Annotated in this window: 52 protein-coding genes, 1 tRNA gene and 1 riboswitch (1 of these 54 cut by a window edge); of the genes, 39 read left to right on the forward strand and 14 right to left on the reverse strand. The window is 41.2% G+C overall.

What is annotated here, in order from left to right; translation table 11 throughout:
* The 4 genes from ACFOZY_RS01390 to ACFOZY_RS01405 all read left to right on the forward strand — a co-directional run.
* Window positions 1-694: the 3' portion of an STAS domain-containing protein gene (locus ACFOZY_RS01390; RefSeq protein WP_378151458.1), read on the forward strand. It extends 143 nt beyond the left edge of the window; 694 of the gene's 837 nt are visible here — the last part of the coding sequence; the start codon falls outside the window, past its left edge; the stop codon is at window positions 692-694.
* 109 nt (window positions 695-803) lie between these two features.
* A complete protein-coding gene (locus ACFOZY_RS01395; protein WP_378151460.1) occupies window positions 804-1,253 on the forward strand; it encodes an NUDIX hydrolase in 450 nt (149 codons plus the stop codon).
* Entirely contained in the window at window positions 1,253-1,789 is a 537-nt protein-coding gene (locus tag ACFOZY_RS01400) for a GrpB family protein (protein ID WP_378151462.1), read from the forward strand. The genes ACFOZY_RS01395 and ACFOZY_RS01400 overlap by 1 nt, the downstream gene beginning before the upstream one ends.
* 97 nt (window positions 1,790-1,886) lie before the next feature.
* Window positions 1,887-2,069: a hypothetical protein gene (locus tag ACFOZY_RS01405; RefSeq protein ID WP_378151464.1), complete on the forward strand. Its 183-nt coding sequence runs from the start codon at window positions 1,887-1,889 to the stop codon at window positions 2,067-2,069.
* Between the two features lie 31 nt (window positions 2,070-2,100).
* Here ACFOZY_RS01405 and ACFOZY_RS01410 read toward each other — a convergent pair whose 3' ends face one another.
* Window positions 2,101-2,688 (reverse strand): DUF421 domain-containing protein, encoded by a 588-nt coding sequence (locus ACFOZY_RS01410; RefSeq protein ID WP_378151466.1) that lies wholly within the window; start codon window positions 2,686-2,688, stop codon window positions 2,101-2,103.
* A gap of 113 nt (window positions 2,689-2,801) precedes the next feature.
* On the opposite strand from ACFOZY_RS01410, the gene ACFOZY_RS01415 reads away from it, so the two are divergent.
* The 5 genes from ACFOZY_RS01415 to ACFOZY_RS01435 all read left to right on the forward strand — a co-directional run bounded on the left by ACFOZY_RS01415 (window position 2,802) and on the right by ACFOZY_RS01435 (window position 7,787).
* The gene (locus ACFOZY_RS01415; RefSeq protein WP_378151468.1) at window positions 2,802-3,218 is read left to right on the forward strand and encodes a hypothetical protein; all 417 of its coding nucleotides are present in this window, start codon (window positions 2,802-2,804) and stop codon (window positions 3,216-3,218) included.
* A gap of 33 nt (window positions 3,219-3,251) precedes the next feature.
* Entirely contained in the window at window positions 3,252-4,343 is a 1,092-nt protein-coding gene (locus ACFOZY_RS01420; protein ID WP_378151470.1) for a CdaR family transcriptional regulator, read from the forward strand.
* Between the two features lie 268 nt (window positions 4,344-4,611).
* The gene (locus ACFOZY_RS01425) at window positions 4,612-6,024 is read left to right on the forward strand and encodes an FAD-binding oxidoreductase (protein WP_378151472.1); all 1,413 of its coding nucleotides are present in this window, start codon (window positions 4,612-4,614) and stop codon (window positions 6,022-6,024) included.
* The gene (locus tag ACFOZY_RS01430; RefSeq protein WP_378151474.1) at window positions 6,017-7,324 is read left to right on the forward strand and encodes a (Fe-S)-binding protein; all 1,308 of its coding nucleotides are present in this window, start codon (window positions 6,017-6,019) and stop codon (window positions 7,322-7,324) included. Before ACFOZY_RS01425 ends, ACFOZY_RS01430 begins: the two co-directional genes overlap by 8 nt.
* Before the next feature lie 88 nt (window positions 7,325-7,412).
* Window positions 7,413-7,787 carry a VOC family protein gene (locus ACFOZY_RS01435; protein WP_378151476.1) on the forward strand — a complete coding sequence of 125 codons (375 nt, stop codon included), beginning with the start codon at window positions 7,413-7,415 and terminating at the stop codon, window positions 7,785-7,787.
* 132 nt (window positions 7,788-7,919) lie between these two features.
* On the opposite strand, the gene ACFOZY_RS01440 is transcribed toward ACFOZY_RS01435, so the two are convergent.
* From ACFOZY_RS01440 to ACFOZY_RS01450, 3 genes are read right to left on the reverse strand one after another with little or no spacing between them, the layout of a single operon-like run.
* The gene (locus tag ACFOZY_RS01440) at window positions 7,920-8,732 is read right to left on the reverse strand and encodes a MetQ/NlpA family ABC transporter substrate-binding protein (RefSeq protein ID WP_378151478.1); all 813 of its coding nucleotides are present in this window, start codon (window positions 8,730-8,732) and stop codon (window positions 7,920-7,922) included.
* 11 nt (window positions 8,733-8,743) lie between these two features.
* Complete coding sequence (locus ACFOZY_RS01445) at window positions 8,744-9,406, reverse strand: methionine ABC transporter permease (protein WP_378151481.1); 663 nt, start codon at window positions 9,404-9,406, stop codon at window positions 8,744-8,746.
* Window positions 9,406-10,143 carry a methionine ABC transporter ATP-binding protein gene (locus ACFOZY_RS01450; RefSeq protein ID WP_378151483.1) on the reverse strand — a complete coding sequence of 246 codons (738 nt, stop codon included), beginning with the start codon at window positions 10,141-10,143 and terminating at the stop codon, window positions 9,406-9,408. The genes ACFOZY_RS01445 and ACFOZY_RS01450 overlap by 1 nt, the downstream gene beginning before the upstream one ends.
* Window positions 10,144-10,242: 99 nt before the next feature.
* On the opposite strand from ACFOZY_RS01450, the gene ACFOZY_RS01455 reads away from it, so the two are divergent.
* The 4 genes from ACFOZY_RS01455 (at window position 10,243) to ACFOZY_RS01470 (ending at window position 13,385) form a co-directional block, all read left to right on the forward strand.
* Entirely contained in the window at window positions 10,243-10,809 is a 567-nt protein-coding gene (locus ACFOZY_RS01455) for a GNAT family N-acetyltransferase (RefSeq protein WP_378151485.1), read from the forward strand.
* 15 nt (window positions 10,810-10,824) lie between these two features.
* The gene (locus ACFOZY_RS01460; protein WP_378151487.1) at window positions 10,825-11,706 is read left to right on the forward strand and encodes a DMT family transporter; all 882 of its coding nucleotides are present in this window, start codon (window positions 10,825-10,827) and stop codon (window positions 11,704-11,706) included.
* 69 nt (window positions 11,707-11,775) lie between these two features.
* Window positions 11,776-12,120 (forward strand): DUF805 domain-containing protein, encoded by a 345-nt coding sequence (locus ACFOZY_RS01465; protein ID WP_378151490.1) that lies wholly within the window; start codon window positions 11,776-11,778, stop codon window positions 12,118-12,120.
* Between the two features lie 80 nt (window positions 12,121-12,200).
* Window positions 12,201-13,385 (forward strand): alanyl-tRNA editing protein, encoded by a 1,185-nt coding sequence (locus ACFOZY_RS01470; protein WP_378151493.1) that lies wholly within the window; start codon window positions 12,201-12,203, stop codon window positions 13,383-13,385.
* Between the two features lie 17 nt (window positions 13,386-13,402).
* On the opposite strand, the gene ACFOZY_RS01475 is transcribed toward ACFOZY_RS01470, so the two are convergent.
* Both ACFOZY_RS01475 and ACFOZY_RS01480 read right to left on the reverse strand, forming a co-directional pair.
* A complete protein-coding gene (locus ACFOZY_RS01475; RefSeq protein ID WP_378151495.1) occupies window positions 13,403-13,576 on the reverse strand; it encodes a hypothetical protein in 174 nt (57 codons plus the stop codon).
* A 330-nt stretch (window positions 13,577-13,906) separates the two neighbouring features.
* Window positions 13,907-15,394 (reverse strand): catalase, encoded by a 1,488-nt coding sequence (locus tag ACFOZY_RS01480; RefSeq protein WP_378151497.1) that lies wholly within the window; start codon window positions 15,392-15,394, stop codon window positions 13,907-13,909.
* A gap of 172 nt (window positions 15,395-15,566) precedes the next feature.
* A riboswitch (purine riboswitch) is annotated at window positions 15,567-15,668 on the forward strand.
* Window positions 15,669-15,825: 157 nt separating this feature from the next.
* Here ACFOZY_RS01480 and ACFOZY_RS01485 point away from each other — a divergent pair.
* The 9 genes from ACFOZY_RS01485 (at window position 15,826) to ACFOZY_RS01525 (ending at window position 22,585) form a co-directional block, all read left to right on the forward strand.
* Window positions 15,826-16,413 carry a xanthine phosphoribosyltransferase gene (locus ACFOZY_RS01485; RefSeq protein ID WP_378151499.1) on the forward strand — a complete coding sequence of 196 codons (588 nt, stop codon included), beginning with the start codon at window positions 15,826-15,828 and terminating at the stop codon, window positions 16,411-16,413.
* Window positions 16,410-17,705: a nucleobase:cation symporter-2 family protein gene (locus tag ACFOZY_RS01490; RefSeq protein ID WP_378151501.1), complete on the forward strand. Its 1,296-nt coding sequence runs from the start codon at window positions 16,410-16,412 to the stop codon at window positions 17,703-17,705. Before ACFOZY_RS01485 ends, ACFOZY_RS01490 begins: the two co-directional genes overlap by 4 nt.
* A 199-nt stretch (window positions 17,706-17,904) precedes the next feature.
* On the forward strand, window positions 17,905-18,507 hold the full coding sequence (locus tag ACFOZY_RS01495) for a TetR/AcrR family transcriptional regulator (protein WP_378151503.1): 603 nt from the start codon (window positions 17,905-17,907) through the stop codon (window positions 18,505-18,507).
* Window positions 18,507-18,905 (forward strand): transcriptional regulator Spx, encoded by a 399-nt coding sequence (spx, locus tag ACFOZY_RS01500; RefSeq protein WP_378151505.1) that lies wholly within the window; start codon window positions 18,507-18,509, stop codon window positions 18,903-18,905. Before ACFOZY_RS01495 ends, spx begins: the two co-directional genes overlap by 1 nt.
* Before the next feature lie 92 nt (window positions 18,906-18,997).
* Window positions 18,998-19,159: a hypothetical protein gene (locus ACFOZY_RS01505; protein ID WP_378151507.1), complete on the forward strand. Its 162-nt coding sequence runs from the start codon at window positions 18,998-19,000 to the stop codon at window positions 19,157-19,159.
* Between the two features lie 64 nt (window positions 19,160-19,223).
* Window positions 19,224-20,390, forward strand: coding sequence for an NAD(P)/FAD-dependent oxidoreductase (locus ACFOZY_RS01510; protein WP_378151509.1), 1,167 nt, complete (start codon window positions 19,224-19,226; stop codon window positions 20,388-20,390).
* Between the two features lie 11 nt (window positions 20,391-20,401).
* The gene (gene sigJ / locus ACFOZY_RS01515; RefSeq protein ID WP_378151511.1) at window positions 20,402-21,271 is read left to right on the forward strand and encodes an RNA polymerase sigma factor SigJ; all 870 of its coding nucleotides are present in this window, start codon (window positions 20,402-20,404) and stop codon (window positions 21,269-21,271) included.
* 65 nt (window positions 21,272-21,336) lie between these two features.
* Window positions 21,337-21,427: transfer RNA gene (locus tag ACFOZY_RS01520), tRNA-Ser, on the forward strand.
* A 132-nt stretch (window positions 21,428-21,559) separates the two neighbouring features.
* A complete protein-coding gene (locus tag ACFOZY_RS01525; RefSeq protein ID WP_378151513.1) occupies window positions 21,560-22,585 on the forward strand; it encodes a hypothetical protein in 1,026 nt (341 codons plus the stop codon).
* Window positions 22,586-22,597: 12 nt separating this feature from the next.
* Here ACFOZY_RS01525 and ACFOZY_RS01530 read toward each other — a convergent pair whose 3' ends face one another.
* From ACFOZY_RS01530 to ACFOZY_RS01550, 5 genes are all read right to left on the reverse strand, one after another.
* Window positions 22,598-23,401 (reverse strand): EcsC family protein, encoded by an 804-nt coding sequence (locus ACFOZY_RS01530; protein WP_378151515.1) that lies wholly within the window; start codon window positions 23,399-23,401, stop codon window positions 22,598-22,600.
* A 101-nt stretch (window positions 23,402-23,502) separates the two neighbouring features.
* Window positions 23,503-23,697 carry a small, acid-soluble spore protein, H family gene (locus ACFOZY_RS01535; RefSeq protein WP_378151517.1) on the reverse strand — a complete coding sequence of 65 codons (195 nt, stop codon included), beginning with the start codon at window positions 23,695-23,697 and terminating at the stop codon, window positions 23,503-23,505.
* A gap of 13 nt (window positions 23,698-23,710) precedes the next feature.
* Window positions 23,711-23,863 carry a YfhD family protein gene (locus tag ACFOZY_RS01540; protein ID WP_378151519.1) on the reverse strand — a complete coding sequence of 51 codons (153 nt, stop codon included), beginning with the start codon at window positions 23,861-23,863 and terminating at the stop codon, window positions 23,711-23,713.
* A gap of 221 nt (window positions 23,864-24,084) precedes the next feature.
* On the reverse strand, window positions 24,085-25,395 hold the full coding sequence (locus ACFOZY_RS01545; protein WP_378151521.1) for a helix-turn-helix domain-containing protein: 1,311 nt from the start codon (window positions 25,393-25,395) through the stop codon (window positions 24,085-24,087).
* A 79-nt stretch (window positions 25,396-25,474) separates the two neighbouring features.
* On the reverse strand, window positions 25,475-26,779 hold the full coding sequence (locus tag ACFOZY_RS01550; protein WP_378151523.1) for a helix-turn-helix domain-containing protein: 1,305 nt from the start codon (window positions 26,777-26,779) through the stop codon (window positions 25,475-25,477).
* 235 nt (window positions 26,780-27,014) lie between these two features.
* Here ACFOZY_RS01550 and ACFOZY_RS01555 point away from each other — a divergent pair, with 235 nt between their 5' ends.
* The 13 genes from ACFOZY_RS01555 to ACFOZY_RS01615 all read left to right on the forward strand — a co-directional run bounded on the left by ACFOZY_RS01555 (window position 27,015) and on the right by ACFOZY_RS01615 (window position 38,249).
* Entirely contained in the window at window positions 27,015-27,821 is an 807-nt protein-coding gene (locus ACFOZY_RS01555) for an ABC transporter ATP-binding protein (RefSeq protein WP_378151525.1), read from the forward strand.
* On the forward strand, window positions 27,808-29,433 hold the full coding sequence (locus tag ACFOZY_RS01560; RefSeq protein WP_378151527.1) for a hypothetical protein: 1,626 nt from the start codon (window positions 27,808-27,810) through the stop codon (window positions 29,431-29,433). Before ACFOZY_RS01555 ends, ACFOZY_RS01560 begins: the two co-directional genes overlap by 14 nt.
* 152 nt (window positions 29,434-29,585) lie before the next feature.
* Window positions 29,586-30,362, forward strand: coding sequence for a basic amino acid ABC transporter substrate-binding protein (locus tag ACFOZY_RS01565; protein WP_378151529.1), 777 nt, complete (start codon window positions 29,586-29,588; stop codon window positions 30,360-30,362).
* 17 nt (window positions 30,363-30,379) lie between these two features.
* Window positions 30,380-31,117, forward strand: coding sequence for an amino acid ABC transporter permease (locus tag ACFOZY_RS01570; RefSeq protein WP_378151531.1), 738 nt, complete (start codon window positions 30,380-30,382; stop codon window positions 31,115-31,117).
* Complete coding sequence (locus ACFOZY_RS01575) at window positions 31,114-31,866, forward strand: amino acid ABC transporter ATP-binding protein (protein WP_378151533.1); 753 nt, start codon at window positions 31,114-31,116, stop codon at window positions 31,864-31,866. The genes ACFOZY_RS01570 and ACFOZY_RS01575 overlap by 4 nt, the downstream gene beginning before the upstream one ends.
* Window positions 31,867-31,978: 112 nt before the next feature.
* The gene (locus ACFOZY_RS01580; protein ID WP_378151535.1) at window positions 31,979-32,560 is read left to right on the forward strand and encodes a YdcF family protein; all 582 of its coding nucleotides are present in this window, start codon (window positions 31,979-31,981) and stop codon (window positions 32,558-32,560) included.
* Between the two features lie 103 nt (window positions 32,561-32,663).
* A complete protein-coding gene (locus ACFOZY_RS01585) occupies window positions 32,664-33,326 on the forward strand; it encodes a spore coat protein (RefSeq protein WP_378151537.1) in 663 nt (220 codons plus the stop codon).
* 117 nt (window positions 33,327-33,443) lie between these two features.
* Window positions 33,444-33,815 carry a hypothetical protein gene (locus tag ACFOZY_RS01590; RefSeq protein ID WP_378151539.1) on the forward strand — a complete coding sequence of 124 codons (372 nt, stop codon included), beginning with the start codon at window positions 33,444-33,446 and terminating at the stop codon, window positions 33,813-33,815.
* A 156-nt stretch (window positions 33,816-33,971) separates the two neighbouring features.
* The gene (locus ACFOZY_RS01595) at window positions 33,972-34,451 is read left to right on the forward strand and encodes an SRPBCC family protein (protein ID WP_378151541.1); all 480 of its coding nucleotides are present in this window, start codon (window positions 33,972-33,974) and stop codon (window positions 34,449-34,451) included.
* Window positions 34,426-34,977 (forward strand): ribonuclease FAU-1 family protein, encoded by a 552-nt coding sequence (locus ACFOZY_RS01600; RefSeq protein WP_378151543.1) that lies wholly within the window; start codon window positions 34,426-34,428, stop codon window positions 34,975-34,977. Before ACFOZY_RS01595 ends, ACFOZY_RS01600 begins: the two co-directional genes overlap by 26 nt.
* Before the next feature lie 130 nt (window positions 34,978-35,107).
* Window positions 35,108-35,896: an MBL fold metallo-hydrolase gene (locus ACFOZY_RS01605; RefSeq protein ID WP_378151545.1), complete on the forward strand. Its 789-nt coding sequence runs from the start codon at window positions 35,108-35,110 to the stop codon at window positions 35,894-35,896.
* Window positions 35,897-35,909: 13 nt separating this feature from the next.
* Window positions 35,910-36,401, forward strand: coding sequence for a GyrI-like domain-containing protein (locus tag ACFOZY_RS01610; RefSeq protein ID WP_378151547.1), 492 nt, complete (start codon window positions 35,910-35,912; stop codon window positions 36,399-36,401).
* A gap of 393 nt (window positions 36,402-36,794) precedes the next feature.
* Window positions 36,795-38,249, forward strand: a complete 1,455-nt coding sequence (locus ACFOZY_RS01615; protein WP_378151549.1) for an alanine/glycine:cation symporter family protein — start codon at window positions 36,795-36,797, stop codon at window positions 38,247-38,249.
* A gap of 54 nt (window positions 38,250-38,303) precedes the next feature.
* On the opposite strand, the gene ACFOZY_RS01620 is transcribed toward ACFOZY_RS01615, so the two are convergent.
* The gene (locus ACFOZY_RS01620; protein WP_378151551.1) at window positions 38,304-40,352 is read right to left on the reverse strand and encodes a thioredoxin domain-containing protein; all 2,049 of its coding nucleotides are present in this window, start codon (window positions 40,350-40,352) and stop codon (window positions 38,304-38,306) included.
* A 267-nt stretch (window positions 40,353-40,619) separates the two neighbouring features.
* On the opposite strand from ACFOZY_RS01620, the gene ACFOZY_RS01625 reads away from it, so the two are divergent.
* Window positions 40,620-41,429, forward strand: coding sequence for an FRG domain-containing protein (locus ACFOZY_RS01625; protein ID WP_378151553.1), 810 nt, complete (start codon window positions 40,620-40,622; stop codon window positions 41,427-41,429).
* A 117-nt stretch (window positions 41,430-41,546) separates the two neighbouring features.
* Window positions 41,547-42,374, forward strand: coding sequence for a DegV family protein (locus tag ACFOZY_RS01630; protein ID WP_378151555.1), 828 nt, complete (start codon window positions 41,547-41,549; stop codon window positions 42,372-42,374).
* Between the two features lie 41 nt (window positions 42,375-42,415).
* On the opposite strand, the gene ACFOZY_RS01635 is transcribed toward ACFOZY_RS01630, so the two are convergent.
* On the reverse strand, window positions 42,416-42,685 hold the full coding sequence (locus ACFOZY_RS01635) for a small, acid-soluble spore protein, alpha/beta type (RefSeq protein WP_378151557.1): 270 nt from the start codon (window positions 42,683-42,685) through the stop codon (window positions 42,416-42,418).
* A gap of 112 nt (window positions 42,686-42,797) precedes the next feature.
* On the opposite strand from ACFOZY_RS01635, the gene ACFOZY_RS01640 reads away from it, so the two are divergent.
* Window positions 42,798-43,076 carry a hypothetical protein gene (locus ACFOZY_RS01640; protein WP_378151559.1) on the forward strand — a complete coding sequence of 93 codons (279 nt, stop codon included), beginning with the start codon at window positions 42,798-42,800 and terminating at the stop codon, window positions 43,074-43,076.
* Between the two features lie 98 nt (window positions 43,077-43,174).
* Window positions 43,175-44,323, forward strand: a complete 1,149-nt coding sequence (locus ACFOZY_RS01645) for a DUF3221 domain-containing protein (protein WP_378151561.1) — start codon at window positions 43,175-43,177, stop codon at window positions 44,321-44,323.
* Between the two features lie 43 nt (window positions 44,324-44,366).
* Here ACFOZY_RS01645 and ACFOZY_RS01650 read toward each other — a convergent pair whose 3' ends face one another.
* Window positions 44,367-45,659: an NCS2 family permease gene (locus ACFOZY_RS01650; RefSeq protein WP_378151563.1), complete on the reverse strand. Its 1,293-nt coding sequence runs from the start codon at window positions 45,657-45,659 to the stop codon at window positions 44,367-44,369.
* Window positions 45,660-45,891: the final 232 nt, after the last annotated feature.

Here is a 45,891-nt window from a genome sequence, read left to right on the forward strand (position 1 = left end):
ACAAAATCATGAATTCTACAAACGGTTAAATCGGTTATTCGTGGAAGATCGGGATACTTTCTTAGAGGATTTTGAAGAATGGGTGGTCGAGGTAGCAACAGACGAAAATCATATCCGTACACCTCTTCATTTTATCCTAAGAGAATTCTTCCGAGTGCAAAGTCAATACGTAAATTTGATCCATCAGTTTTCAGAAGTGCATAAAGGTGAAATTAGTCAGGAGAAAATTGAAAGCTGGTATCAAGAAGTTATTAATGCGGTCGGTAAAATTATCGAATGGTTTACAGCTGAACATTATACTTATGCACAAAAAATACTTAATGCCCAGCGGGAAATGATTAATGAATTGAGCTCACCGGTCATTTCGTTGGATAAGAACCGTGCTTTGCTTCCGCTAGTGGGGGATATTGATACAGCAAGGGCGAATTATTTGTTAGAAAACACTTTGCTTCAATGTTCAGAGAAAAAGGTCAGTTGCTTGTATATCGATCTTTCCGGAGTAGTAATCGTCGACACGATGGTAGCTCAACAGCTTTTCAGATTAGTTGAAGCACTACGGTTATTAGGAATTAAGAGTGTGATTTCTGGGATTCGGCCTGAGATAGCTCAAACTGCCATCCAACTCGGCATTCAATTTAATGACATGACAACGGTGTCTAATTTAGAACAAGCCCTCAACTTAGACTTGGATTGAAATGTTTGCTCCCTTATTGGGGGCTTTTCTTTTGTCTATAAATGGTCAGCAGGATTAATACGTGCTTCTGTGGAATTAGGTATTAGTCGATTTAAATAGGGGGAGTTTGATGCGTCCACGAGCAAACACGTTAGGAATCTTGTTTAAAGGTGGAAAAGTTCTTTTGGAAGAGAATGTGGCGAGACACTCCAAAGGATACGGTACATATTATCGGCCGATTGGCGGCACTATCGAACTTGGTGAACGCTCACAACAAGCACTCGTGCGGGAATTTCAAGAAGAATTGCAGGTTGAAGTGAGCGTGTTGAAAAGTCTCGGTTGTCTTGAAAATATATACAAGGTGAAAGGACGGATTGGGCACGAAATCACCCTCCTTTATACCGTTGAATTCGTAGACTCGTCCCTATATGAAAAGGAATCTTTTATCATGACGGAAGGCAACAAAATCACAACTGCGAAATGGATGGATGTACGCGATTTAATTGAAAAGGTCGTATTTCCAGATGGTTTAATTGAGTTACTTGAGATTGAGTTTGCCCGCCAAATGGAGAAAGTATAATGAAACTCGGGTTGAAGAATGACGAGGTCCGGCTCGAAACATACGATCCGGAGTGGAAGCAGGAATTTGAACGAGTGAAGCAAACAATTATGAAGTTTACAGGGTTGTCCCAGAACCGGATAGAACATATCGGAAGTACTGCAGTCGAGGGGATCTCTTCGAAACCGGTTATCGATATTCTGATCGGGGTCGATGATTTAGAACAGGTTGAAAAACAGCTTATAGATGGTTTAAAACAAGCGGGTTTTCTCCGTTTGAAAGTAAAACGACCAGGAGAGATCGTATTAGCTAAGTTTCTGGATGAGAGTTATGATGAAAAAACGCATTACATTCACCTGACAGACTACCATTCGGAGCTTTGGAAAAATCTGATTTTTTTCCGTGACTATTTAAATGCAAATGAGTATGAAAAAGAGAAATATGAAAAATTAAAATTAGACTATGTAAAAAGATCATCTACTGGGATCATCGAATACACGGACTTTAAAGAGAGGTTCGTCTTAGAAGTATTCATGAAGCGCAGTGAAGAAGAGTGAACTTGTTAAAAAGAGGGTAAATATTAAGTAAGCTTCACTTTCCCTATAGCTCTAAAAAGACGTACGCTCATTGAAGTTTCGACTTGGAGGCAAAAAGGTGAGAAAAGTCTATGGTGTTCCAAAACTGGCAGCCTATCTTTTAGAAGAAGGTTATCCTTTATCCGAGGAGCAAATAATCGGCCTCATGAAGGAAAAGGCGATTCCGCACTCAAAGCCTTATCAAAATATCATTGCCTTTAATCTTGACCATATCGATTGGTGGGTAAGCCAAAGAAGATGAAAGAGTCCCTGCTTTTAATAGAGGGACTCTTTCACTGCAAACGTTTAGGAGGATCTTGTGTATCGGACGTTATTTCAGTAAAAATATTCTCGGTTGAGGGAGTGGGAGGATTGCTTAGTTTCCCGCTCTGTATAAGTTGTATTAGTTGTTGAATATCCTCTTTTGTAGCAGGCTGCTTTTCCTTTTTTAATTGATAACCCAATAGCCCGCTCGGTTCGATCGTGGCAATCTCCACATCGGAAATAGAAGAAATCCCTGCTTGTCGGAGATGAGACTCCAATTTGTCGGTAGTCAGACGAAGTTTTTTTAAGTTCGTTTCAAGTAGTTGTCCGTTTTGGATCACGACTATGGATTTTCCGGAGATGATCGTTTCGTAACGGTCAGAACGTATTTGAATAAGTTCAAATGCCAATAAAGTCAGAACTAATATAAAGGAAATCCCGAACGTGGTCCAATAGCCTTCATCCGCAAGAGGCTGGATGAGCAATGTTCCGATCGCGAGGACAAGAACTGTTTCTGGAATCGTCATCTGTGATATGGATTTTCTGCCGGCGAGCCGCAAAATGATCGTACCGACAATAAATATTAAGACAGTCTTCCAAATTAAATTCCAATCCAATCCTGTCTCCTCCTCTATTCCTCTCCTTATCTTTTGAATGTGAACTGTTTTCATGCATCCAAAAAGGATTTCCTTACATATTAGGCGAAAGTAATAATAAAAAGGAGATTATTATGAAACAATCATTCGAAGAATTTTTACAAGTTTATTTATCTATATGGGAGTCCTCCGACCTTGAAGGAATGAAGAGAATCATTTCTGAAGACTATAGAGCCCGAGAGATAACTGGCGAGGAGATTCTCGATTTTGGATTTGAGGAATCCGTTGAAGGATGGAAAAACGGTTTTGAGTATGTCGTACAAAACAACGCTAAGTGGGATATATCCATTCATTCGGTTTTTCCATTGCGGAATAATCAAGTGATGGCTGTCATTGAAGCAGCCATGATCATCGATAAAGAAAAATTACCGCATGCCAACTTATTTTTCTCCACGTTTTCCCAAAGTGGTAATGAGTGGAAATTGGTTCGTTCATATATCGAGGCGGGTGTTCAAAGGCAACTCAGTCCGTCGCCCGGGTTGAGCTCATAGATTACAGTCTCAAATAAGAAAGGGGGCGGGTGAATGTTCGATCTAACAGCATTAGGTGCACAGCTTGTAAAGGAACTATCGGAGTTGATTGAACAAAGTATAATTGTGACGGATCAGCATGGTGTTATTATTGCAAGCACTGATCGCTCCCGGTTGAATACCATCCATGAAGGAGCGACTCTTGCGATGGAAACCCGACAGGAGCTTCCGATGACTGAGGAAATGACGGGGAAACTTCACGGTGTCCGTCCAGGCGTGGTCTTGCCGATTATCGTAACTGACATTCCTATTGGTGTAATCGGTATTACAGGGAAACCTTTGGAAATCGAAAAATATGCGAAGCTTGTCCGGAAAGTGGCGGAATTGTTTGTGACAGAATTCATGGCTCGCCAGGAACATGAGCGTGGATTCCGGGATCTGGAGTTGCTGATTTTCGATTTGTTCACAACAGATATGGACGAAATCGCCATGGTCGAACGCTCAAAATTATTAGGATTAGATATTACTGCTTTTTCTCGCGTGGCAGTAATTGAGAGCAATAAGGCTTTTGATTTTACTGAGGTGGAAGATTTGCTTCGTACCCAACGAATTCACCCAAACTTAAAACTTGTCCGATGGGGAGTCGGCAAATTGATTATGTTGGTCCCAGAAAATGCAGAGACTCAACTTCGAACGAAGTTAGGCGAATTTGAACAATTAGTCAAAAGCTATAGATCCGATTCAATTGGAATTGGTGTTGGAGCTGCCAAGCCATATACTCACCTGAAGGAGTCGTTCCAGGAAGCGGAGAGAGCGGCAGCGGTTTCGAGAAATTGGAAAAGAATAGTGTTCGAAGAGGAGCTTAAGTTGGAGCTACTCTATCATTCATTACCAAATGAAGTGAAAGAAGAGTATAGGAGAAGGACGATTGAGCCTTTGCTGGGGGACGAGGAACTAGTTCAAACTTTAAAAGTGTGGTTGAAGAACACCGGCTCTCTGCAAGAAATTGCGAATGAATTGCATATACATAAGAATACGCTGAAATATCGAGTTCAGAAAATAGAAGAGATATTGAACCTCAACTTCGATAACAAAGAACATATTGCCATTGTTGCGGTGGCGATCGGATTATTAGCAGCAAAGTAAAAGACATCGAGCAGATGTCTTTTTGTCTTTTTGGACAAATAGAGAGGTGAATTTTTAGTTTTTATCATATAGAAAAGTCCGTGTTTTTGAAATTATGATATAGAAAAGTAGAATCGGTAGTAAACCTCCGAGAATCGATAGTAAAGGCACCAGAATCGGTAGTAAAGACAAGAAAATCGGTAGTAAAAGGCTCGGAATCGATAGTAAGAACGACAGAATCGGTAGTAAACGACTACATCCCATTTTTCAAGAGGAGAGGAAGTAAACAATGAACGAACGTTTAATCAATGCTTTTGCTCAAATTGTCGGCACGGAAAACGTACGCTCTTCCCAAGCGGAATTGCTTGCATACTCTTATGATGCAACGGCAAATTTCCAAGCGAAGCCGGATCTCGTTATTTCACCCAATACAACAGAAGAGGTTGCAGGAATTGTGAAGCTTTGTTCAAAAGAACAGCTTCCGATTGTTCCAAGAGGATCCGGTACAAATTTGGCTGCAGGTACAGTTCCGACTTCAGGAGGGGTTGTCATCCTCTTCAATCGAATGAACCGGATTGTCGAGTTGGATATGGAAAACTTAACGATTACTGTTCAGCCAGGTGTCATTACTCAAGATATTTGTTCATTTGTCGAACAACATGGACTGTTTTACCCACCAGATCCAAGCTCGATGAAAATTTCGACAATCGGCGGAAATGTAAATGAGAATTCGGGTGGTCTCCGTGGGTTGAAATATGGAGTGACGAAAGATTATGTGAAGGCGCTCACTGCCGTCCTACCGAATGGAGAACTGATAAAAACCGGGGGCAAGCTGGCGAAAGACGTGGCAGGCTATGATCTAACTGCCTTACTCGTCGGTTCAGAAGGGACGTTAGGCATCATAACCGAGATTACCCTTAAGCTGATCCCAATGCCTGCTTCGAAAAAGACAGGAATCGCTTATTTCAATTCACTTGAAGACGCAGCTAAAACGGTTTCCGCTATAATTGCGAATAAAATCATTCCGGTTACATTAGAGTTCATGGACAAAGGGACGATCGGAGCGGTAGAGGACTTCATGAAGATTGGACTACCACGTGACGCGGAGGCGATGCTTTTATTTGAGCAGGATGGTGATGAAGAAATGGTCATTCGTGATACAAAACGAATGATTGAAATTGCCGTGGATAACGGAGCGACATCGACTGCCCTGGCAGCTTCAAATGAAGAGGCAGACGTATTGAAAACCGGCAGGCGTGTAGCCTTGTCTGCCTTGTCAAGAAAACGTCCGACGACAATCTTAGAAGATGCAACTGTTCCAAGGTCGGAAATTGCAAAGATGGTTAAAGAGATCCAAGAAATTGCCGTACGTCATGACGTTCAAATCTGCACCTTTGGCCATGCGGGAGATGGCAATCTACATCCGACATGTTTGACAGACGTCAGAGATCAGGAGGAAATGGAAAGAGTGGAACGGGCGCTTGATGAGATCTTTGAAGCTGCCATTCGTCTTGGCGGTACAATTACAGGCGAGCACGGAGTGGGGGAAATGAAAGCTCCATATCTTGAGTGGAAGTTAGGACCGAGCGGCATCCAATTGATGCGCGCCATAAAAGAATCGATTGATCCACAGAATATCATGAATCCTGGCAAGATATTTGCTAAGTCTACAAAGAAACGGTTGGTGCTGCAAAATGCTTAACATCCAGGAGGAGATGCAGGAATCTTTCCGTGAACATGTAGACGAAGATCTGATTATGGATTGCATGCGTTGTGGATTTTGTCTTCCGGCATGCCCTACATATATACATACAGAACAGAACGAAATGCATTCACCTCGTGGGCGAATTGCTTTAATGAAAGCTATGAGGGACGGGAATGTCATATGGGATGGATCAATCGAGGAATCGTTCGATGTCTGCCTTGGATGCCGAGCGTGTGAACCGGCATGTCCGGCAGGAGTCCAGTACGGGGCGCTCATTGAACAGACACGTGATGCCATTCAAGCAGCGAAGCCACAAAAATTGAAAGAGAAAGTAATCCGGAAAACTGCATTCGAGGGTTTGTTTGCAGATCAGAGCAAAATGGCTGGAACTGTGAAACTGGTGCAGTTTTATCAGAAGTCGGGTTTGCAAAAGGTTACGCGTAAAGTAGGTTTCTTGAACTTGTTCCCGCCATTCATGAAAGAGATGGAAAGTGTTTTACCAGAAATCGAGAAGAGGAAGGAACGAAGTGAATCACGAAAGCCGCGAACTCTGAAGGTTGCTTTCTTTACAGGGTGTCTGATGGATACATTGTTCCAAGCGACAAATCGAAAGACAATCGAATTGCTGGAATGGTTGGGTTGTGAAGTCATCATACCTGAAGGTCAGGAATGCTGCGGGGCACTCCATGGTCATAGCGGCGAATTGGAAAAAGGGCTTCGAAATGCCCGACACAACTTAAATTCCTTTGACTCGGACGACTATGATTACATTGTTAATAATGCGGGGGGGTGTGGTGCCTTCTTATTGGAATATGAAAAGCATTTGAAGGATGACCCTAAATACAGGGAAAAAGCGGAGCGATTTTCACGGAAACAGATGGATATCTCCTCACTTTTCGTCAAGCTCGGAATGAACGCCCGATTGAAGACAATAGAATCAGCGGGAGACGTAATGGTCACCTATCAAGATTCCTGTCATTTGCGGAACGTATCCAAAGTGTTTATGGAACCTCGTTCACTGTTAATGGATGCACCAGGTTATGACTATAAAGAATTGATCGGTGCCGATACATGTTGCGGTTCGGCAGGTATTTACAACTTGCTGCAGCCAGAAATGTCCCGCCGAATTTTGGATGCGAAAATGGGGCATGTGAAGGAACTTCAGCCAGCAATCATTGTTACTTCCAACCCAGGTTGCCTTATGCAAATGCAGGTTGGCATCCGAAGAGAAGGATTAGACAAGGAAATGAAAGCCGTACACATAGTGGATTTCCTGTATGAGGTAGTCTATTCGTAATAAATCTTTATTTTAAAGGATTCCTGAAAGGTTTATCGAATGGAGAAGTAAAAGAAATTTCTTTATAACAAAGTGAGGTGAATCGGTAATGCATAGTCCGATCAGTAATCAAATCAACACCATTTTTGTACATGTAAGCGATTTGAAAAACTCAGTGGAGTGGTATTCGAAACTGTTAGGCCAAGAGTTCGATTTGTCTATAGTATCCCGTCCAGTCTATAACATGACAATTAATGATCATACCGGTCTAACGCTTGATGCTGGTCCAGAGGGAGAGCGGAAAGAATTCACCCCAATCCCATACCCGCTGTTCAACTTTCATACGAATGAAATTGATCAGGCATATGAGTATATGGGGGAGATGGATTTTTCAATAGAATCAGAAATTGTAAGATTCGAGGACTTCTCTTATTTCATAATCTCTGATCCAGATGGGAATCAAATCATGATTTGTACAGGATGATTAAGCGAATAACAAAACAGGGAAGCTGAATTTTCAGCTTCCCTTTCTTTAAGGATTAAACGCAATGATTTAAGCCTTAATTTCATTCCGAGTAGGATTAAACCACATTAATTGTAGATTAATGACCTGTTATTAAAATGCCGGCTTATATGTGGTTGGGAAATTCTCTTCAAGGAATTTAACGATTTCAGGACCGGACAAATGCTTTGCTAATGCTTGGATTGCTGCGGAATCCTTATTATCTTCACGTGCAATAAGTGATATCGGGAAGTCTGATTTTCCTTCCTCGATTAGCGAGTGTTCAGCTGGATTTAATCCGAGCGGTTCAGCGTATGCAGGGAGCATGGTAACAGCATCTACATCTTCATAAGAGCGGGCAAGCATTAATAAGTCTACTTCCAAGATTTTTAGGTCTTTAGGATTTTCAATGATGTCTTTTTGCGTAGCATCAATGCCGACGCCTTCTTTAAGTTTGATCAAACCGCCAGTTTCCATTAGTTTAAGGGACCGAGCGATGTTCGAAGTATCATTCGGTATGGCAATTGTTGCGCCATCCGGAATTTCTTCGACGCTGTTATACGTTGTTGAATATAAGCCTAATGGAGCATCGTAAACATGCTGTACGACAACCAAGTTAGCATCGTTTGCTTCATTGAACAGCTCCATATACGGTGGATGTTGGAAGAAGTTTGCGTCTACTTCCTTGTCTTTTAACATCTGATTCGGCTGTACGTTGTCAGAAACATGAACGATTTCCATATTGTATCCGTCTTTTTCCATCAACGGCTTTACAAGTTCCAACATGTCGGTCATTGGCGGGATATGTGAAGCGACTTTAATATCTTTCTTTTCTTCTGTTTGTTGCCCGTCCGCTCCCTTATCCGATTTACCGCAAGCTGCGAGGATTAAGGAAAGGACGAGTAATAGTGATAGTAGTTTTTTCATGTCTATCTCCTTTAGGATCGTTTGTCGAGTTTCTTTGCAATTCTTGTTCCGGTCACTTGGATCGCTTGTACTAAAATGACCATGAGTATGATTGTATAGGCCATCAGCTCAGTCTCATACCGCTGATAACCATAACGGATGGCAAAATCGCCTACTCCACCGCCACCAACCATCCCCATTATCGTCGAATAAGAGATGAAGCTTACAGTGGCCGTCGTTAAGCCGAAAATGAGACCGGAACGTGCTTCTCTATACAAAAACTTAAAGATAATCTGGGTTCTGGAGGCCCCCATCGAAATGGCTGCTTCAATAATGCTTTTTGGCACATCGAGCAACGATTGTTCAACTAATCGAGCGTAATAGGCAATGGAAATGATGGAAAGCGGAACAGTTGCAGCCATCGTACCGATTGCCGTGCCGACGATGAGTCGTGTAAACGGGATTAAAAATACAACAAGTAAAAGGAACGGGAACGAACGGACAATATTAACAAATGTGTCGAGTACGGCAAACAACCAGCGGTTTTCGTACAGGTTTCCTTTACGTGACAAATATAAATATGTACCTAATGGTAACCCAATAATCACAGCGGCCAGTACAGATATGCCCACCATGATGAATGTCTGACCGATGGAAATCCATATTTCAGGTTGGTATTCCATAATCTTTTCCATTAGTCTTTCACCTTCGCAATCCTACGCAAATCCTCAATATAATGATCTTCATTCAGATCGACCCCAATTGGTTCAATCGAGAATGTCTCGACTAATCGTCCTTCTTTCATGATCGACACCCTGTTACAAATGCTTTTCACGACATTCATCTCATGAGTAACGATGACAATTGTTGCTCCGAATGTTTCATTAATGTTTTTCAATACTTGAAGAATTTCACTCGTCGTTGATGGGTCAAGGGCTGATGTGGGTTCATCGCATAACAGGACTGGTGGATTATTGGCCAAAGCTCTTGCAATGGCGACACGTTGCTTTTGCCCGCCGCTCAATTGCGCCGGGTACGCATCTATTTTATCTGATAGTCCAACGAAATTCAGGCATTCTTCAACTCGTTTTTGTCGCTCAGCTTTTGGTATTTTAATCAGCTCAAGAGGCATTTCCACATTTTGTCCAACCGTCCGATTCATCACAAGTTGAAATTGTTGAAAAATCATCCCGATGTTCTGTCTTGCTTTTCGAAGATCCGTTTCTTTTAGTGCCGTCATTTCAACCTCGTTGACATACACACTCCCCTTATCCGGACGCTCCAGTAAATTCATCATCCGGATTAACGTTGACTTCCCAGCCCCGCTTGTCCCGATAATTCCATGGATTTCCCCTTTGTTAATCATTAAAGATAAAGGATGGACGGCATGTAAACCGCTGAAGCTTTTTTCAACTGATTGAAGTTGTATCATTATGAGCCTCCTTTGTCCCATTGTTACTATATCAGAAGGTGTTCATAAAATGAAGGGGGATTTAGTGGTACAATAATATGAGAAAAAGGAGTGTTATTTATGACCGTGAATGTTAGAAAGGCAAAACCTTCAGATGCGGAGAAAGCTGTTCCACTAATTGTTGAAGCGATTGGTGATATTGCAAAGCGACTGACAGGTGAAACAGAATGGGACCAGGTCGAGGAAACTTTGGTCAAACTGTTCCATCAAAATGACAATCGTCATTCATACAGATTCACATATATTGCAGAAGTCAATAACGAGGTTGGGGGCATCATGGTTATCTATCCAGGAGATGTGGCTCCAGAATTGGACGACAACTTGATGGAGTTTTTAAAAGAAAAAGATGCTGCTGAAATTATGATTGATCAGGAAGCATTGCCTGGTGAAATGTATATCGATACAATTTGTGTAGATCCACAATTCCGAGGCCATGGTATAGGAACTGCACTTTTGCAGTTTGCCGACACCGTAGCTAAAGATTTTAAAGTGAAAACGGTATCTCTCAATGTAGAAACGGAAAAGGAAGCGGCAATCCGTCTATACAAACGTGTCGGCTTTACTATTCAATCGCCTTGGACCATCATTGGAGAACCGTTTCATCATATGGTGAAAAAACTACAGTAGAAATCAGGTTGAGTAATGGCACAAATGACAAAAGGTAAAGTGGTAAGCGGTATCGTCTTTTTAGTGCTCGTCTGGGGCTCTGTTTGGCCGATCTATAAGATTGCTCTTGAATACACGCCACCGATATTATTCGCTGGAATCCGCTCGCTGATCGGAGGATTATTATTTACGATGATTCTTCTGCCGAACTGGCGCAGGATCCGTTGGAAAGAAACTTGGCCGATCTACTTGATATCGGCGCTGTTTAATGTCATTCTCTTTTACGGTGTCCAATCGATCGGCCTTCAATACTTGCCGGCAGGTCTATACTCTGTCATCGTCTATCTCCAGCCGGTCCTTGTCGTATTTTTAGCGTGGATTTGGTTGAAGGAGCAATTGACACCCCTCAAAGTGGCTGGAATCCTTCTTGGTTTTATAGGGGTTGTATTTGCCAGTATGAAAGGGATTGCGGGTGAAATTTCAGGACTTGGAGTTTTGTTTGCATTAGTAACGGGTATCAGCTGGGCCATTGGTACAGTCTATGTGAAGAGAACAAAACTTTTAGTACACGGGCTTTGGCTCGTTGCCCTCCAAAATGTTCTCGGTGGAATGGTTTTAACCGGCTTTGGGGCAGTAGTCGAAGATGTTGGAGATATTCACTGGAATGGGCCATTTATCGTATGCCTGCTTTATGGAGCTATTTTCGGTGTTGTCCTTGCTTTTGTCGTCTATTTTACATTAATGAATTCTGGAGATTCGGGGAAAGTCGGCTCGTTCACCTTTTTAGTGCCGCTTATTTCCGTCCTGATCGGGACTATTTTCCTTCAGGAACCTTTTACGGTTTCTTTGGCATTAGGAATGATTTTCATACTTATAAGTATCTATTTGATTAATTTCAGGAAAAGACAGCTTGAATAATAGGTCATTCGTCTTATAACTCAAAAAGTGTCAAAATGGTATAGTTTTCATAAAAGGGGGTGTAACTATATGCAATGGTACTTAAAAGTACTTCAAAACTACATAGGTTTCTCTGGTCGTGCAAGACGGAAAGAATATTGGATGTTCGTCCTAATTAACGCAATTATTATTTTAGTTTTATCGATCCTTGAATCACTTATGGGACTTCCAGGAATCATTTCCGGTCTATATTCCTTGGCTGTATTGCTTCCAAGTCTTGCAGTATCGGTACGCCGACTTCATGACACGGGCAAGAGTGGCTGGTGGATATTGCTCGGTTTGATTCCATTCGTTGGAACAATTATCCTCTTAGTCTTCTTTGTTCTTGATAGTGAAGATGGAGCGAACCAATACGGACCAAATCCAAAGTACTAATTACCCTAAACCGCCAGTTTGGCGGTTTTTTTCGATTCTCCGTTATAATATAGACAAGATGAACGAGGGGAGTAAAGCGAATGTTAAAGGATCGATTTTATTACATAGATGCATATATGCAGGAATTTGACGCTATCGTTCTAAACGAAGGCGAGGACGATCGAGGCCGGTATGTCATATTGGATAATACTGCTTTTTACCCGACAGGTGGGGGACAGCCGCATGATACGGGGTTATTGAATGAAGTTCCCGTTATCGATGTGGAGGAAGTGGACGAGGAAATCAGACATTATATAGCTGATACCTTACATAAAGGTGACCAAGTGGTTGGAAGGGTTAATTGGGAACGGCGATTTGATCATATGCAGCAGCACGCTGGCCAACACATCTTGACGGCTGCTTTCGTGGAGCTGTTTGATATTCAGACGGTTAGTTTCCATCTTGGCAAAGAATTGGTGTCGATTGACCTTGACGTGGAAGAGGTGTCATCTGAACAGTTACAAGAAGCTGAACGTCTTGCCAATCGGATCATTTTGGAGAACAGGCCGATTGAAACGAAATTTGTATCCGAGGCGGATCTTGACCAGTACAAACTTCGCAAGGCGCTTGCCGTAACGGATGAAATCCGGCTCGTCATCATCCCGGAGTTTGACTATAACGGATGCGGGGGGACACACCCTTCCACGACGGGACAAGTTAGTGCGATTAAAGTTTTATCTACAGAGCGCCAAAAGAAGAAAGTTCGGATCCATTTTGTTTGTGGGGATCGGGTATTGGCGCAACTTCACAAAAAGAACGAAATCGTATCGGAAGCAATGAAATCTTTGAGCTCTCCTGAAGAAGAAGTACCAGAGGTGATTGAAAAGATTTTGGCCACTAATCGTGCTCTTGAGAAATCTCTTGAAGCTTCGAAAGAAGAATTGCTGGTTTTTGAAGCAAATGGATTAATGGAAAAAGTTCAGGACGGCATGGTGACATCTGCTTTCATCAGTCGATCCATCCAAGAACTGCAAAAGCTTGCACGTTTGGTTGTCGGCCAACATTCTGAAGTCATTGTATTGTTTGCGTCAGAAAGTGATGGCAAGCTTCAGTTTGTAGCGGCTAAGGGTGACTTTGTTAAGCAAAGTATGAAGGAGATATCTACAAACGTGCTTACTGCTATTAACGGAAAGGGAGGCGGCAGCGATTCCTTTGTCCAAGGCGGAGGAGAACGTTCAATGTCGGCGGAAGAGCTATTGGTATTGATGAGAGAGGCGTTAAACTAAACACCAGAGAAGTTCAATCAGGATCGTTGGTTATATTCATTGACCCGCCGATTGTTCCTTTTCAAATCAGATTGTTTCGATAAGCGTTCAATGTCTCGCTTGTTTTTAGACCCAAAGAGATCTTTTAGTGCGTAGATTATACCTACAACAACAACTAAAAGAATGAATGCCAAAATATAAGGAAAATCCATGGAATAACACCTCCTCTATATTTCTTACTATTCATTACGATTGGAAAAGAAAAAAGTTCTGTAATTTTATTGTGGAAAGTCATCCAAGGCACATTTGGATGACTTTTTAATTATCCACAAAGCCTATGATCTCCATAAAAAAAATTCAATAAGATATCAACGACTCTTATCCACATATCCACGTAATTTCTTCAGAATTTCTCTTATCCACAGGTTGAAATGTAGAATTTTGTGGTTATCCATATTCTCATTTAACTTGTACAATTCTCATTTATTTTTTATCCACAAAAAAAGCTGCCACAAAATGTGACAGCTTCTTTAAAATCCGTATTAAACTCCAGCCAAAACGCCTGCTTCTTCAACTGTTAGGCCCATTGCTTTTGCTACACCTTCGCCGTAAGCGGGATCTGCCAAGAAGCAGTGCTTAATGTGACGAAGTTTGATGTGTTTTTCAACGCCTTCCATGTTTCGAGCAGTGTTATCAAACAAGATTTCTTTTTGCTCGTCACTCATTAAGTTGAAGAGCTTACCAGGTTGTTCGAAGTAGTTATCGTCGTCTTCACGGAAATCCCAACGATCTGCATCGCCATGGATTGCCAATGCCGGTTCTTTGAAATCCGGTTGGTCTTTCCATGCACCATAACTGTTAGGAGCATAATGCATCATGCTGCCTTTGTTGCCGTCAACGCGCATCGCCCCATCGCGGTGGAAGCTGTGAACTGGGCATTTAGGTTGGTTGACCGGAATTTGATGGTGGTTAACGCCCAAACGGTAACGTTGAGCATCGCCATAAGAGAATAGGCGGCCCTGCAACATTTTGTCAGGGGAGAAGCTGAGACCCGGAACAACGTTTGCTGGTGTGAATGCAGCTTGCTCTACTTCTGCAAAATAGTTTTCAGGGTTGCGGTTCAATTCCCACTCACCGACTTCGATTAATGGGAAGTCTTTTTTATACCAGACTTTCGTTAAATCGAATGGGTTGTATGGCATATTCATCGCTTGTTCTTCTGTCATCACTTGGATGTACATTTTCCATTTAGGGAAGTCGCCTTTTTCGATTGCTTCGTAAAGGTCACGTTGGTGGCTTTCACGATCTTTTCCGACTAAAGTTTCCGCTTCCTGATCAGTCAAGTTTTCAATGCCTTGTTGTGAACGCATATGGAATTTAACCCATACTCGCTCGTTATTTTCGTTGATCATACTGAATGTGTGGCTTCCGAAACCGTGCATATGACGATAAGTTTTAGGGATTCCACGATCACTCATGACGATTGTTACTTGGTGTAACGCTTCCGGTAAGTTAGTCCAGAAATCCCAGTTGTTATTAGCGCTTCTCATGTTTGTACGAGGGTCGCGTTTAACTGCATGGTTCAAGTCAGGGAAGATCAATGGATCGCGGAAGAAGAACACAGGTGTGTTGTTTCCTACAAGATCCCAGTTTCCTTCTTCGGTGTAGAAACGCATAGCAAAACCGCGGATATCACGTTCTGCATCAGCTGCACCACGTTCACCGGCTACAGTAGAGAAGCGGACGAACATATCCGTTTTCTTACCGATTTCGGAGAAAATCTTTGCTTTCGTATATTGTGTAATGTCGTGAGTGACAGTGAATGTACCGTACGCACCTGAACCTTTTGCATGCATACGTCGCTCAGGAATAACTTCACGGTCAAAGTGAGCTAATTTTTCAAGTAGCCAAACGTCTTGAAGAAGTACTGGACCACGTGGACCTGCTGTAAGCGAGTTTTGGTAGTCGACAACTGGCGCGCCTGCTGCGGTAGTTAATCTTTTTTTGTTTTCATTCTCATTGTTATGCAATTATTTGCACCCCCTGATTGGAATAATTACATATAAAACTATATCAAATTAATTATAATTATTCTAATGAAAGAACCTAACAAATTTAATAATAGATAAAAAGTCTCAAAATTCGAATGTTTTATTTATTTTCAAGCGGGTTGTAATAGGAAAACCGCATGCTATAATAAAAACCAACTTAATAGGCGTCTATCATATAATCGCAGGAATATGGCCTGCAAGTTTCTACCGGCTTACCGTAAATGAGCCGACTATGATGAAGCACGGATTAAAGGATCACATATTATGTGACTCCTTTACTTAATCATTTGGCTAAATACCCGGATGACCTTGCTCCATTCATAGGATGGAACAAGGTTGTCCGGGTTTTTTATTTGTTTTCGGTAGGCAGAGGCTAATTTGAATATCCACAATTGAAGGGAGAATCTCTCATGCAACAATTGCGTGATCGAATAAAAACAGATGGGAAAGTACTATCAGCAGAAGTATTGAAGGTCGATTCATTCTTGAATCATCAAATCGACCCTGAATTGATGATGGCAATCGGTGAAGAATACGCAAGCCGATTTGCTGAGGAAGGCATTACCAAAATCTTAACAATTGAATCTTCCGGGATTGCACCAGCCGTTATGGCAGGATTGAAGCTTGGGATTCCCGTTGTTTTTGCGAGAAAGAAAAAGTCACTAACGCTTACAGATGGGCTCTATTCATCCAATGTCCATTCGTTTACGAAAAACGTAACGAGTGAAATTTCAGTCTCGAAAGACTTCATAAAAAAGGAAGATCATCTTCTCATCATTGATGATTTCCTTGCAAACGGACAAGCCGTGTTAGGTCTTTTAGATATCGTCGAGCAGGCAGGTGCAAGTTTAGCGGGTATCGGGATTGTAATCGAGAAAGGATTCCAGCCAGGAGGAAAACTGATTCGCGAAAGAGGGATCCGGGTTGAATCTTTGGCAATTATTAAATCCCTAAAGGAAGGGACCATTGAATTCTACGAGGAGGAAACGGTGAAATGAAGAATACGACATTAGCCATTCAGCATCTTTTGGCCATGTATGCAGGAGCCATTCTTGTCCCACTGATTGTAGGTGGCGCCATCGGGTTGAGCTCTACGGAGTTAACGTACTTAGTGGCAGTTGATATTTTCATGTGTGGAGTTGCAACATTACTTCAAATTGTGAGCAACCGTTTCTTCGGAATCGGACTTCCTGTCGTGTTAGGGTGTACTTTTACTGCTGTGGGGCCGATGATCGCCATTGGTGGTGAATACGGTGTTTCTGCCATCTACGGAGCTATTATCTTCTCTGGCATATTTGTTGTGTTGATCGCTGGTGTATTCGGGAAATTAGTCCGATTCTTCCCCCCGGTAGTTACAGGGTCTGTTGTCACCATTATCGGTTTAACGCTCATTCCGGTAGCGATCAATGACATGGGAGGCGGACAAGGAGCGAGTGACTTCGGTTCTCTTACTAATATCGCTCTTTCTTTCGGAACGCTTATTGTCATTTTATTGATCTATCGTTTTGCAACAGGGTTTATCCGCACGATTTCTATTCTTCTTGGGATTTTGACTGGAACAGTAGTTGCTGCCCTAATGGGGAACGTGAATTTTGCGGCAGTGAAAGAAGCAGGCTACTTTCACATGGTGGAACCGTTCTACTTTGGATTGCCAACGTTTGAATGGTCAGCAGTCATCACGATGACCTTAGTGGCACTCGTCTCACTTGTTGAATCATCTGGTGTGTATTTTGCATTAAGTGATATGACAGGAAAGGAAGTAAAGGAGAGAGATCTTTCCAGAGGGTATCGTGCAGAAGGAATTGCCGTATTATTGGGGGGAATTTTCAATGCCTTCCCTTACACGACCTACTCACAAAACGTCGGACTTATTCAAATGACAGGTGTTAAATCGAGAAGAGTTATTTTCATCACCGCAATCATGCTCATCGGTCTCGGATTCCTGCCTAAAATCGCTGCATTCACAACGATCATACCGACTGCCGTATTAGGTGGAGCCATGATCGCGATGTTTGGAATGGTGACGACACAAGGCATTAAAATGTTGAGTAAAGTTATTGCTGAAAAACCTGAAAACTCGATGATTATCGCATGCTCTGTCGGAATGGGGCTTGGTGTCACTGTCGTTCCAGGTCTTTTTGCACAACTTCCGACTGGGATTCAACTTTTGACAAGCAATGGAATTGTAGCAGGAAGTGTCACGGCAATCATACTTAATATCCTATTTAATATGTTGCCGGCGAGAAATACTGATTCTGTACAAACAGTTCCAGAACAAAAAGCAGTTTAACATTTAAACTTCTGACGAGAGGGGTACTTTAAAAGTACGTCTCTTTTTTTTGTCCATTTATTGAACGAAGTTCCCTTACTATTTTGTAATAAATGAGTAAATAACATGAACTTGAGTTCATGTTTAATTTATAATGTAGTCAACGAGGTGAACGTATGTGAATGAACAACAGAATTCCCTTATCAAAAATTTTCCGACCGTGCCAAAACAGGTCCGGTCTCAACATAAGAAACATGCCTTATTCGAGAGTGGGCAAATTCTATTCTCCGAAAAGGGGTATGACCATACCACAACGAAGGACATCGCCTCGCATGCAGGAGTTTCAATCGGTTCCTTTTATCGTTATTTTGAAGATAAACGCCAATTGCTGTTAGCTATCATTGATGAACGGATTGAGCAAATGATGCCTCCGGTCGTCAATTGGACAGACCATAGAGATCCGGAAGAAGACTTGGCAAACCGTCTTCAGCAGCATTATTCAACATTAATATCAAGCGGATTCTATAAATTGCTGCCAGAGTTGATTTCGAAGGATCGGGAGTTGGAAAACATCATCCGAGTTGCAAAGAACAGGCTGCAGGATCACATGTTGAAACAATTGGAACAGCTTCGAGATGAAGGGATGACGTGGGAAGATATCGATTTGGATACCGTGTCATGGTGCATTATCAACTTATTGGAACATCTGACGGAAAAAGTGGAAGAAGGCGGCTCGATCCATTACGAAGAGATCGCTAAACTGATATGTCGAATGATTTATCCGCCCGATATTCTGAATAAATTAGAGGAGAGTGATGGCTAATGCCAATTAAAGTGTATACTGCTACAAGCAACAGATCTTGCAGGAAAGCGATTGCATGGCTCGAAAAATATGAGATTCCCTATGTTGAAAAAAACGTTTCGTCTGAACCTCTAACGAAAGAAGAATTAACCGAAATCTTAAGCTTAACGGCTGAAGGAACAGATGAAATCATCGCTAAAAAGTCTAAAGGCTTCAAGAAATTGAAAGTGGATATGGATGGAATGACATTAAATGAGCTCTACAAGATGCTCCAAGAGAATCCTGGTTTGTTGCGTCTTCCAATTTTAGTAGATGGAATCAGGCTGCAAATAGGATACAATGACGATGAAATCCGTCAATTCTTGCCGCGTTATTTCCGTGCGAATGAACTCCAAAGCATGTTGGCGTTAGAAATGTAATCTCCCGAATTAAATACTCCCGTATAAACATAGTCTTCTACATACAACATGTTGGAGGCTATTTTTTATCCTTTTATGGAAGGAGGCACCTCATGGAATTTCTGCTTTCGTTACTGGTTGGGGTTATATTTGTAGGTTTAGTCAGTCTGATTGTATTTCGGGCAATCCGAACGAAGCGATTGCCTGAAAATAACTACACACCTTTTGATGATATTACAGAAGGAAGAGTAGACAGTGATGAAAATAAATTGTAGATGTTGTCACAAATTATGGCCCAATCTCGTTATAAGGGTAAACGAGAAAATGGAGTGATGAATTGTGACACGTCAAACAATTGTAGTAGTTGGAGGAGGCCACGCAGGAATTCATGCAGTTAAAGCGATACAAAAAAGATTGAAGAAGGTCCCTTTCCGTCTCGTGTTGTTGGATCCCCAACCGGCTCACGTCCGTAAAGTACTGCTATTCAAGGCGGCTGTAGGAGAGAGTGAACTAACCGTACCTTGGTCTGACATTCTACCTCTGGGAACGGAGTTCATAAGAGGGGCTATCCATTCTGTAAATCCTTCTATGAAATGCTTGGAGTATAGGGATCAGTATGGAACCAGTCATCTCCTAGACTATGATGTATTAGTGTTGGCAATTGGGAGTGTGGTTCGAAACATCGATGGAGATGGTTTTGCACTATCAAATATAGAAAATGCAAGGCAGATTCATGGAGTAATCGAGGGAAATATACAGAGAGCAACGACTGTTTTAGAATCTCATGAAAAAAGAAGGCTATTGACATTGGCAGTTGTCGGAGGAGGGATCAGCGGGATTGAAACGGCGTTTGAGTTAAATCAATTCATGAGAACAATGGCTAAGACGGTGGGAGTGGACCCAGAAGAAGTTCAAGTACAACTTGTTCATTCCCGACAAAACTTACTTCCTGACGGAACGGAAAAACTTAGACAAAAACTACTTGAAAAAATGAATCGAAATCAGATTGTACTAAGGAACGATAAAATCGCATTAAAGCAGGAGGGAGGAATGCTCCTCTTAAGTAATGGCGAGAAGATTCCAATTGGAACATCCGTTTGGACAGTAGGTCTACAGCCGAACCCTGTTGTTCAATCGCTTGGACTGCCGTTCGAATCAGATGGAAGACTCAAGACGGATCCGTCCTATCGGATCATCGATTCCGAGGGGATTTATAGTATCGGAGACTGTGCAAACATTGTAGATCCATCTAACGGAAAAACAGACGGAATGACATGTAAAGAAGCCATTAGTCAGGCAAATAGATTAGGAAAGATAATAGCCTTGGATCTGATAGGGTATCCTGCGCCAAAACATCAGTCCATCCGGAAAACCTTCTGTTTCAGTCTCGGTACAGGTGATGCACTTGTCTCGGCAAAGGTTTTCGGAGTTGAGATGATTATCGAGAATAAAATAGCTTGGATCATACGGAAAATCACATGGAATCTTGCCAGTTTTGTCAATTAGGAGGAATACGGATGGATATCGCAGAACTATATAGAACCTATAAATCATTATGTTTTTCAATCTCCTACCAATTGACCGGTTCGATTTCAGATGCCGAGGACGTGGTGCAGGATGTGTTTTTAAAGCTTTCAACCGTCACGATTACGGACCTCGAAGAGCCAAAAGCGTATTTGTGCAAAATGACGGTAAACCGTTGCTACGATGTATTGAAATCTGGAAAAGTTAAACGCGAACAGTATGTTGGTCCATGGTTGCCTGAACCTCTACCAACGGGTAAGAATCAGCTGGAGGAATTAGTCGAACGGTCGGAGCTTTTGAACTACGGGATGTTAGTCTTGCTTGAGCGGCTTACTATAGTGGAAAGGACCGTATTTGTTCTTCGAGAAGCATTAGGATTTGAATACGCTGAAATTGCTAAAATTGTTGGGAAGAACGAAGTGAATTGCAGAAAGATTTTAAGTCGTACAAAAGAAAAAATAGAGCTATCAGATCGTGGGGAACTGCAATCTAACCCCCCTACAGTAGAGTGGATTCACCAGTTTTTAGGTGCACTTGAGCTTGGACAAATGGATCAGGTCATTACCCTCCTTAGCGAAGATGTAACTCTTCTTTCAGACGGCGGCGGGAAAGTGTCTGCTGCGCTTAAACCTATTGTGTCGCGTGATTTTGTTTTACGATTCATCATGGGGATTTTCCAAAATGCATCTAAAAAAGAAGAGGAAATTCGCTTTGAATTAACGGAACTTAATGGCGAAACTGGTGTAATTGTATGGTCTAAAGATGAAATTATGACCGTTGCACTCGTTCATATTGAATCAGGGATGGCGAAGAATTTTTACTTCATCCGAAATCCTGAAAAGTTGAATCATCTCAGTCGGTAAGTCCGCAGCCTTTTGGATCCTATTGAAGAAAAAGACAAAAAATGTTATACTATCTTTTGTCTTACGGAGATGTACCCAAGAGGCTGAAGGGGGCTGACTCGAAATCAGCTAGGGCGTTCACGCGCCGCGGGGGTTCAAATCCTCTCATCTCCGCCATACATATTAGCAATCGACCATCCATTTTTCTGGGTGGTCTTTTATTTTTCTTGTAAATCGGCATTTCAAAAGAATATTGGACAATCATCCGTAATACTGTAGTAGGAAGAGAGGCTGAATTGGGGGAAGACGATGTCCGATATTCACTATTTTCCACGTAGCGTCCAAAGGGAGGAGCTCGTATTAACGAATACGATGATGCTCTTTAGGCGATTGTATCATTATGATTCCGAGCGGTTTAATCGCTTTCTCAACTTGTTAGTCGAAAATGCCGAAACTGATGGCGGGATTGATATGTCCTTAAAGTTCAAGAGCCAGCACGTCGGGGCAATCCTTGACGGGTCGATCAGCCAAGACTCGTTTAAGATTGTGATTGAGACGAAGCCTTATAGCCAGCACCAGATTGGTCATATCCGTCATCACTTCGCATCTTTCCGTGAAGAGCAGCATCAGCTATTTCTCTGGATTAACCCCGAACCGATCGATTTGACCTATAAACAGATCGTCTTGGATGAAATCTCTGATTTTAACGCGGCGAACCGAAAGGAAATTAAATTTGCTACTGTCACATTCAAGGATCTGTGCCATCTCTTGAAGTCCATGGTGGCTGATCATGAAACAGATCTCTTAGCAATGACGGAAGACTATGAGGATTTCTGTTCCACTGCAGGACTTGTGAAGACAATGGAGACAAAGTTACGAGTCGTCCCTGCAGGGGCTTCATTCGAACAGCATATGAGCTTTAATGTCTATTACGACCGGCGGGTGAATTCTTATCAGCCGCATAAGTACATCGGTCTTTATAAGGACAAGGCTGTAAGAGGAATCGGCAAAATTACTTGTATAGCGGATATAGATTATAACCGGATCACCTATAGTCTCATTAAAGCGTCCATATTAGAGGGGACACTTTCTCAACAGATGGAATTTCTCTTGATGAAAGTCATTAAGGATGCAAAGCAGAATTATGGATTCGATTTGACGACGGATTGCCGTTTTTTCTTCGTGGATGGTTTTTATCCAACGTATTTCCGAAAGGATTCGCCATATGGAATTACCGGCAAGCGGTATATCGACTTGGAGAGTGTTGGAGGATACCATAAGAATTTTGATACAAGCGAAATTGCGGAGGTTTTAACGGGCAAGGGCTGGAAGTGAAGAAGGAGAGGCTTATGCCTCTCCTTCTTTCATATTTAAACGTTCTAAAATTCTTCGTTTACGGTAAAGCATCTGCCCGGCTTCCGCAATATCGTTGATTGCGGAGCGGTTAATGAACGCTCCAAATACAAGACCTGCTACTGGAACCATTTGAAAGAGCTTCTGCCAACCATAGTTATCTCTATAGGAGAAAACGACTTCTCGCCAACCCTGTAATTCGGACATTGCTTCTCTTTTTTCAACAGTTCCATCTTTGAAAGCCGAAAGCTGTTTTAAGATGGCTTGTTTTCCGACGATATCCGATGAAACAAATTGTAAGCACTTAATGATGAATAAGCGTTCTTTCTTATCCTTAGGATCGTATCCATAGCAGATGGCAATGTCCTGAAGTGTTTTCAATTGCAGCCCTAACAATAGCGGGATATCAAGTGATGAAGTAATGATTCCTCCGAAACCAGTACTTGCCCCTTGGATTGTTGCGACTTTCCTCCGGCCTTTTGTCATTTTATCAACTGCCTCGTCCATGGTTTGGACAGACAACCCTTGAACGTCCTCTAATGTTTCGACGAAATGATTCGGGAAGTATGCGGGTATTCTAACCGTTGAACTCAGATAACTGCCGCCTGTCTGCACATACTGACCTAATTCATCTAATAACAATCCGATTTTATGTTGAATAAAGGCTGGGGTGAAACGGTCCAGCAGCTTAAAAGGCAATCTTCCGAGCCGTTCCCAAAACCATAATCCGCTTTGGTCCTTTTCCCAGTCTTCTACTTTATGTAATTCGTCTAGTAACCATCTTCGATCTTCAATCACTACACAAACCTCTTTCCTTTTGTATACCTTATTAACGAATATAGTATGAAAAAGATTCATGAAATAATAATCCCGCAGGAAAACTGACCTGCGGGAGACTATTATTGTAGGGGTAATGGTTCTTCTTTTAATTCACCAATCGCTACCTCAGACCGTTCTTCCAAGGATTTGCGTAAATGGACTGTTGCCGTTTTACCGTCGTCATGGATTTTGTCAATCCAGACAGAAACACCATTGTAGGATACTTCAAATTCATCAGGTGAGGCGACAATTTGCTTTGCACGATCGTATTGCATAGGAAAACTCCCTTCACTTTTTGCGTTTGCGACTTTTTGGATCCAATTCTGCTAATTCTTTTGAGAACTCCGCAGCAATATCCTGGGGAGGGATTTTTTGATTTTTTGGTGTCTGTGGCAATGACTGCTTATTTGTTCCCTTGCTTTTACTATCATCTCTTCCCATAATTACGCTCCTTTGCATGTATTCCTTTTTAATATGAGTTGGAATTGAAAAAACATGCAGGAACAAAAACCCGGAAATGCAACCATTTCCGGGTTAAGTCTTCATATTACAGATTTATTTTCAGTTGGAACAGGTGGATCGTCCTCGCCAAAGGTGAATAGTTCATTTTCGTTCGAACCTATAATTGTGACTAACAAAAGGAAACACAAAAAGCTTTTCATCTACAAATCCTCCCATTTCTCCACATTTCTTTGTTTGTAGATGACATTATTCGCTTTTTGATAAAATTCTCCTGCTAACTTGAATTTGTTTTGATGGAATAAGTGGTCTCCAAGTAGTATTGAGTATTTTTGAATGTGTCTCAGATCGAAAGTTTTTTCAAAATGTTTGACTGCTTCTTTAAGCAAATGATCTAAGTTCTGTCTATTTGTATGGAGCGCCTTGTAAATAGAAAAATGGTAGTGATACGTAATCGGTAAAGCTGAACGGTCTTGGGTTAATTCATTCTTTAAATAATCGATGCCTTTTTGGCACCAGCGCAAAACTAACATAGAATTACCTAACTTAGAATATTCCACGATAAGTGCATGAATTGTCACTAAAACCTTTCCATGATGTTGCTCTGTTTTCTTCAAGTCTAAGCTTATATGAAAATATTCTAAAGCTTTCTCAGAATTACCTTCAAGGGAATAAAGGGTTCCTAAGTTGTGATAACACATTCCTTTGTAATAAGGCAGATTGAAATCTTCTGCAAGTTTCAATGCAAGTGAATAGTTTTCTCTTGCCTTTTTGAAATGGTTCAGATTTCTATAGGAGATGCCTAATAGTATGTAACAATCCATTGCCCGTTCAAAGTATAAATGATTTTTATAATACTCTAATGCGGTTGTCGTAAAATTCACGGAGCTGAAGTTTTCACCGTTTTTGTGATAGATATTACCCAATATGCTATGGAAGTCTGCAAGTTCCCAGTCTTCCAGCAATGCCTTTTTAGTCAGTTCCAAATTCTTTTCCAATGACAGGAGACTGCTGTGAAACTTGTACTCAAAAAACTCAAATAGTCCAACATTAATATTGAAGATGAATTTCTGATGGTGATCGAACTGATCCTCGACTGACCGCAGTGCCTCTATAAATGGAGATAGGTCTTGATCTTGATCCTGCAAAATGAGGAATAGGCGGAACATGAGTAGATTGTATGTGTAAAAGTTATGTAAGTTTTGAAAGTGTATTTTATGTTCGGCAAATTGCTGTAAATATTCACGTATTTCTTCTTTATTTCTCTTTAAAATCCCTTCTTTGTAAACAGCTTGCAACGATGAGATGATTCGACTTTCATCTTGATGTGATAGCTCTTTAATCTCAATTCCCAGCTTATTTAGTAAAAGTTGAAGAACTTCCTCACTCGGAATGGCGGTTCCATTTTCGATTTTACTCAAATGAGAAGCAGAACATATGCCCTCTGCCAATGTGGATTGCTTCATCTTTTGTTTAAACCGTTCCTGGCGAATCATTTGACCAATGCTGCTCATACTTCTCACCTGCCTCGTCTCGCTCATATATGTTAATCAGTTTAAAAACCGGAAGACAGCTCTTCCGGTTTTTTGATCACTATAGATCTTCCCAAAACCTTACTCTCTTTTGCTTAAAGATTGCTCTCTCCGCTTTTTGGAAGTAATCCATTGCTTTTTTATAATCTTCGTTTTGTGCGTAATGATCGATTAACAATACCGAATACTTGTGGATGTATCGGTAGTCGTCAATTTTTTCGAAATGAGCAATGGCTTCTTTTAAAATCTCTTCTTTATCTAAAGCATTACTGTGCAGCGCCCCGTATATTAAATAATGATATCGATAAGATTCAGCAAGTGCACTGTGATTATCATCATATTCCTTGTCCAATATGTTGAGTCCTTTTTTGCACCAACGAATCACTTGGATGGAATTGTTTAGTTTTGAATATTCATTAATGAGAGCCAAAATGGTGGCTATTCGTCCTTCTTTTATCTTCATATGGTATTTAGATTCAAGGCTAAGGTGATAATACTCAATTGACTTTTCTGGGTTTCCTGCCATTGCGTGGAGTCTGCCTAAGTTATGGTGAAACATGGACTGGTAACTATTCAAACCAAGCTCGTTTGCTAACTTTTGACCCAACAAATAACTTTCCTTCGCTTTTTCAAGCTGATTTGTATTTTTGAAGGAAATACCTAAAATAATATAGCAATCAATAGCTCGTATTAAATATAAGTTGTCTCTAAAGAAGCGCATCGCTTTAGATATATATTGAATCGCCCTGAAATATTCATCTATTTTCATATAGGTAGTCCCTATAAAATTGTAGAAGTCTGCAAGCTCCCAAGCTTCAATTTGCACCATTTTTATTAACTCGAAAGAGCGCTCCAAAATTTCAATACTTTTTTGGAATTCAAACTGGGAGTAATAGTAGATTCCCATATTTAGATGGAAGATGAATTTTTGTCGTTCATTAAACTGACTAGCCACCAACTCTAAAGTTTCTATGAATGGGGAAACATCCTGTTCTCGTAAAACAAGGAATAATCTGCACATGAGGAGATTATAGGTATAAAAGTTATCCATGGACTTAAATTGAATTTTTTGTCCCGCGAACTGGAGAAGGAAATCTCTTATTTGTTCGTGGTCCCGATTTAATACGGCGTCCTTATACATAGTTTCAAGCCGATCTATAATTTGCTCCTCTTCTTCCACTGAGTATTCGCTCATCTGGACATTTAATTTCTCCAGTAGTAGATTTGCAATTTCTTCACTTGGAATGGCTGAATTATTTTCAATCTTGCTTAAATGAGAGGCGGAGCAAATACCTGCCGCCAATGTTGACTGTTTCATGTTTTGTTTTATTCGTTCCTGACGGATCAGATGTCCGATCCTGCTCATACTGTTTCACCTGTCTTCCTCTTATGTTACTAAGTCTACAACATTTCACATAATTCGACACGGAAAATAGGACAAATGACACTTGGGAAATTTTCTTCTAAAACCTCAAATATTTTGCCTTATTTTTTAAAAATTTCCCGGTCCTGTTGTTAAAAAACAAGTGGTTTGGAAACGCTTGCGATTATTGTAATATTCTGTGCTAAAATTAGTAAGATTAAGAGACAAGGGGGTACTTATGAAAAACACTGGGGAAGTGGTACTGTGCATTAAAAGTCTTTCAAAGAAATTCGGGAACAAAACAGTTCTGAATGGAATTGACTTGGAAGTCTATAAGGGGCAGATCATTGGATACATCGGACCAAATGGTGCAGGGAAGAGCACAACTGTAAAAATTATGCTTGGCCTATTGGATGGTTATAGTGGTTCTGTTGAACTATTTGGTAAAGATATTTCTTCTGACAATTATACATATAAACGAAAAATTGGCTACGTGCCGGAGACGGCAGAATTGTACGAGAATCTAACGGCTGCAGAATATTTGGTCTTCGTTGGCGAACTATATGGGATGGATAGTTCGATTGCAGAAGAAAAGGCAAGGAAGCTGATGAAGGAGTTTGGAATAGAGGAAGTATTTCATTCCCGGATTTCATCTTTTTCAAAAGGAATGAAACAGAAGGTACTGATCATTTCGAGCTTACTCCACGATCCGGATCTATTATTTTTTGATGAGCCATTAAGTGGATTAGATGCCAATAGTGTTGTCATTATAAAAGAATTGATGACTCAGCTCGCTGAAAGGGGAAAGACCATCTTTTATTCATCACATATTATGGATGTTGTTGAAAAAATCAGTAACCGAATTATTCTCTTGGTTAATGGAACAATTATGGCAGATGGGAGCTTTGAGGAGCTGAAGGAGAAAAGTGAAGAAGGCACACTTGAAGAAATTTTTAATCAACTGACTGGATTCCATCAACATAAATCGATTGCCCAAGATGTAGTCTCTATTATAAGTGAGGGAAAAGAATATGAGTCAGTTTAATTCCCTCCGATTTTTGGATATTTTTAAAGGGCTCTTTTTCAAAATGGGCATTGATTACAACGTCATGAGATCCATTCTGAAGGTAAAGCTGATGATGGACCGTCGGAGGATTCCATCGATATTAAATGAATCAAAAATAGATGAAGAAAAAAATTATTTTCTTCGTTCGTTAGGAATCTATGCCCTTTATGGATTAATCCTCATTCCGTTTTTGCTTTTTGGAGATCATGCTTTTATCCAAATGAGTTTGATTTTTGGGGTGCTCTTTTTTATTTTGATTACGACCATGATTGCTGACTTTTCATCGACAATGTTAGATATAAATGACCGCCATATTTTACACACTAAACCGGTAAGTAACCGGACAATTACCGCAGCAAAAACGATTCATATGGTCATTTACCTATTGATGATTATCGTTGCACTGACTACTATACCAATTGTTTTCATGTTGATTAATCGAGGCATCCTTTTTGTCATGTTGTTTATAGTAGAAATGATTGCACTGAGTGTCTTTTTAATTGTTTTTACGGCCCTCATCTATTTTTTGATTTTACGATTTTTAGATGGAGAACGGCTAAAAGATGTTATCAACTATGTCCAGATCATACTTTCTGTTGCAATCTTTGTCGGCTTTCAAGTATTAGTTAGACTATTCGACTTTAGTTCGTTTGAATTTATATATGAGTATAGTTGGTGGCATCTGCTCATTCCGCCTCTATGGTTTGCGGCGCCTTTTGAACTGGTTCTATCAGGTAACACATCATGGTCAATTAACCTGCTTTCTTTGCTTTCTATTGGTATTCCAGTGATTGCTTTGGTGATTTACATTAAAATGATGCCAGCTTTTGAACGGTATTTAGAAAAAATGAGGGAAGTTTCAACTGACAAAAAGAAGCGGGTCATTTGGGATGATTTTTGCTCGAAATTATTGTGTAGAACAAAAAAAGAGAGGACCTTTTTTAGATTTTCCTCTATTATGATTTCGCGTGAACGGGACTTCAGGCTGAAAGTGTACCCGGGTTTGGGAATTGCAATGTTTCTGCCGTTCCTCATTCTATTCAATGAATATCGTGCCAGCTCTTTTGAAGAATTGAGAAATAGTAACTATTTCATGTCGATTTACCTTTGTGGCTTGGTGTTAGTAACTTCTATACAAATGCTAAAGTACTCTAACAATTATAAAGGAGCATGGATCTTCACCATGTCCCCTCACGCTGAAAAGAGATTATTTAGTGCAGCCATCAAGACGGTCTTATTGAAACTCTATCTACCAGTTTTCTTATTGGTATCTTTTGCGTATATATGGATCTTCTCAATTGAAATACTTCCTGATTTAATGGCCGTATTCTTAGGGCATATCATTTCAGCACTGATTATTTTCAAAGCTATCCATGATACAAAGTATCCGTTTACTGTGCCATTTAACACGGTGCAGGAAGGTAACTCGTTTAAAATGTTTTTCCTAACACTAACTCCAGGATTATTCTTTGTTGTCCATTTGATTTTCCAATCATTCACTTTGGGGATTTATATTTATTTAGTAATTCTATTATGTACGGTGGTTATTTATTGGAATCGTTTATTCCGTATTTCCTTACCTGTTGCCTGATGGCAATGGGTATTTTTGCATGGACAAATACAGTCTTATATTGAAACTATCAACCTCTTATTATATGATGGTAGTAATTATCCTTAATATTTTGAATATTCATTATATCGGGATAATATAATGGGAGAATAAACAATTAAGGGGGTTTTCCATTGAAAAGGGGAGTACGTTATATCGCATTAGGAATGCTTTTGGCATTCAGTATGTTCTTAACTGCATGCGGAACAAGTGGGGGAGGTTCCGCAGACGCAGGGGAAAAAGTATATGTTGTCGGAACCGATGCAACATATGCACCGATGGAGTATATGGATGACAAGGGGAATATCGTGGGGATTGATATTGAAATCGTTAATGCCATAGCGGAAGCAGCCGGTATTAAAGTCGAATATAAAAACTACGGTTGGGAGCCGCTATTTTCAGCTGTAAAGAATGAGGAAGTGGACTTCGCTGTTTCTTCTATCACGATTACTGATGATCGGAAGAAAGAGTATGATTTCACAGATCCATATTTCATTGCGAATCAATTGATTTTGGTTCCTGAAGATTCTCCAGTTGAATCATTCAAGGATTTGAAAGACAAAAAAGTGGCTGTACAAATTAGTACGACAGGCCATAAAGTTGTAGAAAAATTGTTAGGGAAGACGAGTGCTAACATTTTAGCTCCTGAATCCATGCCGTTGGCCATACAAGAAATGATTATTGGTAACGCGGACGCTGCAGTAGGCGACAACTTTGTTCTTCTCGATTATCAAAAAAATAACCCGAACGTTAAACTGAAAACGATTAATGATGATTCTTTTGAAAAAGAGTATTACGGGCTCATGGTGAAAAAAGGGAACGAAGAACTCGTGGAAATTCTGAATGAAGGAATCAAGAAAATTAAAGAGAGCGGAAAGCTTGAAGAACTAGCTGGTTTTAAAGTGGAATAGCTTCAGGGGGTGTATGAATGGACTTTCTGCCGGATATCCGATGGGATATGATATGGAACTACCGCGAGATGTTTATCCGAGGAATCTTTGTTACATTGGCGTTAACATTTGTCGGATATATCGGGGGAATCGTTTTAGGCCTACTAGTAGGAATCGGGAAGATATCCAAGAAAAAGTGGATTTTTTACCCGACTAAATTCTATGTGGATTTTTTCAGAGGAACTCCTTTACTCGTACAAATTTTATTAATTCATTATGCTGTGATTCCTACTATTTTCGGGCACTCTTTAGGTTTCTTCGTAACCGGATCGATTGCATTGATCTTAAATAGTGCAGCCTATAATGCCGAAATCATCCGAGCAGGAATCGAATCGATTGAAAAGGGACAGATGGAGGCAGCAAGATCCCTCGGGATGCCGCCAAACACTGCAATGAAAATTGTAATTCTACCACAAGCGATGAGAAGAATGATTCCGCCGTTAGGCAACGAATTAATCGCACTGCTGAAAGATACATCTTTGGTGAGTGTACTTGCAGCGACAGACCTTTTGTACGCCGCAAAAATCGTAGCAGGTGCCTATTTACGTTTTTGGGAGCCTTATATCACCATTGCCATCATCTATCTGTTCCTGACATTCATTTTCGGGAAATTGATTACTTATGTGGAGAAACGTTTCAGTAATAGTTACGTACCTAAAAAACGAAAGGCTCTGTTCGCTTCCGGAGGTCAAGCATTAGGAGGCGGTTCAAATTGATATCGATTAGAGATTTGCATAAGTCTTTTGGCGATTTAAGTGTTCTGAAGGGAATAGATTATGAAATTAAGGAAAAGGAAGTAATTTGTGTCATCGGACCAAGTGGCTCTGGGAAGAGTACTTTCCTTCGTTGTATAAATCTTCTTGAGGAAATTACGTCTGGAGAAGTGTACATCGATGGCATGAAGGTCAACGATCCGAATACGGATATCAATAAAATTCGTAAAGAAGTGGGCATGGTGTTCCAGCAGTTCAATTTATTCCCGCATATGCGGGTGTTGGATAACATTACGGTAGCACCGATTAAGATTCGGAAGATGAACCCGAAGGATGCAGAAGGGCTTGCGCGAAAATTATTAGAAAAAGTAGGGCTGAGTGACAAAGCGGATGCGTACCCTGAACAACTTTCGGGTGGGCAAATGCAGCGTGTAGCGATTGCCAGAGCATTGGCGATGCAGCCGAAAGTGATGCTGTTTGATGAACCGACTTCCGCACTTGACCCGGAAATGGTGAAGGAAGTGCTCGACGTCATGAAGCAGCTGGCCCTTGAAGGGATGACGATGGTTGTCGTCACCCACGAAATGGGATTCGCCCGCGGCATGGGCGACCGTGTTTTGTTCATGGACCAAGGACTGTTGGTAGAAGAAGGACCTCCTGAACAAATTTTCGGCAATCCGAAAAGTGAACGAACGAAAGAATTCTTAAGCAAGGTGCTATGGAGTGCCAATGAAGAATCGCTCCCACTATAATGTGGGAGTATTTTTTATGCCATTTTCATAGGCGGTGTTTCATAACATGAAGTATCGAACAGAAAGAACCGAAATTAATAAGAGGTCGTCCTATTAGGAAAGGGGTGGAGGAATGTCGATTTCGTGGAAAATAACAACTATATGTATTTTGATTGGGGGATCGGCTATTGGCTTTTGGGCCCTAACCGGTAGGTGGATGGAAGAGGGATTGACGCCTGAAGCTGATGGGACCAACGAGTATGCTATAGTTTTAGGGGCAAAGGTTAACGGGGAAGTACCATCTTTATCATTGCATTATCGAATTGATGCAGCTCTCGACTATGCTGAAAAATATCCACATGTAAAATTAATATTATCGGGTGGTCAAGGACCGGATGAAATGATGACCGAAGCGGAAGCGATGAGAAGGTATTTAGTTGAAAAAGGAATTAATGAAGAACGATTAGTATTAGAAGAGGAATCTACTACAACCTATGAAAATCTACTTTACTCAAAAGAGCTTATGCCTGAATCTGTTAAATCCGTAACCATCATCACGAGTGATTATCACTTGGCGAGAGCTCGGCTACTCGCAGAAAAAATTGGTTTTGAGTCAACTGACTCGGTTTTGGCTAATACACCAAAAGTGGTCGAAACTAAATTGAAGACGCGCGAACGTCTTGCTCTTTTAAAAACAGTTTTGTTTGGAGAATAATGTTTAGTTTTTTCAATTTTAGCGTTTACATACATATCGCCATTCGCTGCAACCATACTATACACGATGCTCAAAGCATCGAATATTCGGGAGGAGCGAGGATATGACACAAAACTATTCAGGTCAAACTGGTCAGCAAACGCATCAGAATATGCATACGGGAACCGTTAGCCAGCAAATGAATCACGGTGGACATGAATTATTTGACGTACATGAGGTGTTATCTGGTGCAATCGGAACGATGAATCAGATGACACTTTTCCGTTCACATGTAAAAGATCCGGAACTTCGTGATATTTTAGATCGTCAATATCGTTTCTTCGCTGACGAATACAATATTACGGTGGAGTGTTTTAAGACAGGTCAGGACCCATCCCATCCGACACAAAGTTATAAGATGACTACAGGAAATGATTTCATTTACGGGATGCAGGCAACTCAGCCAAAAAAACCGATCCAGAATGCCTCTGAAATCTCAGATGAAATCATTGCAGGTTTCCTTCTTTCATCCCATAAGATGAACGCATCGGGTAAGACGATGGCTGCGCTTGAAGCGACTAATCCTGTCGTTCGCCGTGTTTTAGCCGATTCAGTTCCGAACTGTATCGAGATGGCGTATGAAATATCAATTTACATGAACAAGCATAAGTACTATCAAGTACCACAATTAGCCCAACAGGATATGCAGCAACTTTTGAATGCGTTTGCCCCAGTGCAAGGCCAAATGGGGCAAGGTCAAGCTCAAATGCCGAATAATATGCAATAGTAAGAAGAGAGAGGGTTATTCCCTCTCTTTTTTTATTTTGGCACAGCATACTCGGCTGCTTACATAAATACATTATCAATAGGAACAAACAACTATTGGAAGGGAGGGGAAAAGGTAATGGCAGCTCGATTTATTCGGATTTCGGCTGTATATTTTGCGATTGGTGTATTGTTGGGAATGTATATGTCAATGGCACATAATTACGTGTTGACTGGTGTTCACGTCCATATCAATTTACTCGGATGGGCCTCTATGGCACTTGCAGGAATCATTTATCATTTATATCCGGCAGCAGTAAACAACAAGCTTGCCAAGTTCCATTTTTGGGGTGCGAACATCGGACTACCAATTATGATGCTTGGTTTGGCTGCCCTATTGTTGACAGGGTCCGCAGCTTTCACACCGGCGATCTCAATTGGCGCCACGATTGTAGTCTTAAGTGTACTGGTCTTCGTCTATAATGTTTTGAAGAATGTGAAGAGTGCTTAAACCATTGAAGTACAAATAACGAACGTTTTTACATCCTGCCTGAATTCCATTAGGTAGGATGTTTTGTTATTGGAAAAAGCTTTGTTCATCATTTTGTGACGTTTAAGAAAGGATTTACCGGTTAAGAGGCGAATAGATTTAAGGGGAAGTGATTTTATGCCTGTAATCAGTATTGAAACGTACATCCGAGCACCAATTTCGCTTTGTTTTGACTTGGCAAGGAATGTTGATATTCACACAAAAACTACATTCAAGACAAAGGAACATGCTGTTGGTGGAGTTATAAATGGTTTACTGGAGCCCGGGGATACTGTTACATGGCAGGCTGTTCATTTTGGAATAAAGCAAAAATTGACTGCAAAAGTAACGGAGATGAATCGGCCGTTTGATTTTACCGATATACAGGTAAAAGGAGCTTTTCAATCTTTTACGCATCTTCATCAATTTTCATCAAAGGATGAAGGAACGGTCATGATCGACAGATTTGAATATAAGGCTCCGTTCGGTTTCTTTGGTATGCTTGCAGACTGGTTATTTTTGAGAAGATACATGCATCGTTTTTTAACCCAACGGGCATGGCAACTGAAAAGAATAGCGGAGGACAAAGCGTATGGTGACTATGAAGTATGGGAGTAGGTCTGACTGGAAAAGGATTCTGGAAAGAAGGTATATTGAATCATTCGTAGAGGAAAAGTCGTTTAAGGGGCATTTAACACTATTGCAGATGTTAAAAGTAACTGAACCGTTGCATGTTACATATGGAAACACTTCACTGTGCATTGTAGATGACGGTTATTATTGGATGCAGTACTTCCCTGAAAAAGGACATTATTCAGTTACAACGATGTTGGATTCGGAAGGACATATTATACAGTGGTATATCGATATATGTCTGAGAGTTGGCTATAATCCGGATAAAGGACCATGGCTCGATGATCTGATTTTGGATATAGTTGTCTTACCCGATGGTCAATTAATTGAGTTGGACGTGGATGAGTTTATGATAGCCAAGAGCGAAAACTTGCTCTCGGAGTCAGAAGTTGAATTGGCTACGCATGAATTCAATCGGCTAATAGAAGAGATTTCCCAACAACGTTTCTCTTTACTAACTGAAACTGCCCGCCATTTCGAAGAATTAAAGAAAAAGTTGACGAGTTCATGATCCCTTTTTCATGTGCGACAAAATCTTATCTTGTTTTACTGTTTACTATTTTTGTACTATTCAAATAGAAGATGTCCTTTAATTGAACCTAACATCTTAGTCGTTTACATAATGAGGAGCAAAAGCTGAAATGAAATTTACTACGTTTGAAGATTTGAAACAAGCAGAAATTATCAATCGGTGGGGGAGGCATTCCATGACAGTATCTGTTTATCTCATCGATGGGATGATGATTGATACTGGCCCTTTCAAGAAGAAAGATGAAATGATTCAGTTATTCAGTCAATGGAGTCCGGAACAAGTCGTTCTGACACATCATCATGAAGACCATACAGGTATGGCCGCCTGGGCTCAAAATAAGGTGAGGATTCCTCTTTATATTCATGAAGCGGGAGTGAGCCATTGTATTGAGGAGATGAAGCTCCCTTTATACAGGAGGGTGTTTTGGGGTGAGCGGCCTCCGTTCAGTCCCATCCCGATTGGAGACACGCATGAATCATTGAACTATACGTGGAAGGTCATCCATACACCTGGTCATGCTGATGATCATATCGCCTTGTTTAATCAGGAGAAAGGATGGATGATTGGCGGAGATTTGTATGTACACCCTAAGCCGAAAAGTGCATTTGCTTTCGAATCGTTTCCGGTCATGGCAGAGTCATTGCGTAAAATCCTCTGCTACGATTTTGATACGTATATTTGCTCGCATGCAGGTGTATTGCCAAAGGGAAGACAGGCAATCCAAAAGAAACTCGAATACTTGGAGAACGTGATTTCCGAAGTTCAATATCTTGAAGGGTTGGGACTGACTCCGCGGGAAATCCATAAAAAGATGTTCCCGAAACGACATGCGATGCATCTATTATCATTTTTCGAAAATTCACCAAGACATATTGTAAATTCAGTTTTGTCCAAATAGAGGAGGAAAACAGATGTCAGTTGAACAAAAGAAGGAGTTTGAAATAGTTAGCAAGGAAGAGTTTTTAGCAATTGGATTCAAATGGGAGGGCACATTTGCTGAAGCGGCTGATGGAGGGATCCGGAGAATCCAGGCGGAGCTTAAAAACCGGTTGGAAGAAATCAGCGGAAAAGTAAATCCCGAGACATTACTTGGGCTTTCTTATCATGCCAGTGAAAATTCTGAAGGATTTACTCATTACGCGGCTGTCGAAGTGTCAAATGCAGATTCGGTACCGGAAGGAATGGTCTCCATATCGGTTCCAGCAAACCGATATGCACAAACCGATCACCGTAAAGGCGAAAGTGTAGTGGAATCATACAATCAGATTTATATTTGGATTCGTGAGCAAGGGATGGAGGCAAGTCAATCGGGATTGACCCATTTTGAAAAATACCCGATGGCCCAGGATCCATTTTCAACAACTCCTGCTTTCACAATTATGATTCCGATAGAAACTGCATAATTACCAGTAATAAACAGAATCAGCCCAAAACTGATTCTGTTTTTACGTTATTGTAACTTTTCACGTAATGCCATTTTCTTTAATACAGGAATGAAAAACTGTATTCTCTCAAGTAACTCTACTCTTACAGCCTAATACTTGATTCGTATCAATTGCACAAGAATAAGGTCTGCACATTATCTACCAAAATTCAGCATTATTAATAAGATAGTTCAAAATCCCACACATCGTTTGTTCATCAGGCATTCCCTCTGAAAAATGTTGCGGTATAGTAATATCCTTCCGTTTCACGATTGTCCTCTATTTTTAATTTACACCCCAAAGTCATGTATCAAATCGCGTTTTTACTCATAGAGTAGACTAAAGATTCAGACAGTTGGAGGGGAGAATGTAATGGATAAGATATTAGAATCAATTGTCGGGTGGTTATGGGGATTGCCGCTGATTTTTACTGTATTGTTTGTTGGTTTGTACTTTACTGTTGGCAGCAAGTTCTTTCAAATCGGGTATTTTCCCCATATTTTCAAGGCGACGTTCGGTAAACTTTTTTCCAAAAAGGACAAGACCGATCACGAGAAAGGGGTATTGACTCCTTTCCAAGCAGTCACCACTGCCATCGGTGGTAGTGTTGGGGTCGGGAATATTGGCGGAGTTGCTACAGCGATCGCAGTAGGGGGACCGGGAGCAGTCTTTTGGATGTGGATTACAGCACTTTTAGGTATGATGACGAAGACAGTTGAAGTGTCATTGGCAGTTCATTACCGCAGTTCAGATGAAAAAGGAAATCCATATGGCGGACCTACTTATTATATGGAAAAGGGTTTAGGTGAGGAAAAGAAGTTCAAGTTCTGGAAAATCCCTGCCATTCTCTTCGGGTTCGGTATTTTCACAACGTTTTTCATTACTCTTCAAAATTATACGGTTTCAGAAGCTGTCAGCTCGACATTTAATATTGGCATGATTCCTTCTTCACTTATTTACGTAACCCTTATTTATCTGATCATCTATGGGGGAATCAAACGGGTTGGTGAAATTGCAGCAAAGCTGGTTCCATTCATGAGCATCTTCTATGTGCTGGCATCCTTGTTCATTATCTTCAAGAATTTAGATCAAATCGGTCCCGTCTTTGCCCTAATTTTTGACAGTGCATTTTCTGGAATGGCTGCTGTAGGAGGATTTACGGGTGCAGTGATCGCTCAGGTGATCCGGATGGGTGTTGCCAGAGCAGTATATAGCAATGAAGCCGGTTGGGGTACTTCCCCGATGATCCATTCCACAGCAAAAACAAATCATCCGATTAAGCAAGGGATGTGGGGAGCAGTTGAAGTGTTCGTCGATACGATTATTATTTGTTCGATGACCGCTTTCATCATTATCATTACGGGTGCTTGGTCATCCGGATTGGATGGAGCGGCATTGACGTTATCCGCATTTGAAATCGGAATTGGAGAAATTGGCAGGTATATCATCGCCATTTTCATTTTCATATTCGGCTTGACGACTACGACCGGGTGGTACACATATTACGAAATCATTTTGCGCCATCTATTCGGTGGTGATAAGAAAGTGAAAATGAAAAACAAGACGATTGCCTTCTATAAATGGCTCTATCCAGTACCGGGATTATTGATGGTCGTATATGCTGTTTACTACAATCTTCCAGGGAAAGCTGTCTGGTATTTCGCGGATATTACGACGGCTATTCCAACGTTTATTAACCTCGTCGTCATTATGGTATTAAGCAAGAAGTTCTTTGAGTTACTTCGTGATTATAAGGCAAGACACTTGAATATCGGAACAATCGACCCGGACTTCAATGTGTTTTATGAGGATAAGATTAAAAAATGATATGAAAATATAAAGACAGAATCCGTTATCTTTCCGGATTCTGTCTTATTTCATTTATAACTGTTCAAATACCTCGTTTTTGTTATGAACCGGCGTGTGACAGACTGAATTCTCGCAGATGAATACGGCAAGCGGACGGTCGTTCACCACTTTCCCCTCTATTAGTGCTGCAGGTTCCGACTCATTCGTAGTAACGATCCAAACATCATATGGATGGAATTCGGATTGGAGTCGCTTCAATACTTCTTGTTGTTCTTCGGAAGAATTTCCACTGATGACAATTTCCTTCCCGCCTACTTCAAAGGCAATTCTTGCGCTGAGCAATGAAAGGACACCGCTTGTATACACGGCCGCTTCCTCTGAGAAAGCATCAATCATTTTCTCCACTTTTTTCATCAGCTCAGAATCACCGGTCAGTTTCGATAAGCGCCATAATTGAAGGGCGGCTATCCCATTTCCGGAAGGGAGTGCCCCGTCCAGTACTGTTTTCTCACGGATCAGTAATTTCTCAGCGTCCTCATCTGTAAAATAAAATCCACCGATATCCTTATCCTCAAATCGTTGATGGAGGATGTTTGACAATGTTTGTGCCTGACGCAAGTAGCCGATAGATCCAGTTGATTGGTGCAATTCCAAATAGCCCCAAAGCAGGAACGCGTAATCATCTAAATAGGCTTTATACTTGGCCTCTCCTTCACGGTAGCGAGCGAGTAAGAAATCCTCTTTCCATAACTCTTCACGAATGAACGTCTCTGCTCGTTCCGCCATTTGCGTAAAGGAAGGTTCTGCAAATACGGCACCTGCTTTCGCTAAAGCGGCGATACATAATCCGTTCCAGGAGGTGAGGATTTTATCATCCAAATGGGGATACGTCCGCTTGGCTCGTGCCTCTAATAACTTGATCCGGCTCTTTTCCAACCTTTGTTTTAACTCTTCTATCGGGAGATTAAATTCTTCCGCCATCTCACCTAAATCGGTTTCGACCAAGTTCGGTATATTTTTGCCTTCGAAATTGCCCCTTTGAGAGATGTCGTAAACTTCCGTGAAAATATCCGCATCATCCTCACCTAAAAGTTCATACACCTCATCTTCTGTCCAAAGATAATAGGTTCCTTCCGCTCCTTCACTATCCGCATCAATTGCGGAATAAAACCCGCCTTCCGGACTCGTCATCTCACGAGAGATGAATTCGGCCGTTTGGAACACAATCTCTTTATAACGTTCGTTTTTCGTTACTTGATAAGCTTCCGTATAAGCCATCATGAGTAAAGCATTATCATACAGCATCTTCTCGAAATGAGGGACTAACCAAATTTCGTCCGTTGAGTATCGGGCGAAACCGTATCCGATGTGGTCATAAATTCCACCGTCCGCCATTGAATTCAGCGTCTTTTCGACCATCTCAAGCGCCTTGTCTTCTTTCTTCCACTGATAGTATCGTAGAAGGAACAACAACTGCCCGGGTGTAGGGAATTTTGGTGAGGTCGCGAATCCGCCGTAATGCGGATCGAATGTTTGGCTCAAGTAAGTAAATGAAAATTGGGTATAGTGTGCAGGAACTTCTTCCTCAGTTCGGTTCCTCTTTGGCTGAATGGCGTATTTCATCCGTTCACCGGCGTCTTTGATCTTTTCAGGATTGTTTACGTAAAGATCATGAAGCTGAGGCAGTATATCCATCATTCCAGGACGTCCATATTTGCTTTCTTTCGGGAAATACGTGCCCATATAAAACGGTGTTTGATCTGGCATTAGGAATCCGTTAAGAGGCCAACCACCTTCTCCATTTTGTTTAATGCACACGTCCATATAAATGGAGTCGATATCTGGCCGCTCCTCCCGGTCAACCTTAATCGACACGAAATGGTCGTTAAGGAATTTTGCCACTTCCTCGTCTTCGAACGATTCCCGCTCCATCACATGACACCAGTGACAAGTGCTATACCCTATGCTGACGAATATAGGTTTATTTTCAGCTTTTGCCTTTTCGAACGCTTCCTCGCCCCATGGGTACCAGTCCACCGGGTTATAGGCGTGTTGAAGTAAATAAGGGGACTTTTCATGAATTAATCGGTTTGGTTTTGTATTGGAATGCAAAGTAATCACCTATATATTTTGTCGTTATTTGAATTGTACCCAAAACGAGCAACAAAGACTCTAATGACGATCTATAACCGTTAAGTGAAGCAGTCAGGGCAGTCGACGGTGAATATATAGCATAGTAATTTCTAAACAGACCATGCTCCAATTTCAGGATTCTCCTTTTTATAAATTCAATCAAGAAACTATTCAAATCCGATCTATTTTTAAGGCGTATGGATTGGCAAAAATGAGGAAAGAGTACGATAAACAAAGAATTGCGGAGGGATTCAGATGTGGAAGAACATACACATTAAAAGTTGGAATGAATTCAACGAGCTCATCTCTCAAATGCAATTGAATAACTGGATTTACCGGGGACAGTGCGATACAGTTTGGAATCTCCAATCTTCTTTGAACAGGGAAATCAATAATTTCCATCAAGGATTCGATAATGACGCATGCGTTGTAATTGAAAAGAATATGATCGATGAATATTTAAGCAGTTCCCATCTTTACTCTCCTTTTCAGTTGAAGGAGCCGACAACCGATAATCGGAAAGAGTGGGTTCGGTATCGTACCGAAATTCTGTCCATTATGCAGCACTATGGTACACCCACAAGATTGTTGGATTGGACGTACTCACCTTATATAGCGACTTTCTTTGCAGTCGATGGAGCAGACGATGACTTCGCCATTTTTGCATTGAATATTAAAGAACTGGAGCGGTTAAACGAGGAACATTACGGTGCTGATGTTTATAGAGAGCTAAAGAATCATATTTTCGATGAAGAGATTAAAGATGAGCGTTTCCTGTTCAGATTCGATCCGACGCAGAAAAACGAACGGATTCGGAAGCAGCAAGGCCTTTTCATCGTACCAAGCGTGATCAATAAGACGATTGATGAAATTCTTTCTGTATATAGAATTGAAGATGGGAAAATAGGCGGTACATACGTGGCGTTCAAGTACATTTTTAAGAAGCGGGATGTCCTGGAATATTGGCACAAACTAAGGCAAATGAATATCACACATGAAACGATTTACCCGGGGTTTGAGGGGTTTTGCAAATCGTTGAAGTTAAATATATTTGTTAGTGAATAAGCTATCATATATTTTCGCTAAAAAAACAGATACCTGTTATAGTTAAAGAATGTTTATTCAGAAGCGAATCGTGGAAAATAGAATAATTGATTAGTGTTTAGTGAAGGAGTAACTGCAATGATTAAAATTGTTACGGACAGTGCCGCGGATTTACCAAAAGAAATGATTGAAAAATATGATATTACAGTTGTTCCCTTAACAGTCACCATTGATGGTAAGGAGTATGCAGAGGGTGTGGATCTATCACCGGAAGAGTTTTATAAGAAAATGGCGACTTCTGCTGAATTGCCAAAAACGTCTCAACCAACTCCCGGTGTGTTTAAAGAGGCATTTTCAAAGGCCGGGCCGGACGAAGAGGTACTTTGCCTAACGCTTTCATCCAATTTAAGTGGAACGTATCAATCCGCTGTTTTGGCTCAGGATTTGGTAAAAGAAAAAGTGACGGTATTTGATACGCTTGGCGGTACGTTGGCTCAAGGTATGCAGGTATTGAAGGCAGCTGAAATGGCGGCCGAAGGGAATAGCGTCGATGAAATAACAAGTAGCCTTGCAACTTTCCGTGAAAACATGAAAATTGTCGTCTTGCTTGAAACGATTGAAAACGTAGTAAAAGGCGGACGGTTAAGCAAATTTCAGGGAACGCTTGCACGGTTCCTTGATATCAAGGTGATTCTTGAGGCAATCGATGGGAAAGTGGAAATGGCGGAAAAGGTAAGAGGGAAGAAAAAGTTCCATCGCCGGGCAATAGAAATGATCCGGGAGAGAAGAGAAGACTTCTCCGATACCATTTTCGGAATCAGCCATACCGGCTCCAATTTAGAAGATGTAGAATCACTTAAGCAACAACTGATAGAACATTTTAATCCAAAGGCGATCATCGTGAATTTCATGGGTTCCACGATTGGTACATATGCCGGCAAAGGCGGCATTGTTATTTCATTCTAAAAAAGATTGGGCCGTTCCCTAAAAGGAGCGGCCCAATTTGTCTATTGTTTGTTTGCCATTTGTTGCTGTGCCATACGAATCATTTCCTTTACCATGTTGCCGCCGATCGGCCCTCCGATTTTTCCTGCCTGTTCAGCAGTGAGTTTGCCGTTATATCCTTCTGTTAACGGAATCCCGTTTTCTTCGGCCACCTCATATTTGATGGTATCTGGATCGTTTGCCATATAACCTTGCTCTTTCATTACGCGCGTTTTCAATTGGTCAAGTCCTTCGCGTGCTTCGGGGATTAAAATCCTGTTGCTTCGTGCCATATGTTCTCAACTCCTTTTATATAGTGTGGGCGAATCCGGAAATTTTATATAAAAAAAGTCCAATCCTTTCTGATTTTTTTGCATTAACTAAAGATTAGGGAGGGATGAAAACATGAGTAAATCGGATTTTGCCCAATTTGCACATAAACTGGTAGGAGAAGAAGTGCAAGTTGTGACAACAGTTGGCCCTTATATCGGGAAATTAAAATTTGTCGGTAACGATGTACTTGGCCTGCGTACCCATATGAATGGGGAAAAAGTGAAGATCGCTATCCGGATTAAAGAAGTAGTTGCACTTTTCAAGGTCCACGATGGAGGAAGAAGACCAGGCGGTTGGCGCGGTGAAAATGAATCAAGCACGATCAATGAATCTTCCAATTTTAAGTTCTAACATAAGGACCGCCGAAATGGTGGTCCATTTTAAATTTTTTTAAAAAATGTAACGAATTAGGAGTCTGTCCGTCAAATTCATTGATAGGGGGCAGAAACTTGAAAAAATACATCTTACCTATAGGGGTTGCATTATTGTTAATCTTAGCTGGATGCGGGACTTCGGGAAAACAACCAGTATCTTTAGGACAAGCTCCAAAAGTACAGGATCAGGAATCTGAACGTGAAATCATAGCAGAACTGAAGCAGACGGCTACAGAAACGCCAGAGCGGAATCAAGTGAAGCAAGAAATTACGGAGCAACCGGAATTTAAGGACGGACTTCATGGGAAACCGTCAGAATCATTGCTTGAACTCTTGACTGTCCAGCAAGTTGAAGGCGAGGCGGCACTTCAAGCGATCGATCAAGTATACGGTTTAGAAGAATTTAGGGAAGAGGGGATTCTATTTTATGGTGATGAGTCGAACCTCGGTTTCTGGATCGGACTAAAAAAGCCTGATGAACGTTTAAATCAAATCGTGGATATTCTTCAAAAGAAAGTGGATAGAGGAGAAATCTTAGCAAAGTACATTCATTTTTTCAAAAATGACTTTACGGAAGCTGAACAGCGGACACTGACGGATCAGGTAGCTAAGGCATTAAAACAATACGTCGTGAATCACTACAATCCGGATGCCGTCTCGTACAGTGCATCGGTTGATACATTAACTGGCAATATCCAAATCGGCCATAACTTCTTGGAGAATGAACAAATGGAGCAGCTGAAGGAGACATTTGCTGGTTACAACATAGTGTTCACGCAGGAAGGAAGGATGATTCCGAAAGAAGGGGAGCCTGACGTGAAATATCCAGAGGAAGAATACACGGCACAACCGATTGAAGAAGGATCTATTATAGTAAGCGTCGGGGATGGTCGTTTTCTAACGGACTGGACATACTTTGAATTTAAAGGTGCAGAAAAGAAATTGAAAGCAGGGCAGCGTGTCATTGTAGCCGCTGCTGGAGGTATAATGGAATCAATGCCTGCCCAGGGACGGGCAAGTTTTGTTGAGTTACTTCCGGATTATAAACCAGACGGTGCGGATTTGTCGGAGTCTATCATTGCTTTAAAAGCAATTTCAGAGGCTGAAAAGAAATCTAACTTTGCACCGAATATCGGGAGCATTACCTACAATTCGGAGAAAGATGAATGGACCGTTAGCATTTCACAAGACGAAGATTATGAGCTGACCTTTAAAGATGAATAATGCAAAAGAGATAAGAAAAGCGCCCCTTTAACGGAGCGCTTTTTCATTGGATAAAATGGAATATGAAATTGATCAAGAATAATCCGGATATGATGTACAGCGGTGAGGATACTTCCTTCGCACGCCCTTTTGCAAGTTTCAAAAGGGGATAGAGGATGAATCCGAGTGCAATTCCGTCCGCAATACTGTACGTAAATGGAATCATGGCAATAATGATGATGGCAGGAAAAGCCTCCGTCAAATCACTTAAGTCCATGTTCCGGATGTTTTGAACCATTATTCCGCCGATGATAATCAATATAGGTGCAATTGCCTGATCGGGGATTATTTTAATATATGGAATAAAGAAAATCGATGATAGGAACAAGGCACCGGTTGTTATGGCAGTCAATCCGGTTCTTCCGCCTGCTGCAATGGCAGCGGTGCTTTCTACAGTGGCAACCGTTGGACTGGAACCGAATAATCCAGAAAACATGGTCGCCAAACCATTAGCCTGAAAGGCACGCTTGAATTTTTCCGGGCGTTCGGCCATCCGGACTTGGCTATGGATCGTACCGATATTCTCAAACACGATTACCATCGTCAAAGAAAATACACCCACCAAAAATGGCAGTGAGATCCATCGATCGAAAGACATCGCGCCAAATATGGAACCGTAGCTGCTTAAGTCAGTCGCTTCTCCTGTTTCCGGCAGTATGCCAAAAATAGCAGAAAGCACAGTGCCGAACAAAATGGTCCATAGGAAGTTCCCTTTGACATTCCGTAAAAATAGAACAATTGCCACAAGGAACGTCAAAACCGTCACAAGTACGCCGGTCTGGCTAAAGTCACCGAGTGCAATAATGGAACTTTCGCCCCTCATGACAAGTTGTCCCTTTTCGAGACCAATTAGCATGAGGAAAAGTCCAAGTCCTACTGTAATGGCTTCTTTCAATAGTTGTGGAATCGCTTCATTCAAGATTTTCGTCAATGGTGTAAAAGCAATAATGACGAAAACCACTCCAGAAACAAAGACCACGCCTAAAGCTTCCTGCCAAGTCAAACCCATCGATTCAACAAGTGTGTACGTAAATAATGCATTGATTCCCATACCGGGCACGAGTAAAATCGGTGCATTCGCCCAGAATCCCATAATCAGACATCCGACGAAGGATGTAAGGATGGTCGCCAAAATGGCTCCCTCAATAGGAATGCCTGCTTCCGATAAAATGAACGAATTGACAGCAATAATGTAAAGAATCGTAATGAACCCGACCAAACCGGCCATTACTTCACGCTGAAAGGATGTACCATGTTCCTGAAGACCGAAAAAGTCCCCTTTCTTTTGTTTCTTCATGTAGATAACCTACTATTCAGTTGTCCCTCTCCCTACCCGCTATACCTTTTCAGGTCAGCCACAAACATTGATTATACCATATTTTCTTTGGATAAAAAAGAAGCATTCCCATTTAGGGAATGCTTCTTGTAATGTGCGCCCGGCATGGGCGTAGTCTATAGGGTGCAAGTCCCGAACTGTGAAGGCAGAAGTAACAGTTAGCTTAACGCAAGGGTGTCCACGGTGACGTGGA

Source organism: Chungangia koreensis (genome assembly GCF_042651785.1).
Lineage (GTDB): Bacteria > Bacillota > Bacilli > Bacillales_A > Planococcaceae > Chungangia > Chungangia koreensis.

Excerpts from the sequence above, each read along its gene's own strand:
- ACFOZY_RS01460 (WP_378151487.1), top strand. The coding sequence starts at position 10,825 with ATGGCACAAATGACAAAAGGTAAAGTGGTAAGCGGTATCGTCTTTTTA.
- ACFOZY_RS01610 (WP_378151547.1), top strand. The coding sequence starts at position 35,910 with ATGTCAGTTGAACAAAAGAAGGAGTTTGAAATAGTTAGCAAGGAAGAG.
- spx (WP_378151505.1), top strand. The coding sequence starts at position 18,507 with ATGCCAATTAAAGTGTATACTGCTACAAGCAACAGATCTTGCAGGAAA.
- ACFOZY_RS01600 (WP_378151543.1), top strand. The coding sequence starts at position 34,426 with ATGGTGACTATGAAGTATGGGAGTAGGTCTGACTGGAAAAGGATTCTG.
- ACFOZY_RS01650 (WP_378151563.1), bottom strand. The coding sequence starts at position 45,659 with ATGAAGAAACAAAAGAAAGGGGACTTTTTCGGTCTTCAGGAACATGGT.
- ACFOZY_RS01435 (WP_378151476.1), top strand. The coding sequence starts at position 7,413 with ATGCATAGTCCGATCAGTAATCAAATCAACACCATTTTTGTACATGTA.
- ACFOZY_RS01475 (WP_378151495.1), bottom strand. The coding sequence starts at position 13,576 with ATGGATTTTCCTTATATTTTGGCATTCATTCTTTTAGTTGTTGTTGTA.
- ACFOZY_RS01635 (WP_378151557.1), bottom strand. The coding sequence starts at position 42,685 with ATGGCACGAAGCAACAGGATTTTAATCCCCGAAGCACGCGAAGGACTT.
- ACFOZY_RS01415 (WP_378151468.1), top strand. The coding sequence starts at position 2,802 with ATGAAACAATCATTCGAAGAATTTTTACAAGTTTATTTATCTATATGG.
- ACFOZY_RS01420 (WP_378151470.1), top strand. The coding sequence starts at position 3,252 with ATGTTCGATCTAACAGCATTAGGTGCACAGCTTGTAAAGGAACTATCG.
- ACFOZY_RS01570 (WP_378151531.1), top strand. The coding sequence starts at position 30,380 with ATGGACTTTCTGCCGGATATCCGATGGGATATGATATGGAACTACCGC.
- ACFOZY_RS01465 (WP_378151490.1), top strand. The coding sequence starts at position 11,776 with ATGCAATGGTACTTAAAAGTACTTCAAAACTACATAGGTTTCTCTGGT.
- ACFOZY_RS01550 (WP_378151523.1), bottom strand. The coding sequence starts at position 26,779 with ATGAGCAGGATCGGACATCTGATCCGTCAGGAACGAATAAAACAAAAC.
- ACFOZY_RS01450 (WP_378151483.1), bottom strand. The coding sequence starts at position 10,143 with ATGATACAACTTCAATCAGTTGAAAAAAGCTTCAGCGGTTTACATGCC.
- ACFOZY_RS01640 (WP_378151559.1), top strand. The coding sequence starts at position 42,798 with ATGAGTAAATCGGATTTTGCCCAATTTGCACATAAACTGGTAGGAGAA.
- ACFOZY_RS01615 (WP_378151549.1), top strand. The coding sequence starts at position 36,795 with ATGGATAAGATATTAGAATCAATTGTCGGGTGGTTATGGGGATTGCCG.
- ACFOZY_RS01445 (WP_378151481.1), bottom strand. The coding sequence starts at position 9,406 with ATGGAAAAGATTATGGAATACCAACCTGAAATATGGATTTCCATCGGT.
- ACFOZY_RS01455 (WP_378151485.1), top strand. The coding sequence starts at position 10,243 with ATGACCGTGAATGTTAGAAAGGCAAAACCTTCAGATGCGGAGAAAGCT.
- ACFOZY_RS01590 (WP_378151539.1), top strand. The coding sequence starts at position 33,444 with ATGGCAGCTCGATTTATTCGGATTTCGGCTGTATATTTTGCGATTGGT.
- ACFOZY_RS01630 (WP_378151555.1), top strand. The coding sequence starts at position 41,547 with ATGATTAAAATTGTTACGGACAGTGCCGCGGATTTACCAAAAGAAATG.
- ACFOZY_RS01490 (WP_378151501.1), top strand. The coding sequence starts at position 16,410 with ATGAAGAATACGACATTAGCCATTCAGCATCTTTTGGCCATGTATGCA.
- ACFOZY_RS01625 (WP_378151553.1), top strand. The coding sequence starts at position 40,620 with ATGTGGAAGAACATACACATTAAAAGTTGGAATGAATTCAACGAGCTC.
- ACFOZY_RS01395 (WP_378151460.1), top strand. The coding sequence starts at position 804 with ATGCGTCCACGAGCAAACACGTTAGGAATCTTGTTTAAAGGTGGAAAA.
- ACFOZY_RS01595 (WP_378151541.1), top strand. The coding sequence starts at position 33,972 with ATGCCTGTAATCAGTATTGAAACGTACATCCGAGCACCAATTTCGCTT.
- ACFOZY_RS01505 (WP_378151507.1), top strand. The coding sequence starts at position 18,998 with ATGGAATTTCTGCTTTCGTTACTGGTTGGGGTTATATTTGTAGGTTTA.
- ACFOZY_RS01540 (WP_378151519.1), bottom strand. The coding sequence starts at position 23,863 with ATGGGAAGAGATGATAGTAAAAGCAAGGGAACAAATAAGCAGTCATTG.
- ACFOZY_RS01525 (WP_378151513.1), top strand. The coding sequence starts at position 21,560 with ATGTCCGATATTCACTATTTTCCACGTAGCGTCCAAAGGGAGGAGCTC.
- ACFOZY_RS01560 (WP_378151527.1), top strand. The coding sequence starts at position 27,808 with ATGAGTCAGTTTAATTCCCTCCGATTTTTGGATATTTTTAAAGGGCTC.
- ACFOZY_RS01555 (WP_378151525.1), top strand. The coding sequence starts at position 27,015 with ATGAAAAACACTGGGGAAGTGGTACTGTGCATTAAAAGTCTTTCAAAG.
- ACFOZY_RS01400 (WP_378151462.1), top strand. The coding sequence starts at position 1,253 with ATGAAACTCGGGTTGAAGAATGACGAGGTCCGGCTCGAAACATACGAT.
- ACFOZY_RS01535 (WP_378151517.1), bottom strand. The coding sequence starts at position 23,697 with ATGCAATACGATCGTGCAAAGCAAATTGTCGCCTCACCTGATGAATTT.
- ACFOZY_RS01585 (WP_378151537.1), top strand. The coding sequence starts at position 32,664 with ATGACACAAAACTATTCAGGTCAAACTGGTCAGCAAACGCATCAGAAT.
- ACFOZY_RS01580 (WP_378151535.1), top strand. The coding sequence starts at position 31,979 with ATGTCGATTTCGTGGAAAATAACAACTATATGTATTTTGATTGGGGGA.
- ACFOZY_RS01485 (WP_378151499.1), top strand. The coding sequence starts at position 15,826 with ATGCAACAATTGCGTGATCGAATAAAAACAGATGGGAAAGTACTATCA.
- ACFOZY_RS01430 (WP_378151474.1), top strand. The coding sequence starts at position 6,017 with ATGCTTAACATCCAGGAGGAGATGCAGGAATCTTTCCGTGAACATGTA.
- ACFOZY_RS01605 (WP_378151545.1), top strand. The coding sequence starts at position 35,108 with ATGAAATTTACTACGTTTGAAGATTTGAAACAAGCAGAAATTATCAAT.
- sigJ (WP_378151511.1), top strand. The coding sequence starts at position 20,402 with ATGGATATCGCAGAACTATATAGAACCTATAAATCATTATGTTTTTCA.
- ACFOZY_RS01470 (WP_378151493.1), top strand. The coding sequence starts at position 12,201 with ATGTTAAAGGATCGATTTTATTACATAGATGCATATATGCAGGAATTT.
- ACFOZY_RS01440 (WP_378151478.1), bottom strand. The coding sequence starts at position 8,732 with ATGAAAAAACTACTATCACTATTACTCGTCCTTTCCTTAATCCTCGCA.
- ACFOZY_RS01425 (WP_378151472.1), top strand. The coding sequence starts at position 4,612 with ATGAACGAACGTTTAATCAATGCTTTTGCTCAAATTGTCGGCACGGAA.
- ACFOZY_RS01545 (WP_378151521.1), bottom strand. The coding sequence starts at position 25,395 with ATGAGCAGCATTGGTCAAATGATTCGCCAGGAACGGTTTAAACAAAAG.